We start from the raw sequence: 56,834 nt of genomic DNA, 5'->3' as shown, positions 1-56,834 counted from the left end.
CAGATCGACGACCGCGTCGAACCGGCGGTCCTGGCGGGCCGCCTGCAACGCGGCCGCGCCACCGATCGAATGCCCGGCGGCCGCGACCCTGCCGACGTCGAGCCGCCCGGCCAACCGCCCCTCGGCCTCGCTGCGTTCCAGCCGCTCCAGCCGGGTGAGCACCGCGCGCAGATCCGCCGCCCGCGTCCGGGTCCACTCCTCCGCCAGGGCCCGGTCCTTCGCCCGGTCGCCGGTGGCGGTGACCCGGGTGCGGAGGGTCCGCCCGTCCGAGAGGACCACGGCGGCGGAGTCGTACGGATGGTCGACGGCCGCCACGACATAGCCGCAGGAGGCGAGTTCCTCGGCCCAGGCCGTGTTCTGGGTGCGCACACCGCCCAGCCCGGGCGAGAACACGACGACGGGGAAGCGGCCGCCGCCGTCCGCGACCGGTGCGCCGGGCACCGCGTGGCTCCGGGCGCGCGGCAGGCCGTCGAGCAGGAAGCCGGGGACGCCCGTGTAGTCGGCCAGCGCCGCCGAGACCGTACGGGCCTCCGCCTCCGTACGCCCGAGGTACGGGGCGCGTCGGGCGTCCGGGGCGCTGCGCCCCGCCGGGTACCAGAGCTGCACCACGAGCGGACGCGGCCCGGCCGTACCCGGTTGCTTCTCCCGCTCGGTCCGCGTCGCGGGCACCGACCACTCCACCGTCTCGGTGCCCACCGGGAAGCGTCCCGACGGCGCGGGGAACTCCGGTACCGGAAAAGCCCACGCCGCCACCGGCCCCGTCGCGACGAGCACGGCGCACACCACCGACCCCGGCACCGCCAGCCACCACCGGGCTCGCCATGGTGCGCGGCCGGAGCGCCGGGCGAGCAGCGGGGCGAGGGCGAACCCGCCGACGACCGCCACCACGACGAGCACCGGGACCAGTTGCCAGCGCAGCCCCGTCACGACGAGGACGGTCACCGACCCGGCCAGCAACGCCCCGGCGGCGAGCGCGGCCGGGCCGCGCAGCCGGTCGGGGAGCCAGCGGGCCAGAACGAGGACGAGGGCGCCGAGCACCGTGAGGGCTTCCGGGGCGGACAACGGCAGCCCCGCGGTCGGTTCGGTCATGCTGCCATCGTCGGATCCGGCGGGGGCCCGGCACATCGGGCTCACGTCGCGCCCGTGTGCGACCTGAGACGCACACGGCGGCGGCGCATGTCATCCCGTACGCGTATCCCACCGCACCGACGGGATACGGCCGGGCCCCGCCGCAACGGGTGTTCGGCAGCGCAGAGTGGTCGTTCGGGGGTGTGGGAGAGTACATCCCCGCGGAACCGGGGGGTTCCGCGTACGGGGAGGGGTGGAGCATGGATCTGTTCGACGGGGAGCTGGGCGGACGGGACGACCAGGGGCTGGACACCGGAGGCGGCTGGTCATGGTGCGGCGTCATCACCGTCGGGATCTTCATCCTGCTCGCGGTGCTGATCAGCTGGATCTTCGGCCTCGTGGGCCGGATCTTCTGAGCGCCCGAGCGCCTGCCGGCCCGCCCCGCCATCGCAGCGTGGTGCCGGGGCGCGGGGTACGGTCGCCACCGGGGGCCGGTCGGCGTGCGTCCGGCCAACCGCCAGGTACGGCAAGCGGGCAGAGGAGAGCCATGAGCGTCGACGACGACGAGTTCCGCCGCAGCATCCGGTCCGACGTTCCCCACTCGGCGCGCGTCTGGAACGCGTGGCTGGGCGGCAAGGACCACTACCCGGTGGACCGGGAGCTGGCCGAGGCGGTGAGCGCGGCCTACCCGCAGATGGTCGACATCGCCCGGGCCTCCCGCGCCTTCCAGGTCCGCGCGATCCGCTATCTCGCCTCGGTGGGAGTACGCCAGTTCCTGGACGTCGGGACCGGCCTGCCGGTGGCGAACAGCACCCACGAGGTGGCGCAGAGCATCGCGCCGGAGTCCCGGATCGTCTACGTGGACAACGACCCGATCGTCCTCGCCCACGCGGAGGCGCTCCTGACCAGCGCACCCGAGGGCCGTACGGCCTATGTGGACGCCGATCTCTCCGCGACGGACGCGGTGGTGGACGAGGCGGCGAAGACCCTCGACCTGTCCGAGCCCGTCGCCGTCCTCCTGCTCTCGACCCTCGGGCACCTCGTGCCGGCCGAGGGCATCGAGGTCGTCCAGCGGTATCTGGCCCGGATGCCGTCGGGAAGCCATCTGGTGCTCTGCGACACGGTGAAGACCCCGCAGACGCTGGCGGCGCAGGAGGCGTACGCGTCGGGCGACAACCCGCCCTACCTCGTGCGGGAGCCGGAGGAGATCACCGGCTGCGCCGAGGGGCTGGAGCTGGTCGAGCCGGGCTTCGTCCCGATCGACCGCTGGCGGCCCGAGGAGGAGAACGCGGTGCCGGTCGACCAGCGGGGGCTCGTCGCCCGCAAGCCGTAGCCGACGGCCGTGGTCGGCAGCCGTAGCCGGCAGTCGTCGTACGGTGGGGCCGGGCGGGTGTGCCCGGACCCGTCCTCGTACGGTCAGTCGCCGCGCCGACGGGCGGCCGTGTCCTCGCGCAGTCGGCCGGTGTGCCGGGTCATCGCGACCACGCGGTCCGCCAACTCCCCGTGGCCCACAGTGAGATGGGGATGCAGTGCGGTGAGCGGGGTGACCAGGGCGGCGGCGTCGTCGGCGCCGAGCGCCTGTCGGAGCCGGTCCAGCGAGGCGTCCGCCGCGGCGGGGAGATCGGTCAGCGCCGTGATCCGCCCGGCGAGCGACCGCAGATCCGACGCGTTCTGCCGGGCCCACACGGTGATCGACCGGTCTCCCGCCCGGCGGTCCCGGGTCGCCCGGACCCGCTGCTCCCCGGTGCTGCCCTCGGAGCCGGGACGCAGGCGCAGATAGCGCCGCTCGGCCGCCTGCCGGCTCGCGACGCCCAGCGGGTCGGCCAGGTCGGCCCAGCTCGCTCCCGCAGCGCGGGCCGTCTCGATCAGGCCGGTCTCCCAGCCCGCGAGCTGCTCCCGCACCTCGCGCAACAGCTGGAGCGAGGCCAGGGCCTGGCTCCGCTCCGTGGCCGGTGGCGGGCCGGAGGCGGCGTCCCCGGTGTGGTCACGCGCGTCGCGGACCGCCTCGTCGATGGTCTGGAGGGCCGCCCACGCGGCAAGGAAGGAGACGGTGTCCGGGGCGGGGCGGTGGGGCGGTTCGGGCTGGGCCGGTGTGGACACGGGGGCTCCTCGGTCTGCTCGACGATCAGGTCATCCTTTCGGTGACATGGTCAGTTGTCATCGAATGGATGACATGCTACAACGGTGTCAGGTGAAAAGCGCGGGCTGTCCGCCCGATCGACTGGAGGTGTTTCCGTCATGCTGATGCGTACCGACCCCTTCCGTGAACTCGACCGGATCACCGAGCAACTCCTGCGCCCCGGCACCTGGTCGCGCCCCTCGGCGATGCCGATGGACGCGTATCGGGAGGGCGACGAGTACGTGGTGGCCTTCGATCTTCCCGGCGTCTCGCCGGACGCGATCGACATCGACGTCGAGCGGAACATGCTGACCGTCAAGGCCGAACGACGGCCGGCGGTGAACGCCGACAACGTGCAGATGGAGCTGTCCGAGCGTCCGCTGGGCGTCTTCTCCCGGCAGATCGTCCTCGCGGACACGCTCGACACCGAGCGCATCGACGCCGACTACGACGCGGGTGTGCTGACCCTGCGCATCCCGATCGCCGAGCGCGCCAAGCCCCGCAAGATCGCCATCGGCGGGGAGTCCCGGCGCAAGCAGATCAAGGGCTGACCGGGTCGGCCCGCGACAGCGGCGGGGTCCGGGACGGATCTCCCCTTCTTCCCCCGGTTCCGGCCCCGCCCGCACCACCCTGGGAGGCGGCTGCGGTGACCCTGCGATGGGAAGCGTTCCTGGACCGGGTCCAGGAACGCGGAGAGTACGAGACACACGGGGAGGCCGAACGCGCCGCGCGCGTCGTCCTGGCCCTCCTCGGCGCCCACCTGGTGGGCGGGGACCGGGCCGAACTGGCCGCCCGGCTCCCGGAGACCATGGCCCTGATCCTGCTCAACCCGCTCCAGGCCGTCGAACCGCTCTCCCCGGAACGGTTCGTGCGCGCCACCGCGGCCTGGATCGAGGGAGCCGGCGAACAGACGGCCCGGTGGGACGTCGGAGCCGTTCTCAGCGTCGCCGCCGAGGCGGCGGGCGAGGACCTCACCCGCCGCATCCTGCTTCAGCTGCCGCCCGGGTATGACGTGCTCTTCGGCGGGCATCCGAAGAGCACCTGACCTTGATCCACCGCTGTCCGCCCCCGCGCCGCTCGACGACGAGCCGCGGGGGCGGACAGCGCATCGACATGAGTAGTACGGACGAGAAGGGCTGCTGCCACGATGATCCACGAGCCTCGGAACGCCGGCGCACCGATGGACACGACCTATGGCCTGCTGTTGGAGAAGATCCGGTACGAGGGCGCCTACCCCACACGCGAACGCGCCGAGGAGAGCCTGCGTGCCGTGTTGGGCGCGCTCGGCCGCCAGATCACCGGTGACGAACGCGTCGCACTCGCCGCCGCCCTGCCCGAGGAAGCCGCCCGGGTGTTCACCGCGGAGGTCCCTGCCGTGAAGCAGCTCGCCGGTGCCGCCTTCGTCGCCGAGCTCGCCGAGCGCACCGGGGGCACCCCCGCGACCGCTCGGTGGGACGCGGGTGTGGTCCTCAGCCAGATCGCCGCGCTGGTCGGCGACGACCTCGTCGCCGAGGTCGTCAGCTGCCTGCCGCCCGGTTACGCACTCCTTTTCGGCCGCGCGGAACTCCTCGCCCAGGCGGCCTGATCCGACCGTACGGGCCCGCCCGCTCCTGTTCGGAGCGGGCGGGCCCAAAGACCGTACTGGGGACTACTTGAGGCCGCTGTTGATGGCCGTCACGAGTTCGCCGTTGGCCGTGTCTCCGTTGAACTCCCAGAAGAACGCGCCACCCAGGCCCTGGCTCTTGGCCCACGCCATCTTGGTACCGACGGTCGCCGGGGTGTCGTAGCTCCACCAGTCGTTCCCGCAGTGGGCGTATGCCGTGCCCCCGACCGTGCCCGTGGCCGGGCACGTCGTCTTGAGGACCTTGTAGTACTGGTTGCCGGGCTCGATTCCGGCGGCTGGGCCCGTGGCGGTACCACCCGGAGCCGACTGCGTCACACCGGTCCAGCCACGGCCGTAGAAACCGATGCCGAGGAGCAGCTTGGAAGCCGGGACGCCCTTGGCCTTCAGCTTGGCGATGGCGTCCGCCGAGTTGAAGCCCTGTGTCGGGATGCCGGGGTACGAGGTCAGAGGGGAGTGCGGGGCCGTCGGGCCCTGCGCTGCCCAGGAGCCGAAGTAGTCGTACGTCATCACGTCGTACCAGTTGATGTACTGGGCGGCGCCCCCGTAGTCGGCGGCGTCGAGCTTGCCCCCGTTGGAGCCGTCCGCGGTGATGGCAGCGGTGAGCAGGTTGTTCGGGCCGAACGCGGCCCGCATGGCCTGCATCATGTTCTTGAACGCCGCCGGGCCGCTGGTGTCACAGGTCAGACCGCAGGCGTTGGGGTACTCCCAGTCCAGGTCGATGCCGTCGAAGACATCGGCCCAGCGGGGGTCCTCGACCAGGTCGTAGCAGGACTGGGCGAACGCGGTCGGGTTCTGGACGGCCTGGCCGAAGCCGCCGGACCAGGTCCAGCCGCCGAAGGACCAGAGGATCTTGATGTGCGGGTACTGAGCCTTCAGCTTGCGCAGCTGGTTGAAGTGGCCCCTCAGCGGCTGGTCCCACGCGTCGGCCTTGCCGTCGACCGACTGGGCGGCGGTGTAGGACTTCTCGTAGTCCTCGTACGCGTCGCCGATGGTGCACTTGCCGTTCTGCACGTTGCCGAACGCGTAGTTGATGTGCGTGATCTTGTCGGCGGAGCCTGAGGTGACGAGGTTCTTCGCCGTGTAGGAACCCCAGTTGGTGAAGTAGCCCAGGTTGATCTTCCCGTTGCCACCGGGGTTCTCGCCGCCACCGCCGCCGGTGGTGCGTACGGAGGTGGAGGCGGAGGCCGGGCTGGTCTGGTCGGCGGTGTCGCGAGCCACCACGGCGTAGCTGTAGTCCGTGCCCGCGCTCAGGTCGGTGTCGGTGTACGTGGTACCGGTGACCGTTGCGACCGTGGAACCGTTGCGCTTGACGTCGTAGTTCTTGACGCCCTTGTCGTCCGTCGCGGCCGCCCAGGACAGCTTCACCGAAGAGTTGGTGATGTCGCTCGCGGTGGGCTTGCCCGGAGCGGAGGGAGCGTTGTCACCGGGGTTGGTGGAGCCGCCGTCGCAGGGGTTGCCGTTGAGCTTGCAGCCGGAGGGCGCGCCGGAGCCGGAACCGTTGAAGCCGAAGGAGACGGATGCGCCGGGGGCCAGGGTGCCGTTCCAGCCGAGGTTCTTGGCGGTCCAGTGGTTCGCGGAGTTGGTGACGGTGGCGTCCCAGGCGGAGGTGACCTTGGTGTTCGCCGGGAAGTCCCACTCGACGGTCCAGGTGCTGAGCGTGGTGGTGCCGGTGTTCTTCACCGTCCACTTGCCCTCGAAGCCGCTACCCCAGTCGGAGGCCTTGGTGTATACGGCGGTGGCCGAGGCGGCAGCCTCCGCCGGGGACGCGAGGCCCACCATGGCGGCCAGTGGCACGAGAAGTGCAGTAGCTCCCGCGACGGCCTTGGACCGCTTGCGGGGGGAGGCGCTCTGCGGGGATCTGGTACGGCGCCATCGTATTTCTGTACTCAAGGCTGCTCCATGAGTGGCTCAGAAGGCAGGGGAATCCCTGGCCCGTCAACCCTGCGGGGCCATGAGCACATGGTCCTGTCCGCGGCCGCGCAGTGTTGCCGCGACCCTAGGAAGGCCTAGACCAATCGTCAAGAGGTCTGGACCAAGGAAAGGTGGGCCTTGAGTAGGGGCCGAAGCTCTTCCGGGGCCTTTCGCTCGGACCCGAACGAGAGGCCCCGGAAGGGGAACTACTGGCGGATCGTCACCGGTTCGATCTCCGCGTTGTTGTGCCGGCGCGCCCAGTTCTCCAGGGCGACCCGGCAGGCGTGGTCGAGGTGGCGCAGTCCGGTGAGGTCCAGCTCTATGGGCTGGTCCTGCGGGAGCTTCTCCAACTGCTCCAGGATGCGGGGCAGCCGGAGGAAGGTGGCGTTCCCCGTGAGGGTCACCACGACCCGGCCGCCGGTGAGCTCATGGGTGGTGAGCTGGACGTGCGAGGTCTCCCAGGCCGACTTGACCACCGCCAGCAGCAGACCGAGCACGACCCCCTCGAAGAGGTTGGTCACCACGATGGCGATCGCGGTGATCGCCAGCAGGACGGCCTCCCCGCGGTGTTCGCGCCAGAGCGGGCCGAACTCCTTGGCGGGCACCAGCTTGCACCCGGCGTGCACGAGGACTCCGGCGAGCGCGGCCAGCGGGATGATCCCGACGGCGGCGGGCAGGAGCGCGGCGAAGAGCAGCAGCCACAGACCGTGGGCGACCCGGGAGAGCGCGGTGGTCGCCCCGGCCTGGACGTTGGCGGCGCTGCGGACGATGACCGCGGTCATCGGCAGGGCGCCGAGCGCGCCGCAGATGGTGTTGCCGACGCCCTGGGCCACCAGCTCCTTGTCGTAGTCGGTACGGGGGCCGTCGTGCATCCGGTCGATGGCCGCCGCGCTGAACAGGCTCTCCGCCGAGGCGATGAGGGCGAAGGCCAGGACGGTGCCGATGACCGCCACATCGGCGAGCCGGGAGAACTCCGCGCCGCCGGGCAGATCGATGGCGTTCAGCAGCCCGTTGACATCGGCCACGGCGGGCCGCAGTCCGGCCAGTGAGGCGACGGCGGTGGCCAGGGCGACCGCTGCGAGGGGCGCCGGGACGATCCGGGCCCGGGCCGGGAGCTTCGGCCACAGCAGCAGCACCGCGATGGTTCCCGCGCCGAGGCCGAAGGCGGTCAGGGCCTCCTGGTTCGTGACGATGTCGACGGCGAGACCGGGGAGCCCGGCCAGCTTGGCGAGACCGCTGCCCGGCTGTTCGAGGTCGGCCAGGGCGTACACCTGGCCCAGCACGATGATCAGGCCGATGCCGGCGAGCATGCCCTGCACCACGGAGACGGAGATGGCGCGGAACCAGCGTCCGAAGCGCGCCAGGCCCAGCACGACCTGGAGCAGTCCGGCCGCGAGCACGATCGGGCCGAGCGTGCTCAGACCGAATTCCTTCACGGCTTCGAAGACGAGGACGGTGAGTCCGGCGGCGGGGCCGCTGACCTGGAGTCTGCTCCCGGGCAGGAGGCCGACGACGAGTCCGCCGACGATGCCGGTGACCAGGCCCAGTTCGGCCGGTACCCCGGAGGCGACGGCGACGCCGACGCACAGCGGCAGTGCGACCAGGAAGACGACGAGTGACGCCAGCAGGTCACGTCGTACGACGTGGGGGTTCTTGAGTTCCTTCGCGGAAATCACGATGGCTTCCCTTGTGGGTACGGTCGCGCCCGGCCGGGGCCGAGCGCGGGGACGTGGGGGGAGGGAGAGCCGTCAAAGGCGGGCGAACTCGGTGCCGCGCTCGGGTCGGTGGACGCTGACGGAGCCGGTGTGCACTTCGTAGTACCAGGCGTGCAGGCCGAGGGAGCCCTCGGCGAGCCGCTCGCGCACCGCGGGATAGCCCCGCAGGGTGTCGAGCTGGGTGAGGGCGTGCGCCTGGACGGCACCGGGGAGGTCTCCGGGGTCGTCGGGGGGTGTGCGGCCGTCCGTCGAGCGCTCCAGCCAGTGGCGCACGGCGGGCATGGCGGAGAGGTCGTCGCCGCGGAGGATCGCGCCCACCGCGCCGCAGTGGGAGTGCCCGCAGACGATGATGTCGCGCACCTGGAGCACGCACAGCGCGTACTCGATGGTGGCGGCCTCGCCGGTGGGCCGGTCCTGGCCCGGATAGGGCGGAACGATGTTGCCCGCGGTACGGAGTTCGAAGAGCTGACCCGGGCGGGCGCCGGTGATCAGCGAGGGGACGACACGCGAGTCCGAGCACGTGACGAAGAGTGCTTCGGGGGTCTGGCCGTCCGCGAGACGTTCAAAGTCCTTTGCGTTCGCGGCGACGTGCTCGGTGAATGTCCGGGCGTGTTCTACGAGGGACTGCATGGTGGCCTGCCTCCTGCATCCGGCGGTGCCGGGGAGCGGTGTGGTCGGGTCATATTGACGAATGCGTTAGTTGTGTCCGTATACGTGTTCGGAATAGATGAAGGGATCCTCACCTTGGGGTTTGCCGGACGGTAGCCGTCGTGAGGCCCGCTCCGGCCGCTCCGCACGGATACGACTACAGCTGAGCATATAGAACAGAACTTTGCTATCGCATTACCTTCTCGTGAAGGAACGTAAATGCGCCACTCAAGTCATTCATTCGGCTTGTTCTTTGTGATAGCCAATGGGTGGAGCGTGTGAAGAGTTTCGAGAGGTGGGCCTGCGTCGTCAGATGCGCCGGCCGTGCGCGAAGAAGTGCGGCTCGGGTTCGCCCGCCGGGTGGTCCGGGGTGAACAGCGCGCTGTGCGTCCACTCCACGGCGACCCCCGCCCGTGCTACCAGGGCGGTGAACTCCTCGGCGCCGAAGCTGGAGACCCGGACCGGCTGCCCCATGAACACCGCGTCGACCCCCGCGACGTCCACCGGCACCGTCGCGGCGGCCAGCAGCCCGCCGGCCCGCAGGGACCGCACGAGCCGCTCCAGCAGTTCGGTCTGCTCGCCGCGCTCCAGTTGCAACAGGGAGAAGTACACGCAGACGGCGTCGAACTCGCCCTCCGCCAGAGGGAAATCACGGATGTCCGCGCACCGGAACTCGGCCCCCGGAACCTGCCGGGCCGCCAGTGCGGTCATCACCGGCGACACATCGACGCCCAGCACCCGGTGCCCCGCGTCCGCCAGGGTCTGTGCCGTCGGCCGGCCCGTCCCGCTGCCCACGTCCAGCACCCGGCTGCCCGGGGCGAGGCCGGCCAGCAGCCGCTCCAGCGACTCCCGGTGGGCGGCCGAAGCGGCGAAGGCCTGTTCGTACTCCGCGCCCAGCGCGTCGAACACGGCCGCGGCCGGACTTCCGTGACCCTCGGCAGCACGTCCCTGGCTGTCACCCATCGAGGCGGTCCTTCCGTGGTCCGGCGGCCGGCCGGGAACCATGTGCCCGGCCGCTGTGAGCGTCCCCCGGCGAGCGCCTGAGTATGCCGGTCCCGCACTCCTGAGTACGTTCTCCGATGTTCCGGGCCGCCCGGCCGCTGTTCGATGGCCGTATGACCACCGAAGCGCCGCGCCGCCCCCGTATCGAGCACGTCACCACCGCAGGGTCCGCCCTGGCCGTCACGCTGCTCCCGCTGGTGGTCGGCGTGCTGCTGGCCAAGACCATGGCGGCGGACCCGATGACCTCGGTGAACGCGCTCGTCACCAACGGGCACCGCCCGCGGGTCTCGCCGAAGGAGTGGCGCCGGTGCGGCGGTCACGCCCTGCGTCGGCTGCGGACCGCCGAGCGCCCCTCCTTCGCCCGCATCGGAACGCGCTGACGCCGCCCGGCCGGAGAGGTCCGGCCGGACGGCGTCGGTACGGGTGCTCGCACGTGCGTGCGTACGGGAGCGGGTGCGGGCGTGGATCCGGGCCCGGGGCGCCGGGTCAGCCGACCGGCTGGACCGGCCGTTCCCCGTCCGAGGACGGTCGCTCGAACTGGGTGCGGTACAGCTCCTCGTACCGTCCGCCGGCCGCCAGCAGTTCCGTGTGCGTGCCGCTCTCGACGACCCGGCCCGCCTCCAGCACCAGGATCCGGTCGGCCGCCCGTACGGTCGAGAGGCGGTGGGCGATCACCAGGGCGGTCCGGCCCGACAGCGCCTCGGCCAGCGCCTCCTGCACGGCCGCCTCCGAGGTGGAGTCGAGGTGCGCGGTCGCCTCGTCGAGGATCACGACCCGCTGACGGGCCAGCAGCAGCCGGGCGATGGTGAGCCGCTGGCGCTCCCCGCCGGAGAGCCGGTAGCCGCGCTCGCCGACCACCGTGTCGAGCCCGTCGGGCAGCGAGGCGATCAGGCCGTCGAGCCGGGAGCGGCGCAGCGCGTCCCAGATCTCGTCCTCGGCGGCGTCGGGCCGGGCGATCAGCAGGTTGGCGCGCACCGACTCGTGGAAGAGGTGTCCGTCCTGGGTGACCATGCCGAGGGTGTCCCGGATCGAGTCGGCGCTCAGATCGCGTACGTCGACACCGTTCAGCCGTACGGAACCGGCGTCCGCGTCGTACAGCCGGGGCAGCAACTGCGCGATCGTCGACTTGCCCGCGCCCGAGGAGCCCACCAGGGCGATCGTCTGGCCCGGTTCGGCCCGGAAGGACACCTGGTGCAGGACCGGTTGCCCGCCCCGGTCGTCGAGGGTGGCGACCTCCTCCAGCGAGGCCAGGGAGACCTTCTCGGCGGTGGGGTAGCCGAAGGACACCTCGTCGAACTCCACGGAGACCGGCCCTTCGGGCACCCGGCGGGCGTCCGGCTTCTGCTCGATCAGCGGCTTCAGGTCCAGGATCTCGAAGACCCGCTCGAAGCTGACGAGCGCGCTCATCACCTCGACCCGGGCCCCCGCGAGGGCCGTGAGCGGCGCGTACAGCCGGGTCAGCAGCAGCGCCAGCGCGACCACGGCGCCCGGGTCCAGGCTGCCGCGCAGGGCGTAGAAGCCGCCGAGCCCGTAGACCAGGGCCAGCGCCAGGGCGGAGACCAGGGTGAGGGCGGTGATGAACGCCGACTGGGCCATCGCCGTACGGACACCGATGTCACGCACCCGGTCGGCGCGGGCGGCGAACTCGGCCGACTCGTCCGAGGGCCGGCCGAAGAGCTTGACGAGCGTCGCACCGGGGGCGGAGAACCGCTCGGTCATCTGGGTGCCCATCGCGGCGTTGTGGTCGGCCGCCTCCCGCTGGAGTCCCGCCATCCGGGCCCCCATCCGGCGGGCCGGTACGACGAACACCGGGAGCAGCACCAGTGAGAGCAGGGTGATCTGCCAGGAGATCGTGAGCATCACCGCGAGCGTCAGCAGCAGCGTGACGAGGTTGGAGACGACGCCGGAGAGCGTGTTGCTGAAGGCCCGCTGCGCGCCGATCACGTCGTTGTTGAGCCGGCTGACCAGGGCGCCGGTCCGGGTCCGGGTGAAGAAGGCCACCGGCATCTTCTGCACATGGTCGAAGACGGCGGTGCGCAGGTCCAGGATCAGGCCCTCGCCCAGCGTCGCCGACAGCCAGCGGGTGAGCAGACCGAGACTCGCCTCGACGACGGCGATGAGCGCGATGAGCAGGGCGAGCCGGGTGACCGTGCCGGTGTCCTCACCGTTCACGATCGCGTCGACGACCTTCCCGGCCAGCAGCGGAGTGGCCACCGCGAGCAGCGCGGTCAGGACGCTGAGCAGCAGGAAGCGGTAGATCCGCCGTCGGTGGGGCCGGGCGAAGAGCATGATGCGGCGCAAGGACGCCCGGGAGAAGGGCCGGCGGTCCTCCTGGGCGTTCATCGCGCTGTGCAGCGAATGCCACGCCGTGACTTCCATGTCCATGGGGGCGCTCCGAAATCGATGGCCCCCGGATCGCCCGACGGCCTGCGGACCCCGTCGGCCGTGCGGCCCCGGGTTCACTGAGAACGCTAAAACCTGAAGTTTGCTTGATGTCAAGACCGGTGGGCGTGCCGGGAGCGGGGGTGCGAGCCTGGCGTTGACGGCCTGGACGAGCGGATGAGGGAGAAGCGGCGTGCGTATCGATCTGACGGGCAGGAACGCGGTGGTGACCGGCTCCTCGCAGGGCATCGGCCTCGCCATCGCCACCGGGCTGGCCGGGGCGGGCGCCGGGGTCGTCCTGACCGGGCGGACCCAGGGACGGCTGGACGAGGCGGCGCGGTCGGTGCGTGCCACGGTGCCGGACGCGTCCGTGGCCACCGTGGCCTGCGACCTGACCACCGAGGAGGGCGCCGGGCTGCTGTACGCGGCCGTCCCCGCAGCCGACGTCCTCGTCAACAACCTCGGCATCTTCGGATCCCGGCCGCCGCTGGAGATCACCGACGCGGAGTGGAAGAGCTACTTCGACACGAACGTGCTCAGCGCCGTGCGCCTCGTCCGCCACTACCTTCCCGGGATGACCGGGCAGGGCTGGGGCCGGGTGCTGAACATCGCCAGCGACTCCGCGATCGTGATCCCCGCCGAGATGATCCACTACGGCATGTCGAAGACCGCGCTCCTCGCCGTCTCCCGGGGCTTCGCCAAGGAGGCCGCGGGCACGGGTGTGACGGTGAACTCCGTGATCGCGGGCCCGACGCACACCGGCGGTGTGGAGGACTTCGTGTACGAGCTGGTCGACAAGGAGCTGCCCTGGGACGAGGCGCAGCGGGAGTTCATGCGGCTGCACCGGCCGCAGTCCCTGCTCCAGCGGCTCATCGAGCCGGAGGAGATCGCGAACCTGGTCGTCTACCTCAGCTCCGCGCAGGCCTCGGCGACGACCGGGGCGGCCGTGCGGGTCGACGGCGGCTACGTGGACTCGATCCTGCCCTGACCGGGTGCGGGGGCGCCCCGCTGCCGGTCGGAGCGGTCATGCGGGGCTGGCATGATCGAGGGATGAACGAGAGCATCATCGCCGCGTGTGACGGGGCGTCGAAGGGAAATCCGGGACCGGCCGCCTGGGCGTGGGTCGCGGCCGACGCGCAGGGCAACCCGGTGCGCTGGGAGGCCGGTCCGCTCGGCACCGCGACGAACAACGTCGCCGAGCTCACCGCCCTGGCGGAGCTGCTGGAGTCCACCGACCCGGCGGTGCGCGTCGAGGTGCGGATGGACTCGCAGTACGCCATGAACGCCGTGACCAAGTGGCTGCCGGGCTGGAAGCGGAACGGCTGGAAGACCTCCGGCGGCAAGCCCGTCGCCAACCGCGAGCTGGTCACCCGCATCGACGCCCTGCTCGCCGACCGCTCGGTGACGTTCCGCTACGTTCCGGCCCACCAGGTGGACGGCGACCCGCTCAACGCGATCGCCGACCAGGCGGCCAGCGAGGTGGCGGTCACCCAGCTTCCGGCCGGTACGGCGCACGGCGCGACGGCTCTGCCGGTGCCCGCGCCCGCGCGGTCCACGAAGGGGCGGACGGAGGCGTCCGGGGCGTCGGGCGGCGGCTCGGGCGGTGCGAAGGGGAGGGGCGCCGGGGGCGCGTCCCGGAGCGGGCGGTCCGGCGGCACGATCAAGGCGCGCTTCGCCGGCCGGTGCCACTGCGGCAAGCCGTACGCGGCCCAGGAGCCGATCGCGAAGAACCCGAACGGCTGGGGTCACCCGGAGTGCCGTACGGCCCCCGCCTGACCGGTCGGGGAGATCACGGAGGGAATCTCAGAGGTCGGCCCAGACGAGCCGGCCCGCCAGCGCGGCGCGGGTGCCCCAGCGGGCCGCCAGCGCGTCGACGAGCAGGAGGCCCCTGCCGTCCTCGGAGAGGCGGCCGAGCGCCTCGTCGCCTTCGAGGTCGGCCGCCGCCGGGACCTGGCCGACGGGAAGGCCCGCCGAGTCGGCCGGGGAGGCCGGGGCCGGGATCCGGGCCCGGCCGCGGTTCCACACGCAGATGCGCACGCCCTCCGTGGAGCGCAGGAGCCGACAGCGGATCCGCCGGGTGCTGGTGTGCTGCACCGCGTTGGTGACCAGTTCGGTCACTATCAGAGCCGCCGCCTCGATCCGCTCGGCCGGTTCGCCCCAGGCGTGCATGGCCTCCTGGACCCGGTGCCGGGCCTCCGGCACACCCCCGGGCAATCGGGGAACCCACCAGCTGTGTGCACCTCGGGCACCTCGGACACCTCCGTCATCGGGGGCACGCTCCGCGCAACTGACTATTTCCGACATGTATGCACTCTCGACGCAAAACACATACTTTGCAAGCGACAGAGTGTGTAAAGCTCCGCCTCGGGGCTCGACGGAGAAGGTATGCGCATGCGAGCCCGGTCCGGCCCCACCGTGGAACACCGCGTCCTCGCGGTCCGCCTCCGCATGCTGCGGGAACGCGCGGGCGTCAGCCTGCGGGCCGCCGCCGAGGCGCTGGACGCGCACCCCGCCACCGTGCGGCGCATCGAACGCGCCGAGACCGGACTCGACGCCCGGCAGGTCGGAGAACTGCTGCGCTGCTACGGCGTGCCGCCCGCCGTGGCCGGACCCATCATGGCCGGGCTCGCGGCCGCGAACCTGCCCGGCTGGTGGCACCGCTGGCGGGACACCATGGAGACCTGGCAGCAGGAGGTCATCGGCGTGGAGTCCTCGGCGAGCCTCGTGCGGACCTGGCACCCGGCGCTCGTGCCCGAACTGCTGCGCACCCCCGCGTACGCCGCCGCGCTGTACCGCACGCAGTACCCCGAGGACAGCCCCGCCCGCCGGGAACGCCGGGTCGAGCTGCTGCGCGAGCGCCGCCGCCGGCTGTGCGGGCGCGGGGCCGCCCTCTGGGCCCTGTTCCCGGCGGCGGCCCTCCACACACGGGTCGGCGACCGGGAGACCATGGAGGGGCAGCGGGCCGCGCTGGCCGGGGCGATGAAGGAGCAGCACGTCACCGTCCAGGTGGTGCCCCTCGACCACCCGCCGCACCCCCTGACCGGCGTACCGCCCCTGCACATCCTCCGGGTGCCCGCACCCGAGATCGGGGACCAGGCGGTCCTGGAGACCCCGGGCGTCCGGGTCGACCTCATCGACGACCCCGAGGCCGTCACGGCCCACCGCATCCGGCTCGACGCCGCGTGCGCCGCCGCGCCCCGCCCCGGAACCCCGCTGCCGGAGTGACCGTGTCCGGCCCGCCGCCGGGATGCGGCGGGCCCCGGTCCCGTACAGCGTGGGGGAGTGGTGCGGCAGCGCAGGGCCAGGTGGATCCCGTTGGGGGTCATCGTGCTGGGCGTCGTGCTGGACCTGGTGACCCCGACGGACGTCACCTCGGCGCCCCTGCTGATGGCGGCCCCGGTCGCCGCCGCGCCGCTGCTGAGCCTGCGCGGCATCGTCGCGATCGGGGCGCTCGCCATGGCCGTCCACGCGGTCCTCGCCTGGCACGACGGCTCCTTCGGCTGGCAGCGCGGCGTGGCCAACCAGCTCACCCTTCTGGCCGTAACCGTGCTGGCCGTCCTCATCAACCGTTCCCTGGAGGGCCGGGACGCCCGGACCCGGCGCGCCCGCCACATCGCCGCCGTGGCCCAGAGCGCCGTCCTGCCCCGGCCCCCTTCGCGCCTCGGAGAGCTCCGGATCGCCGCCCGGTACGTGCCGGCCGAGAACGAGGCCATGATCGGCGGCGACCTCTACGTCGTCCAGGACACCCCGCACGGGGTGCGCGTGATGGTCGGGGACGTGCGCGGCAAGGGCCTGGGCGCGGTCAGCGCGGTCTGCGCGGACCTCGGGGCCTTCCGGTACGCGGCGGACGAGGCGGAGGACCTGCCCGGCCTCGTCGCCGCGCTGGAGCGGGCCCTGCTGCGCGAGGGCGGCAGACGCGGCGGCCAGGAGCAGGAAGAGGGGTTCACCACCGCGCTGGTCGCCGAGTTCGCCGATGACCTCAGCGCCGTACGGGTCGTCAACCGGGGCCATCCTCCGCCGGTGCTCCTGGACGCCCAGGGCCGGGCCACCGTCCTCGAACCCTCCGAGGAGGCGCCCCCGCTCGGCATGAGCGGCCTGGGGACCTGGTCGTGCCCGGTCGACACGTTCCCGTTTCCGCCCGGTGCCACCCTCATCTGCTACACGGACGGGGTCACCGAGGCCCGCGACGAGTCCGGGGTGTTCTACGACGCGTCCGTCCGGCTGCCCTTCCTCGTCCACCACCGCGCGCTGGTCGGCTACCCGGCCTCCCCGGCGCAGATCCTCCACCTGCTGATCGAGGACGTCGGGCACCACACCGGGGGCCGGATCCAGGACGACCAGGCCCTCCTCGCCCTCCACCGCCCCCCTGTCCCCCCGTACGCGTAGCCGGCCCTACGTCCTCCGGCGGCCGGTTCTGTCCGCCCGCTACGTGTTTGAGGCGCCGTTCGTCGGTCACCCGCACGGAAGACACGTACGGCAACCGACTGACGACGTCACGACATTCGGGAGTGAGCAGAGTTGAGCAGCACCGAGAACTGGCGCCTGCACGCCGCCTGCCGCGAGGAGGACCCGGACCTGTTCTTCCCCATCGGGAGCACCGGCCCCGCGGTCGTCCAGACCGAGGAGGCCAAGGCCGTCTGCCGGACCTGCCCCGTCCAGACCGCGTGTCTGGAGTGGGCCCTGGAAAACGGCCAGGACTCCGGGATCTGGGGCGGCCTGTCCGAGAACGAGCGCCGCGCCCTGAAGCGCCGCAGTCGCAGGCGGGCGGAGGCCCGGGGGCGCGGCACGGCCTGACCCGTACCCGCCGCGGGGTTCCGCCGCCCGGAGCGGTGTTCGTGATCCGGGAGCGAATGGGTACACGATGAGCCATGGACACCACCGCTTGGCTCGTTCTCGGCGCCGTGGCCGCGCTGATCATGCTGGCCCTGGCCCTCGTGCTGCTGGTCCGCGTTTTCAGGGCCAGGAAACTGCTGGTCGACGCCGGGATCCCGCTGCGCAGCAAGGCGCTCGTGTGGGCGGCCGTCATCTACACCGTGTCACCGGTCGATCTACTGCCCGACCCCGTCTACCTCGACGACATCGGCTTCCTGCTGGTCGCCCTGCGCTCCCTGCACTCGGCCGCGTCGGCGGCCGGCCTGCGTACGGGGGCGGGTGCGAGGGTCAGGACCGGTGACCGGGCCAAGACCCCTGCGGCGCCGGTGGAGCGCCGCCCCGACGCCGTGGGCTAGGGGCGGGACCACCGTTTGCTGCGGGCTCAGCCGAAGGCGGGGGCGCCCGGCTGTCCCGTCCCCGCGCCGGGATCCTGCGGGGCCCCGGTGTCCGGGGCGGGCGGCTGCGGGGCCGACTGCGAGTCGGGCGAGCCCGGCGGGTCCTCCGGCGCGGGCTCGGTCCCCGGGTCGTCGGGCGGCGGCTCCGGGGTCGCCGGGTCGTCCGGCGGGGGTTCGGAGGTCGCCGGGTCCTCACCGGGCCGCGACGTCGGGTCGTCCGGCGCGGGCTCCGACGTGGTGTCCCCGGGCGAGGTGGGGCAGGAGTCCGAACCGGGCGGGCAGGGCGACTCGGAGGCGTCCTTCGGCGGATCCGTCTTCTTGTCACCGTCGCCCGTGTCACCGGCCGGCCGCTTGAACCAGTCGCCGTTCTCCGGATCGACCATCACGAACTCCTTCACCGGCTTCTCCGACGGCTCCACCACGACCACGTCGGAAGCCCGGTAGCCCGGCCACGCCTTGCCCGTCTGCCGCGGGTCCTCCTGGGCGACGGGCGGCAGCAGCGGGTTCCCGCACGCACACCGCACCCTGGGCACACCCCGGTCGTCGACGAGGACCGCCGTACCCGCCTGGAGCACCGCCTGATAGGCGTTGGCCTCGCCGTCCCGGTAGCCGTGGTTGGTGACGCGGGTGTCCATGCGCAGCGTCACGGGGGTGAGCCCGCGCAGATACCCGGGAACGGCGGACGGCTCGATGTCCTGGACCGAGGCGAACGCCCGGTTCTTGTCCGGCGCCGCCTGCAACACCTTGACCTGCTGCTCCACATCGCAGCTCGCGATCTTCTGCGTGCCCCCGTACAGCCCCGGGGCCGCGCCGTCCACGCCCCGCGTCACCTGCGCGCCGGTCTTCGACGGGCTCGGAGCGACGGAGGGGCTGGCGGTCCCGGATTCGGGGGCGTCGTCGTTCGCCGTGGACTCCGTGAACGGATCGGGACCGGACTCGCCCGCCGCCTGGAGGAAGACCTCGCCGCTCTCCTTCGACCCGCCGCCGCCCTCGGGCCGGGTCAGCACGACCACCAGCACCACCGCGGCGACCAGAGCCGTCGCGATCGCCGCGATCCGGGGCACCGAACGCCACCAGGGCCGGTCGGGGCGGGGACCGGGGGCGGCACCCGAACCGCCGCCCCCACCGCCGGGCCCGTCACCGGAAGCACCGGAGCCGCCCCCATCGCCTCCGCCACCCGAGCCGCCCGAGCCGCCGGGGCCGTTCGGCCCACCGTGGTCGCCGCCGCTGGGCGGACCGGGCGGCGGGCCCGAAACGGTCGGAGGGGGCTGGGTGGGGCCGGACTCCGAGGGCCCCGAGAGCGGGCCGGACGGCGGTCCTGTGGGGCGGCCGGATGGCGGTGGCTGGACACTCACGGGCTCTGCTCCCCGTAGTCGGTACCGCCCCGGAGGTCCCTGCCCGACCCCGGTTCCGTACCGGCGCCAGGAAGTGACAATCCAGGGCATTTCGCACCATTGTCTGCTCGGTCCCGGCGGTCCCCGCAAGCGGAGGAGCGAACCGTTTCCTCGGGGAGCGAAGCGTTCGGTCCCTGCTTAGCGTGAGGTCGTGAACGTCCGGGCGAGCAACGACGAGAACAGCGCACGCACTCCGCACGGCTGGCGCGACGCGCTCCTGGCGGTCCTCACCGGTGTGCTGGCCATGGTGGTGACCGCGGCGCTCGGCCTGTGGGCCGCAGGAGCGGCCGGGCTGCCCGGCGGTGCCTTCCCGGCCGTCGTCGCCGCGGTGGTGGTGATGGCGGCGGGCGGCTCGGTCGGGCTGTCCGGAGACGCCGGTTCGCTCGTGGGGACGCAGGCCGACCTCTCGGTCCTGCCGCTCTCGGTCACCCTCGTGGGCGCGCTCCTCGTCGCCCGCGGCTTCCTCCGCCCGCTGCACCACCGGGCCGTCGCCGGGGGCCGAGAACTGGCCGGCTGGGCGGGCCGCGTCGCCGCCCTGTGGATCGTCGCGCTGATCGTCCTCTCGCTGATCGCCCGGCACACCTTCACCCTCTCGGCCGAGGACCTCACCGGCAGCGAAGCCGGGGACCTCCTCGGCAGTGACCCGAAGATCGGATTCCGGGCGGAGATCCCCCTCACCCTGGTCTTCGGGCTGCTCTGGCTGGCCGGAGTCCTCGTGCTGGCCCTCGTCGTCTCGCGCCGCGCCCCGCTCCCCGCCCGGCTGCTGCGTTTCCAGGAAGCGGTGCGCCCGGCGGCGTACGCCATGGTCGTGCTGCTCCTCGCCTGCGTCGCGCTCGGTGTCCTCGCCGGAATCATCGTGATGATCACGCGCGGCCACCCCGCCGAAACCGCCGCGGTGCTCCTCCTCGGCCTGCCCAACCTGGTCTGGCTCGCGCTCACCCTCGGCCTCGGCGCGTCCTGGGAGGGCAAGGTCGAAGGCCCCTTCGGGCTGCCCATGCCCCAGGTGCTCGACACCGTCCTGCGCACCCCCGACCTCTCCACCCTGAACCTGAGCACCCTCGCCGAACAGGACGGGCGCGTCCGCTGGCTCGTGGTCGTCGTCGCCGTCCTGGTGCTGGCCGCCGCGTTCCTCATGGCGGCGAGGTCGCCCGCCCGGACGCGCCTGTGGCAGCACGCGGTCCACATGGCGGTGGCGCTCACCCTGACCGTGCTGTTCATCTGCCTCACCGCCCGGATCTCCGCCCACTACGGGCTCTCCCTCCTGGGCCTCGGGGACCTGGGCGGGGGACTCGGCGGTGAGGTGTCGCTGCGCGCGAAACTGTGGACGGCGCTCGGGTTCGCGGTGCTGTGGGGCCTGGTCACCGGCTTCCTCGGCGGTCTGGCGGCCACCCGGGTGCACCGACGCGGCGAGGTCGTGGACCCGGGGACGGGCTCGGGTTCCGGCCCCGGCTCCGCCTCCGACGCCTGAACGGCCGTCGCTCCCGCGCTCAGCCACTCCCCGGGAACACCGGGGCGGCCCAGCGCGGCGGGGCGGGCGGCGGCTCGGGGCCGGCCGACCAGGAACCGGCCGGTGCGTCCACCCGGGTCGGCGGATGCTCACCGGGACCGATGCCCGCCGCCGCGGCCCGCAGCGCGGCGACGAACCTGAGGCAGGTCTCGTAGCGGTCCTCCGGCGACTTGGCGAGCGCCTTCGCCAGTACGCCGTCGACGGCGGCGGGCAGCGCGGGCCGCAGCCCGCTCGGCGGGGTGGGCGGGTCGTACTGGTGGGCCCACAGCAGCGCCATGTCGTCGTCCCGCTGGAAGGGCGGCGCCCCGGTCAGGGTCTCCTGGACGACGCAGGCGAGGCTGTACACATCGCACCGCCCGTCCACCGGCCGCCCGGAGATCTGCTCCGGCGCCACGTAGTCGAGGGTGCCGACGAACTGGCCGACCGTGGTGAACCCGGTCAGCGAAAGCGACTTCTTCGTCAGCCCGAAGTCCGTCAGGTACACGTGCTCCGGATGGTCGCTGTCGGTGCCCGCCGCGACCAGGATGTTGCCGGGCTTCACGTCCCGATGCACCAGGTCGTGGTCGTGGGCGGCGTCGAGCGCGGACGCGACCTGGGCGGCGATCCGGACGGCGGCCGTCAGATCCAGCGGCCCGCGCCGGTCGATCAGGACGCGCAGATCCGCGCCCGCGACGAACCGCATGGCGATGTAGAGCAGCCCCTCCGTCTCGCCCGCCTCGAACACCGGCACGATATGGGGGTGGTCGATCGCGGCCGCCACCCGTGACTCGTGCGTGAACCGCTGCCGGAAGGTGTCGTTGCGGGCCAGCTCGGGGGCGAGCAGCTTCAGCGCGACGATCCGGTCGAGCCGCAGATCCTTGGCGCGGTAGACGACCGCCATGCCGCCGCGCCCGATCTCGGCTTCCACGAGATAGCTCGCGATCCGCTTGCCGACGAGATCGTCCTCTCGCCCGGTGGGCACCCCGGCGTCGTGCGACGGGGGAGGCGGCGGGGCCATGGCCTGTCACCGCCCGCCCGTCGAACCGTCCGACGCCCCGCCGCCGGACGGTTCATCGGGCCCGGCGACGGTGATCGCCCGGGTGGGCTCGGGGGCGACGAGGCGGGTGGGTTCCTGCGCATCCGGTGGTACGAAGCGGGTGGGCTCGGGCTCGTCGGAGGCGACGAGGCGGGTCGGCTCGGGTCCGTCCTGCGCTGCGACGGGCATACGGTCCGCTTCGGCCGGCGTCACCACGCGGGTCGGCTCCGGCCCTGCGGGCGGTGCGAGGGGGGTGGGTTCCGGTTCGTCGGCGGTGTGGACGCGTGTGGGCTCCGGCCCCTCGGGCGGCGCCACACGAGTGGGTTCCGGGCCCTCGTGCGGAACCACGCGGGTCGGCTCGGGCCCTTCCGGCGGAACAAAGCGGGTCGGTCCGGGTCCGTCGGGAGGGACCACCCGCGTCGGCTCGGGCCCTTCCGGAGGGACCACCCGCGTCGGCTCGGGCCCTTCCGGAGGGACCACCCGCGTCGGTTCCGGCCCTTCCGGAGGGACCACCCGCGTCGGCTCCGGCCCCTCACCGCCCGCTACCCGAAAGGGCTCCGGCGTCTCCGCCTCCCCGGAGGCGGACGCCGGTGCCGCCGCTCCCGGGCCCGCCTCCGCCGCGTACGTGCTCAGCCGGGCCCCGTCGCAGAACACCCACCGCTCGTGCTCGGCGTCGTACAGCCACACCGACTCCCCGTCCACCACCATCCCGACCCGCAGCCCCCGCGTCCGCTGCCGGAAGCCCTCCCCGTCGCTGCGCCCCTCGGCCAGGTCCTGGGCCGCCCGGCGGTACCGGCTCAGCGACTCCTCCGCCCTGGCCAGCAGCGGTCGCGGGTCCGCGGTGCGTGCCATCGGCGCCCCGGGGGCCGGAGGCGTCCGCGGTACGGAGACGAGGAGGCGGCCGTCGACCCAGGCCGACCAGCCGTTGGAGCAGGCGACGTACGCCCAGTCCCCGCGCCGGTCCCGCAGCTCCACCGGCAGCAGCGCGTCCAGCGGATCGGTGGGGCGGGCGACGTCGGGGGACTCCCACGCGGGCAGCCCGTCCGGCGGGACGACGTGCGTGGGGCGGAATTCCGGGGTCGGGGTCGCCATGGAACCAGCTCACTTCCGCATGACCGCGGGCTCGTGCCGCCTCAGCAGTTTCGCGACCACGTATCCGAAGACGAGCGAGAGGACGACCATCATGCCCATGTTGAGCAGCCAGATCCCCGCCGAGTGGTCGAAGAGCGGATCGGAGGTCAGCTCGCCCGGCACGATCCGTGCCAGATCGATCGTCCCGGCCATCGCGCCGAGCGCCCACCGCGACGGCACCAGCCAGGACAGCTGCTCCACACCCGGGACACCGTGCAGCTTGAGCAGCGCGCCGCAGAAGACGACCTGGACGATCGCGAGGAGGACGAGCAACGGCATCGTCACCTCCTCCTTGCGCACCAGCGCGGAGACCAGCAGGCCGAGCATCATCGCGGTGAAGGACAGCAGGGCCACGGCCAGCGTGATCTCCACGAGCGGCGGCAGGAACACCCCTTCGCCGCCCGGTGCGCCGAGATCGACGCCCACCAGACCCACCAGGGTCAGCGCCACGGCCTGGAGGACGGTGATGGTGCCGAGCACCACGATCTTCGACATCAGATACGCGGATCTGGACAGGCCGACGGCTCTCTCGCGCTGGTAGATCACCCGTTCCTTGACCAACTCCCTTACTGCGTTGGCCGCCCCGGTCAGCACTCCGCCCACGCACAGGATCAGCAGGGCGTTCATCGCCGTCTCCTGGGTGAGCCGGCTGCCCGCCAGTGCGCGGGCCATGGCGCCCATGACGAAGGGCAGCGCGATCATGATGATCAGGAATGTCCGGTCCGCGCTCAGCGCCGAGGCGTACCGGCGTACGAGCGTGTTCAGCTGCGCACCCCAGTTACGGGTCCTGGGAGGTGGCGCGACCATCGCTCCGGGCGCGGCGGCCGGCAGTTGCGGCTGGGCCGACGCGTTGTCGATGTACTGCCGGCGGAAGGGCGAGCCGGCGTAGGTGGCCGCCCAGTCGCGGTCGCGGTCGTTCTCGAACGCCTCGAACGCCTCCGGCCACTCCTCGAACCCGAAGAAGGCGAGGGCGTCCTCGGGCGGGCCGTAGTAGGCGATGCGTCCGCCGGGCGCGAGGACGAGCAGCCGGTCGCAGACCTCCAGACTCAGCACGCTGTGCGTCACCACGATGACGGTGCGGCCGTCGTCGGCCAGTCCGCGCAGCATGTGCATGACCGAGCGGTCCATGCCGGGGTCGAGCCCCGAGGTCGGCTCGTCCAGGAAGAGCAGCGAAGGCTTCGTCAGCAGCTCCAGGGCCACGCTCACCCGCTTGCGCTGACCGCCCGAGAGCGAGTGGATCGGCTGGTCGGCGCGCTGTTCGAGGCCGAGCTCCTGGATCACCTCGGTGACCCGCGCCTGCCGCTCGGCCTTCGCGGTGTCCTGCGGGAAGCGGAGCTCGGCGGCGTAACCGAGGGCTTTGCGCACGGTCAGCTGCGCGTGCAGGATGTCGTCCTGCGGTACGAGGCCGATGCGCTGGCGCAGTTCGGCGAAGTCCCGGTAGAGGTCACGGCCGTCGTAGAGCACCGTGCCCCGGTCGGCCGGGCGCAGGCCGGTGAGTGCGTTGAGCAGCGTGGACTTGCCCGCACCGCTGGGCCCCACCACGCCGAGCAGGCACTTCTCGCCGACGGGGAAGGAGACCTTGTCCAGCAGCGTCTTGCCGCCCTTGCCCGCGCGGCCGACCGTCACCTCCAGGTCCTGGACGTCCAGCGACACCTCACCGGTGTCCACGAACTCCTGGAGGGAGTCGCCGACCAGGCAGAACGCCGAGTGGCCGATACCGACGATGTCGCCGGGACCGACAGGGCCGCGGGCGACCGGCTGACCGTTGAGGAAGGTTCCGTTGTGGCTGCCGAGGTCGACGATCTCGTAGGTGCCGTCGGCCAGGGCCCGCAGTTCGGCGTGGTGGCGCGAGACGACCAGATCGTCGATGACGAGGTCGTTCCCGGCGTCGCGGCCGATCCGTACGGTCCTGGCGGGCAGCGGGCGCACCGTCGTCGGCTGCCGGAAGGTGCCGGTCGCCGCGGGCATCGACACGGCCGAGGGGCGGTCGGCGGAGGGCGTGGCGGCGGGCGCGGGAGGCTCCCGGCCCAGCAGGACGGCGCGCGGTCCGTCGCTCGGATTGCCGAAGCGGATCTCGCTGCCCGCGCCGACGTCCGAGGCGTGGATGCGCCGGCCGGCGGTGTACGTGCCGTTGGTGCTGTCCTCGTCCTCGATCGTCCAGTGGCCGTCCTCGGGATGCAGGATCGCGTGGTGCCAGGAGACCCGGTCGTCGTCGATGACGATGTCGCTCTCGGGATCGCGCCCGACATGGTAGTCCCGGCTCGGACTCATCACCGTGGAGCCCAGATCGGTCTCCAGAACGAGTTCGGGCGCAGTCGGCGTCGCGGGCCGCTCTCCCATGCCTGAATTCTAACGATACGTACCGATTCGCGCCCGCCGTCGAGGTTTTCGGCGTCCGCCGTGGGTGGCTTTCGGCGCCCGCCGTGGTGCTTCTCGGGGTCCGTCGTCGCGGGGACGCTGCGGCTTTCCGGGCGTGGTCCTCAGCGCGGCACGGTGGCCAGGATGACCTTCCCGCCGCCCACCGTCTCGCGGACCCGTACCTCCTGGGCCAGTCGCTGGACCATCGGCCAGCCGAACCCACCGGTTCGGCCGGTCAGATCGGGCGTCCGGTCCTGCGGGTGCGCCGGGCTCGGGTCCGTGACCCGGACATGGACGCCCCTGCGGTCCGCGGTCAGCCACAGCGCGGTGACGGCCCCGGCGTGCCGGACGGCATTCGTGACCAGCTCCGACACGAGGAGCAGGAGGTTCTGGACCATGTGCGAGGTCGGCGCGGGATGCAGCCGGGAGACGAATGCGCTGACGGCGTCCCGTGCGTCGGCGGCCTTCTCCGGCCGGCAGACGAAATCGGTCCGGGTCTCGCCGTCCGGTGAAAACGTCATCAGAATGCGGTCGTTCATAGCGTCCACCCCGTCGCGTGAGCTTTCTGGCTGGAGTTCGGGTACCCCCGAATCGGCATGTCATGGAAACCGGCGGCAGAAAGCGGGTGCGGTCCACCGATCGGCTCAGTTCTCGCCGCCGAACCGGTCCCGCTGGATCCGGCGTGCGAGGGCGCGGCGCACCGGGGCGGACCCGGTGCCGGCCGCATCCATGGCGGCCGCCTTCGCGGGGACGTCGAGCCCGCGGCTGATCGCGTCGTACGCGCTCCGGTGGCTGCCGGGCAGTTCCGCCCGACGCTCCATCAGGTCCTTCTCGACGAGGCGTCGCAGCGCGTCGACGTTCTGCGGCGTGAACCGCTTCCGGCCTGGGTCGACGACCCCGGCCGGTTCGTGGCCGCGGTCGCATCGTTCCTGGTGTGAGGCCTGCCCCTGCTGCCGGTGGACGACGTTCTCGGCGTCGGACTCGGAGTTGCCGCAAGAGGCGCCCGTAGCGACCCCGGCGCCAGGGAGCGCCGACCGGCCTCATAGGCTGCTCGCAACAGGGGGAACATGCCGCATCGGGCGCATGTACTGTGCGGGCAAGGTGGGGCGACCACGATGAGATGTCGAGTTCCGATGGTGGCCCTGGTGTGCGCCGCGGCGCTGAGCAGCGGGTGTGCTCAGCAGACTCCGGAGAGCAAGGCACGGCCTGCCTCGAACGGAGGCGAAGCCGCCTCTCCGAGCGCCAACTACACGCAGATGGTTCACGCAGCTGTCCAGGAGACTCTGGGAAGCAGTGCCCGAACGGTGATGAAAACCGAGATGGGGACCAGCCCGGGCGAACCCACGTACACGATCACGGCCAAGGGTGCCCACGACTTCGCGCGCAATTCGGGGAACGTCACCGCGAAAGTGGGAGACGTCGCCGAGTTCGACCAGGTCCTCACCGACGACCGGATCTACGTCCGCGGCGGCACCGGCACGGAGACCATGCCCTGGTCGTACACCGATCGCGCCGATGCCAAGGTTCAGCACATGCTTCGTCCTCCCGGGAACGACGCCGCCCACCTTCTTCAGCAGGCCTCCATGAGCTCCGGGTACGAACGGTTCGGCACGGAGAAGGTGGCGGGCGCCGCGACCACCCGGTACAGCGCTCCCCTCAGTCACAAGGCACTCGCTTTCAACATGACGAAGGAGGCACGGGGGAAGTCGGACCAGCTCCGGGACATGATGGGCGGCGAGATTCCCGTGACCACCGATGTGTGGGTCGATGGGGAAGGGCGGGCCGTGCGGGTACGGCTGTCCCTGGACATCCCGGGGTCCGTGTCCTCGACCACCACTCTGACTCTCAGCGACCTCGGGCTGGCGGTCAAAATCACTGTTCCGACTGCCGAGGGATCCGAGGAGTCGGAACAGTTCTCCGGATGACGTCCCCTTTACGAGTTCGGTCGCGCGAGGCGCAGTTGCCCGGCTCGTCAGAAAGAGAAGGCGGACAGGAGGATCCACGCCAGGCGTGCAGTAGTCCGCTTCTGCTCAACTTCATTTCATCTCGTTTCGCGCTGTTCCGCCCCTCTGTGCGCGTATCGCCGTGCGTACACGCCGCCGTCGCCGCAGACGGCACGAAGAAGACACTTGAGCAGTCGCCGCGCATTCCTCCGCCCACCCCCGCGACAGACTGACGACTGACGTCACAGAGGGCCGCGGAGGCGGGCCGGGGCGTTCAAGAACCCTGGCCCGCCGCCTTCCGGCATTGCCCGTAGTCGTGAGTGACCTTCCGGAGCCGTCCGGCTGTCCCGAACTCCTCTTCGCCGAACCGCTCGTCCCCTCCCTCGACTGCTACGGCCACAGCCCCCAGGACCTCCTCCCCGGCCGGTTCGTGGCCGAGGTCGCATCGTTCCTGGTGTGAGGCCTCTGGTTTCTATCGTTGAAAATTTCGCGTGCACGACCGTTGTGCAGTGTTTGGTGTTGTGGCTCAATGTTCGACTATGTGCAGTGCCTCGCAGGTTGGAGGCACCCCCGGCTCTTCGACGAGGACGACGCCTTGAGACGACAACACCCGCGCCCCCGTGCCCTGTTCAGGGCCCTGACCTGCGCTGCGGCGCTGCTCATACCGGTCGGTGCCACCCTGGTCCCGACGGCGGCCGCCGCACCCGCCGTGCCGGCCGAAGCCAGCGCGAAGGCCTTCACGGCCGAGGATCCGGTCACCGATGTCCACGGGCTGAAGGGCGAGTACTTCAGCATGTCCGCCCCAGGCGCCCGCGACTTCGCCGAACTCGGCGCCACCACCCTTGACCCCGACATCAACTTCCCCGGCCTCACCGGTACGTTCGAGTCGGCGACCGGGAAAACCGAGCACACGACGGCCCGGTGGACCGGGCAGATCGAGGCCCCCGAGGCCGGCGACTACGTCTTCTCCGCCATCGGCGACAACGGATTCCGGCTCTTCCTCGACGGCAACGTTGTCATCGACCACTGGGAGCCGGACTGGGACAAGGAGCAGCGCAGCGAGCCGATCTCCCTGAAGGCAGGGGAGAAGCACGACTTCAAGCTGGAGATGTTCCAGGACACCGGCGGCGCCAGCATGTTCCTGCGCTGGGAGGCCGACGGTCTGAAGAAGCAGATCGTCCCCGAGTCCGCGTTCACCCCGCCCGCCGACTTCGAGGTCTACCCGGTCGCCCTGAGCGTCGCGCGGAACGGCGAGCGCCTCCAGGCCACCTTCCGGGACCGGGTCGCGGACTGGCGGAAGGTGAAGGAACACCTCAAGATCGAGGTCGACACCTCCCCGATGCCGGTGAAGTCGGTGAACCGGGCGTCGGACAACCCCAGGGCGCTGGTCATCGATCTCGCCGCACCTGTTCAGAAGGACCAGCGCGTCAAGGTCGCCTACGACGGCAAGGGCGGTCTGAAGTCCGGGTCGGAGACCGTGCCGGAGATCGGGCGCACCGCGAAGAACCTCTCCACGCACCGCCTCACCACCCCCTGGGGCGACAAGCTCGACAAGAACCACCCGCTGCCCGAGTACCCCCGGCCGCAGCAGGTCCGCGACCAGTGGAAGAACCTCAACGGCCCCTGGGAGTTCGCCGGGGCCACCGAGGGCGAGCGGCCGGTCTTCGGCAAGAAGCTCGACGAGAAGATCATCGTGCCGTTCCCGGTCGAGTCCCAGCTCTCCGGCCTGGAGCGCGACGAGGACCACATGTTCTACCGCAAGCTCGTCACCGTGCCGAAGAACTGGTCGATCGCCAAGGGCGGCAAGGGTACGTCCGGCAAGGGCGCGTCCGCCAAGGGCAAGCGGCTGAAGCTCAACTTCGACGCCGTCGACTACCGGTCCACCGTGTGGGTCAACGGCACCAAGGTCGCCGAACACACAGGCGGCTACACCGGATTCACCGCCGACATCACCGACGCGCTGAAGGGCAACGGCCCCCAGGAGATCGTCGTCGCGGTCACCGACAAGACGGGCCCGAACCAGCCCAAGGGCAAGCAGTCCACCAACCCCGGTGGCATCGTCTACACCCCGACCTCCGGCATCTGGCAGACCGTGTGGATGGAGCCGGTCGCCCCCGCCGCCATCGACTCCCTCACCACGACCCCGGACATCGACACCGGCCGCCTCGCGGTCACCGTCAACTCCGCGAAGGCGTCCGCCGACGCCCGGATCACCGCCGTGGCCCGCGACCGCAAGGGCAAGGTCGTCGGCACGGTCAGCGGCCCCGCCAACCGCAAGCTCAGCCTCCAGCTCAAGAACCAGCACCTCTGGTCGCCCGACGACCCCTACCTGTACGACCTGGACGTCTCCCTCACCGACGGCCGTTCCAAGGACCGCGTCGAAAGCTACTTCGGCATGCGGCAGTTGAAGGTCGACAAGGTCGGCGGCTACCAGAAGCTCGTCCTCAACGGGAAGCCGTTCTTCTCCCTCGCCATGCTCGACCAGGGCTTCTGGCCCGACGGTCTGTACACCCAGCCCAGCGACGCCGCCCTCACCTTCGACCTGAAGGCCCAGAAGGACCTCGGCTTCAACGCCGTACGCAAGCACATCAAGGTCGAGTCGCCGCGCTGGTACTACCACGCCGACCGGCTCGGACTGCTCGTGTGGCAGGACTTCGTCAACGCCGACATCGACAACGACGCCGGCAAGAACGCCTTCCTGACCCAGGGCAAGGAGTTGATGAAGCAGTTCCACAACCACCCCTCGATCAGCGGCTGGATCGTCTTCAACGAGGGCTGGGGCGAGTGGGACCGCACGGAGACCGGCAAGATCGCCGAGGACGTCAAGGCGCTGGACCCGTCCCGCGTGGTCAACGCACACAGCGGCGTCAACTGCTGCGCCTCCAAGGGTGATTCCGGCAAGGGCGAGATCATCGACCACCACGACTACGTGAACAACGACCCGGCCTTCCCGGACGAGCACCGCGCCGCGATGGACGGCGAGCACGGCGGCTTCACGCTGCGGACGCCCGGTCACATGTGGCCCGGCGCCCCGGCCAACATCTACTCCGGCGTGGCGGACAAGGCCGCCCTCACCGCGAAGTACGTCGACAACACCCGTACGTACTACCTCGCGGCCGCCGGGGCCGAACTGTCCGGCTCCGTCTACACCCAGGTCAGCGACCTGGAGAACGAGCTCAACGGCCTCTGGACGTACGACCGCCGCGAGATCAAGGTCGACCCGAAGAAGGTCCGGGAGATCAACCGCCAGGTGATCGCCGCCGGGGCCAACGCCGGTGAGCGCGACGAGCTGAAGGGCGGCGGTTCCTGGTCGCTCGACGAGAACAAGGGCACGACCGCCCGCGACAGCGGTCCCAACAAGGCCCATCTGACCCTGGAGGGCGGCTCGTCCTGGGCCCCGGGCGTCACGGGCTCGGCGCTGAAGTTCGACGGCGAGGGGCAGTACGCGCAGAGCGCCGGTCCGGTCGTGGACACCACCAAGGACTACACCGTCTCCGCGTGGGCCTCGCTCGACGCCGTACCCGGCAACTACGCCACCGTCGTCAGCCAGGACGGCCGGCGCACCGAGAACCCCTTCTACCTCCAGTACGGCCAGGGGGCGTTCGCCTTCTCCACCCCGGGCGGCAAGCGAGCCCGCCTGGAGATCACCCCGGAGACCGGGAAGTGGTACCACCTGGTCGGGGTCCGCAAGGGTGACGAGATCACGCTGTACGTCGACGGGAAGGCCGCCGCCACCACCGAGGCCGGCCCGGCCGACGTGAGCACCGGCCCCCTCTCCGTCGGCCGGGCCCAGTACGACGGCGCCGAGGCCGACTTCTGGAACGGCTCCGTCGATCAGGTCGAGGTGTACGACAAGGCCCTGACCGCCGAGGAGGTGTCCGCGCTGCACGGCCGTCAGAAGCCGTAACCCGCAAGGACCGGGGCCCCCTTCCGGTGCGTCTGGAGCCTCCGGGCGCGCCGGAAGGGGAGCGGACCCCGCAATGGCGTGAATGGTTCTCCAACTCGCGGACCATTCACGTCTTTTGCTGTCATTCCCGAGACGTAGAGGAGTTGGGCCCCCGGGAGGGATACGCAGACATGCGCACGTCCGACAAGATCCTCCTGTCCGAGCATGTGACCGGAAGGATCGATATCGTGCGCAGACGACGTCTCGCGCCCCTGGTGGCCGTGAGCGCCCTGGCGACGCTGGCCCCGGCGCTCGCCGCCTCGACGGCCACCGCGGCCCCGGCTGCCGCCCCCTCGGCCGGGACCGCCTCGGCCGTCTCCTCACCCGCCGCCAAGAGCGCGCTCGACCGGTACGCGAAGCAGAAGCCCACGTGGAAGCGGTGCGACGCCGACACCTCGGCGGCGTACCAGTGCGCCACCGTCAAGGTCCCGCTGGACTACCGGAAGCCCGGCGGCAAACGGATCGACCTGGCGATATCCCGGATCAAGACCGCCGACCCCGGCAAGCGGCGCGGCATCCTGCTCTCCAACCCCGGCGGCCCCGGCGGCGAGGGGCTGTGGATGCCGCTGATGATGAAGGAGGAGCTGCCCAAGTCCGTACTGAAGAGCTACGACCTGGTCGGCTTCGACCCGCGCGGTGTCGGCCGCTCCAGCCCGGTCTCCTGCAACCTGACGCCGAAGCAGGAGAACTGGCTGCGGCCCTACAAGGCCCAGACGTACGCCAAGGACGTCGCCTGGGCGCGCACGGTCGCGGACAAGTGCCGCAAGAAGATGGGGGACCGGCTCCCGCACATCACGACCCGCAACACCGCGCGCGACATGGATCTGGTGCGGGCGATCCTCGGCCAGAAGAAGATCTCCTACGTCGGCTACTCCTACGGCACCTATCTGGGGGCCGTCTACGCCCAGCTCTTCCCGAAGCGCGCCGACCGGTTCGTGCTGGACAGCGCGGTCGACCCGCAGCGCGCCTGGCGCGGGATGATCCAGTGGTGGGCCGAGGGCGCGGAACCCGCGTTCGACCGGTGGACCGAGTGGGCCGCCGCGCGCTCGAAGACGTACGGCCTCGGCAACACCCCGAAGAAGGTCGACCGGACCTTCTGGGATCTCGTCGCGCGGGCCGACAAGGACCCGATCGAGGTGGACGGGCAGCCCACCAACGGCGACGACATCCGCCAGGGGATGCGCGCACTGTCCTTCACCCCGCAGGCCGCCTCCGAGGCGGTCGTGGAGCTGAAGAAGGCCGCGAAGGGCAAGCCCGCCTCCGCGAAGAAGCTCGCCCGGATCACCGAAGCCGATGGCGGCGGGACCCCGGCGCCCGAGTGGGCCGGAAAGGCCGCGCTCGCCGCGGAGACCCCCGCCGACAACATGACGGCCAGCTTCTGGGCCGTGGTGTGCGGCGACAACTCGGCCGTGTGGTCACGGAATCCGGAGACCTACCGGCGGGACGCCATCGAGGACAAGGGCCGCTACCCGCTCTTCGGGGACTTCGCGTCCAGCATCAAGCCCTGTGCCTTCTGGGGGAAGTCCGCCGAGCCGGTGACCGTGGTCAAGAACAAGGTCGGCTCCCTGGTCGTCCAGAACGAGTGGGACTCGCAGACCCCGCTGCCCAGCGGCCGGGCCCTGCACCGGCAGTTGAAGGGGTCGAGGATGGTCACCGTCCTCGGCGGCGAGGGCCACGGTGTCTACCCGAGCGGCAACGCCTGCACGGACGGCGCGGTCAACCGCTACCTGGCCTCCGGCAAGCTGCCCGCGAAGGACGTGACCTGCAAGGCGACCACCGCGTCGAACGCGCAGGCACGACAGAACGAGAAGCCGGACGCGCTCCCCGGGTCCCCGGTCCCGGAACGCGCCCCGAACCGGTTCTGATCCGCTGAGCCCGGCCGTACGGCTCCCGTAAGAGGGGCCCGGCGGCGACGGAGGGAATGTCCTCCGCCGCAGCCGGGCCCCTGCCCGTGCCCCTGGTCAGGTCAGGTCACGGCGCCCACGGCGCGTCAACCGCCCACGTGGTGTCCTCGGTGAACAACGCCGGGCTGTCGAACGGCTGCCCGCCGCCCGGAGTGGCGAGCCACACCTCGGAGTCGATGTGGCGCAGATAGCTGCCGGGCAGATTGGCGCTGGTGAACCGCACTCCACCGTTCCCCGCGACCGCGCACCACGTCGCATCCGCCTTGAACAGCGCGGAGTTGTCGTTGGCGTCGCGGCGCACCCGGAACTCCCGGTGGCGGAGGAACTCGCCGGGGTAGTTCCGGGACTCGAAGGAGTAGCAGTTGCTGTTGGCGAGGCCGGGGACGATCTTCCAGGTGGCGTCCGCCTTCAGCACGGCCGGACTCCCGCTGTTCACCACCTCGGTGAAGGCCAGCCCGTCGGAGTGGCGCAGGTGCTTCGTGGTGTGCCCGGGGGTGGTGACCCGCAGCGACTTGTACTGCCCGGTGGGGAGGTTCACCGGCGGGGCGGGGTTGCGGGAGGCCTGGATGAGAGCCTGGTTGGCGGCCTTCACCCGGGCGGTGTCCACCTTCACGACCTGGCGGTCGTACGTCAGCAGCCCGTTCGCCTCGTTCTCGACGTCCGTGATCTCCGTGTAGACCGACGCGGAGAGCCCGGCGGGCAGTTGGCCGATCCGGATGGCGTCCAGCAGCCCGACGAACCGGTTGTTGAGCGCGGCGATGCTCGGCTGGTCCTCGTAGCTGAAACCGCCGCCCGGATACCACTCGTGGCCCGGCACCTTGTAGCCCAGCCCGCCGAACTCGCCCAGCACGGCCGCCCGGGTGGCGCTCGGCGCGGTGTTCCCGGGGCCGACGTAGATGTGGTTGTCCACCACGTCGCCGTTACCGCCGTCGACCGAGCCGCAGCAGTTGACCCCGCTCATGTTGTTGACCAGACGCGAGGGGTCCTGGGCCTTCACCTCGTCGGCGATCCTCGCCTGGTCGTACTGCCCCCAGCCCTCGTTCTGGTTGACCCACATGACCACCGACGGCGAACTGCGGTGCTGGTCGATGATGTTGCGGTACTCCGCCTCCCACTGGGTGCGGGCCGGCCCGTCCGGCACCTTGCCGGTGTCCATCGACGGCATGTCCTGCCACACCAGCAGACCCAGCTTGTCCGCCCAGTAGAACCACCGCTGCGGCTCCACCTTGATGTGCTTGCGGACCATGTTGAACCCGAGGTCCTTGTGCGCCTGGAGGTCGTACTTCAGCGCCTCGTCGCTCGGCGCGGTGTAGATGCCGTCCGGCCAGTACCCCTGGTCCAGGGTGCCCGTCTGGAACACGAACTTTCCGTTCAGTACCGGCCGCAGGATGTTGTCCACCTTGGCCAGGCCCACCGACCGCATGCCGGTGTAGCTGCCCACGGTGTCGGTGACGGCCGCCCCGTCGAGGAGATCCGCCTTCACGTCGTACAGGAACGGATCCTCGGGCGTCCACAGCCGGGGGTTCGGTACGGGTACGGAGATCTCGCCGCTCACCGCGCCGGTCGCCGTGCCCACGACCGTACCGCCGCTGGAGACGGTGATCCGGGCGCTCCGGCCCGCCGCGCCCGCCGTTTGGACCTTGACCCGCAGGGTGTTGTTCCCCAGGTTCGGCGTCATGTCGAGGCGGGTGACGTGGGCGGAGGCCACCGGTTCCAGCCAGACCGTCTGCCAGATGCCGGAGGCCGCGGTGTAGAAGATCCCGCCGCCCGGGTGCGGCTTCACATCGTTGATGCGCTGCTTGCCGACGGCCTGGCCGCCGGTCTGGCTCGGGTCGTGGACGGAGACCACGACCGTGTTCGTCCCGCCGTTCAGCTGCGGGGTGATGTCGTACGCGAACGAGTCGAACCCGCCCTTGTGCGCGCCCACCTGGGTGCCGTTGACCCAGACCGTGGTCTGCCAGTCGGAGGCCCCGAAGTGCAGCTTGACCCGGCGGCCGTCCCAGTTCGCGGGGACGGTGAACGTCCGCTTGTACCAGAGCTTGTCGTTCTCGGTGATGCGGCGCTGGATGCCGGAGAGCGCGGACTCGGCGACGAACGGGACCCGGATCTGCTCCGGGAACGTGGCCGGCTGCCCGGCGTCACGGCCGGTGACAGCGAAGTCCCAGATGCCGTTGAGATTCGTCCAGTCGGGGCGGGTCAGCTGCGGGCGCGGATACTCCGGCAGCGGCTTGTCGACGGGGACGCTGTTCGTCCACGGTGTCGTCATGGGCGCCGGCTTCGGCTCCCAGGCGGCGGGTGCGGCGGCGGCCGGGGCGGTGCCGGTCCCCACGAGGGCGGTGGCCACCAGGGCGAGGAGGCCGGTGGTGGCCGTTAATCTCCGCCACCAGGTGCGGCGGCGGGGTGCGGGTGCTGGTCGCATGGTTGAACATCCCTTTCTACGGTCGTACGGGGCTGGGAGGGGGTGCGTCGGGGAGGGGAGGGGAGAGGAGCGCTCAGAGCAGCAGCCGCCACAGATGGTCGGCCGTCCCGTTGTCGTCGTACTGCACGACATGCGCGCTGCTCGCCGTGGACATCCCGTCCACGGCGAGCACCTTGTCCGAGTTCCGGTTGCGGATCCGGTACCAGCCGCCTCTTGCCGGAGTGCCGGTTCGCGATCCGGTACCAGCGGTCCGCCGGCCACGACTCGGCGTCCGGTGCGGTCGTCGGGAACGACGTGTTCCGCAGCCTGGCCGCGCCCATCGGGACGAGCGTGACCTCCTCGACCGGCTCCGTCGAGCGCGCCGGGCTCGGCTGGAGGGGCGCGACCACGTGCTCGTCGTCCGCCGTCCACTCGGGGATGCGGAGGGCCCGGGCGGTCATCGTGAGCGGGGTGCCGTCCAGCGTGAACGGGCTGTCGCCCCGGGCCCGGCCCGTGGAGCGGCGGCGCAGGGACGCGGCCGGCCGGGTGGTGGCCAGCGCGGTCGCGTCACCGGTGACGATCGCGAGATCGGCGTAACCACGCAGCCAGTACGGGACTTCCTCCCAGCCGCCCCTCTCCGGGCGGACCCGGCCGGTGGCCGTGAGTCGAGGAAGTGCGAGAACTCCTCGTACCGGCCGCAACGCCCCTTCAGTTGGAGCTTCAGCTGCCCGGCCAGCCAGCCGTGTGCCGTCACCTTGCCCGGAGGGAGCTTCAGGAACGCGGTGGGGTGCAGCGGGGCGGCGTTGGGGGAGTAGTGGCAGCCGCGGGCGGCCGGGACCCGGTGGCGGTCGGGCGTCGCGGCGGTCGCCCACCGGCTGGTCGCGGCGGTGGCCTCCGCGGTGGTGATGAGCTGCCTGCGGTTCAGGGGCATCGGTGCGGCTCCTGCTCTCGGCCGCGGCCGCCTGTGTGGCGGCCGGGCTCGGTGGGGGTGGCTGCAGGGCGCGGTGGCCGTGCAGGGCGAGGCTGCCGGTGGTACGTGAATGACCTGAGGTGCGGGGCTGAGCGGCGGGCCGATCGGCCGAGCGCATGCCGTGGACCGCCGTCGCGTGGCGGGGAGGTCGGACGAGAGCCGGTCTTGCAACGTTAGAAATCAGGCGTCCGGCGGTATGACAGCACGGTGTCGGGTGGGTGTCCAGACCTCGCGCAGAGCCTGTTCCGCACGGTGGGCCCTCGGCCGGGAAACGGTGCGGGCGGCCGGCCGGCACTTTTTGGAAACGCATCGACAACGGTCTTGCCGCCCGTACCGCACCGCCTATATAACGTTGTAAACCGAGCCGCCGACAGGCTGCGCAGGCTCTCACGACCGCTGTTCCCGCAGGACGGAGCAGGGGTGTGAGGAATGCAGTGGCATCAGCTGCCCCACGGCCGATTGCCTCGTCCCGCATGCCCGACCGCACGCCGATCAGCGTGCCGTCAACCCGCCAAGGAGCGTTCCGCGCATGATGATCCAGCGTCGATCCCGTACCCTCGCCGTGGCCTGTGTCCTCGCCGCCACCACGCTGGCCGCCGCCGGCTGCGCCAAGTCGGAGACCTCCAACAACGCGGGCGGCGACAGCAGTCAGGCGGCCCAGGAGGCCAAGACCCCCGAAACCTCGTCCGGTTCGGGATGCACGCTGGAGACCTACGGCGCGCCCAAGCTGGACCTGAAGAACGCCGTGGTCGGCTTCTCCCAGTCGGAGAAGGAGGCCAACCCCTTCCGGATCGCCGAGACCCAGTCCATCAAGGACGAGGCGAAGAAGATCGGCGTCAAGAAGCTCCTCACCACCAACGCCCAGTCCCAGCTGTCCAAGCAGATCAGCGACATCCAGGACATGCTGTCCCAGGGTGCCCAGTTCCTCATCGTCGCCCCGCTCAACTCCGACGGTCTGGAGCCCGCGTTGAAGGCGGCGGCCGCCAAGAAGGTCCCCGTCCTCACCATCGACCGCAAGGTCAACTCCACCGCCTGCAAGGACTACGTGGCCTTCCTCGGCTCCGACTTCGTCGAGCAGGGCAAGCGCGCCGCCGACGCGATGATCAAGGTCACCGGCGGCAAGGGCAAGGTCGCGATCCTCCTCGGCGCCTCCGGCAACAACGTCACCACCGACCGCACCAAGGGCTTCGTCGACCAGGTCAAGGCCGAGGCCCCCGGACTGGAGATCGTCGCCCAGCAGACCGGTGAGTTCGCCCGCGACAAGGGTCAGCAGGTCATGGAGCAGCTCATCCAGTCCAAGCCCGACATCACCGCCGTCTACGCCGAGAACGACGAGATGGGCCTCGGCGCCCTCACCGCGATCAAGGCGGCCGGCAAGAAGCCCGGCAAGGACGTCAAGATCGTCTCGGTGGACGGCACCCGCAACGCGGTCCAGGCCCTGGCCAACGGCGAGTACAACGCCGTCATCGAGTCCAACCCGCGCTTCGGTCCGCTCGCCTTCGCCACCGCGCAGAAGTTCTACGCCGGTGAGGAGATCCCCGAGAACGTGATCATCACCGACCGCGAGTACGACGAGGCCAACGCGAAGGAATCGCTCGGCGGAGCGTACTGACCCGGCCGCCACTCCCACCGGAACCCGTACCGGCGTTCCCACCGGACACCCGCACCGGCACTCCGACCGGCACTCCGGCCGCCGCCTCGACCCCGGGCATCCTCCCGGGCGACGCGGCGGCCCGGGACCGTTCCCGTACCACCGGAAGGCCAGGACTCATGGCACCCACCCACGCGACACCCCCGCACCCGGAGACCGCCGGGGCCGTTGTCGCCGAACCCGCCCCCGTACTCGAAGCCCGCTCCGTGAGCAAGCGGTTCCCGGGCGTCGTCGCCCTGGACGACGTCTCCTTCGCCCTGCGCGCGGGTGAGGTCCACGCGCTCGTCGGCGAGAACGGGGCCGGCAAGTCGACCCTCATCAAGGTGCTCACCGGCGTCTACCGGAGCGACGAGGGCGAGGTGCGCGTCAGCGGCGAACCCGTCCGCTTCGCCCGCCCCTTCGAGGCGCAGCAGGCCGGGATCTCCACCATCTACCAGGAGGTGAACCTGGTCCCGCTGATGAGCGTGGCGCGCAACATCTTCCTGGGCCGGGAGCCGAAGAACCGTTTCGGGCTCATCGACTTCCCCCGGATGAACCGCGAGACCACCGAACTCCTCGACGGCTTCGGCGTCCGCGTCGATCCCAAGCGGCCCCTGCACACCCTCGGCATAGGCACCCAGCAGATGGTCGCCCTCGCCCGGGCCGTCTCCGTACAGGCGCAGGTCGTCATCATGGACGAGCCGACCTCGTCGCTGGAGCCCCGCGAGGTCGAGACGCTGTTCCGGGTCATCGAGAACCTGCGCGGCCAGGGCATCGCCGTCCTCTACGTCAGCCACCGCATGGACGAGCTCTACCGCATCTGCGACCGGGTCACCGTGCTGCGCGACGGCCGCCACATCCACACCGGCGCACTCGCCCCGCTGGAGCCCATGCAGCTGGTGTCGATGATGCTCGGCCGCGACATGGCCGAGGTCCGCCGCGACGGCCTCACCGGCTTCGCAGCCATGGCCCACGACGCCGCCCGCACCCCCGTCCTCACCGCCACCGGCCTCGACCGGCGACATCAACTGCACGACATATCGGTGGAGTTGTACGCCGGTGAGGTGCTGGGACTCGGAGGGTTGCTGGGCTCCGGGCGCAGCGAGACCGCGAAGGCGCTGACCGGCGCGCTGTCCCTGGACGGCGGGGAGATCACCGTCGACGGCAAGCGCATCGGCCGGCCCACCCCGGCCGCCGCCATCCGCGCGGGCATCAGCATGCTCCCCGAGGACCGCAAGGCCGAGGGCATCGTTCCCGGGCTCTCCGTCCGCGAGAACATCGTGCTCGCCGCCATGCCCCGGCTCTCCAGGGCCGGGATCGTCTCCCGCGCCAAGCAGGACCGCATCGTCGACATCTTCATGAAGCGACTGCGGATCAAGGCGTCCAGCCCCGAGCAGAAGGTCGGCGAACTCTCCGGGGGCAACCAGCAGAAGGTGCTGCTCGCCCGCTGGCTCTGCCTGGAGCCCAAGGTCCTGCTGCTCGACGAGCCCACCCGGGGCATCGACGTCGGCGCCAAGGCCGAGGTGCAGTCCCTCATCGACGAACTCGCCCGCGAAGGGCTCGCCGTGCTGCTGATCTCCTCCGACATCGAGGAGCTGATCGAGGGCGCCGACCGCATCGTCGTCCTGCGCGGCGGCGCGGTCGCCGGTGAACTCGCCGGCGACGAGGTGGACGAGAGCCGCCTCCTCGAAGTACTCGCCGACCACACGCCCGACACGGTGCTCAGCGACCGCACGCCCGGCGTCGTGCCCGCCGACCGTACGCCCGACACGGTGCTCAGCGACCGCACGCCCGACGCCGTGCCCGCCGACCGCACGCCCGACACCGGCGGGAAGGTCCCGGCCGGCCAGGAGGACCCCCGATGACCACCCAGGCCACCCTGCCACGCCCCGCGAAGCCGCTGGCCCGGCTCCGCGACCCCGCCTGGTACCAGGAGTACGGGGTGTACGCGGCCGTCGCCGTCGTGCTGCTGTTCAACGCCCTGTTCACCGAACACTTCATGACGGCCGACAACCTGCGCACCCAGCTCGTCCAGGTCGCGCCCATCGTGATCGTCGCGCTCGGCATGGCCCTGGTCATCGGCACCGAGGGCATCGACCTCTCCGTCGGCTCCACCATGGCGCTCGCCGCCGCCCTGCTGCCGCTCTACCTCGGTTACGGACTGGTCCCCGCGCTCCTGATCGCCCTGCTCGCCGGGGCGGTGGTCGGCGCGATCAACGGGACGCTCGTCTCCCTCGTCGGGCTGCAACCCATCGTCGCCACGCTCGCCCTGTTCGTCGGAGGCCGGGGGCTCGCCCTCGTCATGGCGGACGGCCAGCTCAAGCAGATCGTCAACCCGGACATCCTCGCGCTCGGCACCGGCTCCTTCCTCGGCATCCCGACGGTCGTCCTCATCGCGGGCGTCCTCGCGCTCGCCGTCGCGTTCCTGGTGCAGCGCACCACCTTCGGCCGGCAGATCGTCGCCATCGGCGGCAACCGCTCGGCCTCCGCCCTGTCCGGACTGCCCGTCAAGCGCGTCCTGATCGGCGTCTACATCCTCTGCGGGGTGATGGCCGCCCTCGCCGGCATCCTCGCCACCGCACGGCTCACCGCCAGCGACCCGTCATCCCTCGGCACCCTCATGGAGCTGTCCGCCATCACGGCGGTCGTCGTCGGCGGCACCCCGCTGAACGGCGGCTCCATCCGCGTGCTCGGCACCGTCGCCGGAGCCCTGCTGATGCAGCTGCTGCGCGCCACCCTCGTCAAGCACGACCTGCCCGACTCCACCGCACAGATCGCCCAGGCGGCCATCATCATCGCCGCCGTCTACGTCGCCCGGGAGCGTAGGTCCCGATGAACAAGACCACCACACCGGCCACCGTGCCCGCGGCGAAGGCCCCGGCGCCCCTCAAGAGCGCCTCCTCGCGTCCCGAACCCCGCCCCGAACGCTCCACCGGCTCCCGCATCGGCGAACTCGTCCAGCGCCAGGGCGTCCTCGCGGTCCTGCTGACCGTGATCCTCATCGCCTCGTTCGTCTACCCGACGTTCGCCAGCCTCGACAACGCCCGGGGCGTCACCGTCCAGGCGTCGTTCCTCGCGATCGTCGCGCTCGGCATGACCCTCGTCATCATCACCGGCGGCATCGACCTCTCCGTCGGCTCCGTCTTCGCCCTCGGTGGCGTCCTCGCCGCCTGGGCATCGCAATGGGGCTTCTTCGCCGCCCTGCTCGTGCCCCTGGTGGTCTGCGGAACGATCGGCCTGGTCAACGGCTTGCTCATCGCCCGCGCCAACATGGCCCCGTTCATCGTCACGCTCGCCAGCCTCCTCGCGGCGCGCGGCATGCTGCTCGCCTTCACCGACGAGGGCGCCACCACCTACCTGGTGCCGAAGGACTCCGCCTTCGCCGAGCTGGGCCAGGGCAGCGTCTGGGGCTTCGGACACCCGATCCTCATCGCGCTGGCCCTCTTCGGAGCGGGCGGCCTGCTCCTCCAGCGGACCTCGTTCGGGCAGACGCTGTTCGCGGTCGGCGGCAGCAGCGACGCGGCCACCCTGATGGGACTGCCCGTCGCCCGCACGAAGATCCTCGTCTACACCCTCAGCGGGCTGCTCGCCGGACTCGCCGGAGCGCTGAACGCCGCCCGCCTCTCCTCCGGCGTCACCATCGTCGGGGTCGGCATGGAGCTGGACGCGATCTCCGCCGTCGTCATCGGCGGCACGCTCCTCATCGGCGGGGCGGGCTCGATCAGCGGCACCCTCTGGGGCGTCCTGCTGCTCGCCGTGATCCAGAACCTGATCAACCAGATCGGCTCGCTCAACTCCTCGTACCAGTCGGTGGTCAGCGGCGGCTTCCTTATCGTTGTCGTGGTGGCGCAGCGTTACCTCGCACGCAGCCGGAGAACCACCTGAGCCGTACGGGTCGGGCCGTGTCGAACCAAGAAAAACAAGGAGTGCCGTGGGCGTCAGCCTCAAGGACGTAGCTCAACGGGCGGGCGTGTCCATCAAGACCGTGTCGAACGTGGTCAACAACTACCAGCACGTCACCCCGAAGATGCGGGCCAAGGTGCAGCAGGCGATCGACGAGCTCGGCTACCGGCCGAACCTCACCGCCCGCCATCTGCGCAAGGGCCGCACCGGCATCATCGCGCTGGCCGTCCCCGAGTTCGGCAACCCGTACTTCGCGGAGCTGGCCGGCGAGGTCGTCGACGCGGCGGCCCGGCACGACTACACCGTCCTGGTCGACCACACGGCGGGCCAGCGCGAGAAGGAGCTGCTGGTCTGCCAGGGATTCCGCTCCCACGTCATCGACGGGCTCATCCTCAGCCCCATCCACCTGGAGACCGAGGACCTGATGGCCCGCACCGAGACCGCGCCGCTGGTGCTGCTCGGCGAGCGCGAGTACGAGGCCCCGTACGACCACATCGCCATCGACAACGTGGCCGCCGCCCGTGAGGCCGTCGCCCACCTCATCGCGCTGGGCCACCGGCGTATCGCCTTCCTCGGCTCCCGCACCGGGCAGGAACGCCAGCCCGCCCACCTCCGGCTGCGCGGCTGGCGCGAGGAGCTGGCCGCCTCCGGGATCACCCCCGACGAGTCCCTGGTGGTCGTCACCGACGGCTACGGCCGCGAGGACGGGGCCGCCGCGATGGCCTCGCTCCTCGACCGGGGAGAGCGGCCCGACGCCGTGTTCGCGTACAACGACCTGATCGCGATCGGGGCCATGCGCACCATCACCGAACGCGGCCTCACCGTCCCGGGCGACATCGCCGTCGTCGGCTTCGACGACATCGAGGAGAGCCGGTACGGGGCCACCACCCTGACCACCATCGCCCCGGACAAGGCGGCCATCGCGCGGCTCGCCGTCGACAGCCTCGTCGAACGCCTCGCCGGCACCACGGTCGCCGAACCCCGGCGGCCCCGCCCCGGCTACCGCCTCGTCGTCCGCGAATCCACCACGCCCCGCGAGTCCTCCGGGCCGCCGAGCTGACGCACCCCGCCAGTCCCGCCAGACGTCGTCCGCACCCCCAAGGACTCCTCATGCCCACCGTGCACCGCAAACCGTTCGGCCGCGCCCACGGGCAGAGCGAGACCGACCTCTGGACCCTCGACTCCGGCACCGGCGTCCGGGCCGAGATCCTCACCTACGGCGGTGTCCTGCACAGCCTCACCGTGCCGGACACCGCAGGCGAACCCGGCCCGGTCGTCCGCTCGCTGCCCGCGCTCGACGACTACACCGACAAGAACCCGTACTTCGGGGCGATCGTCGGCCGGTACGCCAACCGCATCGCCCACGGCCGCTTCACCCTCGACGGCACCACGCACCACATCCCCGCCAACGACCGAGGCCACGCCCTGCACGGCGGCCCCGACGGCTTCCACACCAAGATCTGGCAGGCCGAGGCGGACCGTACGGACTCCGCCGCCGTCCTCCGGCTCACCCTGCACAGCCCCGACGGCGACATGGGCTTCCCCGGCGCGCTCGACGTCACCGCCACCTACACCCTGGACACCACCGGCACCCTCGCCGTCGACTACACGGCCGCCACCGACCGGCCCACCGTCGTCAACCTCACCAACCACGCCTACCTCAACCTCGGCGACGACGACATCCTCGGCCACACCCTCCAGGTCGACGCCGACGCCTACCTCCCCGTCGACGCCGGCTCCATCCCCGAAGGCCCGCCCGCCCCGGTGACCGGCACCCCCTTCGACCTCACCACCCCCCACCGCATCGGCGAACGCCTCGACCACCCGGACGCCCAACTGGACCGGGCCGGCGGCTACGACCACTGCTGGATCCTGCGCCCCGAAGCCAACCCCGGAACCCTGCGCCGCGCAGCCCGCCTCACCGCGCCCGGCTACCGTCGCACCCTTGAACTGTGGACCACCGAACCGGGCCTCCAGATCTACACCGCCAACCAGCTCGACGGCGCGTTCACCGACGGCACCGGCCGCCGCCACCAGCGCCACGGCTCCCTCTGCCTGGAGACCCAGCACCTCCCGGACTCACCCAACCGCCCCGGCCACCCGAGCACGGTGCTGCGCCCAGGCGAAACCCTGCGCAGCCGCACCGAATGGCGCTTCCCGCACCTGCGGACGCGGTAGCCGCGCATCCGGGCGGCCGGGCCGGCCGGGTCCGCTACTTCAGATACGGCCCCGCCGCACCGATCTTCCCCGGCGCGGCGTTCTTGCCGCCGAGGTCCAGGACGTACACGCGCAGGTTGCCTTTCCCAGGGGCCGGGACCGTGAGCGTGCCGCCGCTCACCACCTTGGTGTCACCGGTGACGGCGTCCTTGTACGTGCCGTTCGGGACGCCGGTGTACGTGGCGCTCCCGGAGACCGTCACCAGGGCGAAGCTGTCCGTGCCGCTCGCCGCGTCGGTGTAGCGGCGCTTGTACGCCATGGAGCCGCTGATGCCCTCCGTGGAGTACTGGCCCATCTGGAGTGCGGGCACGGCCCGCCGGATCTCGTTGAGCCGCTGGAGGTGCTTGGCCAGCGGGGCGGCCAGGGTGTCGGCGACCTTGCCGGTGGCGGAGGAGACCTTGCCGAAGTCCGAGGCCGTCACCTCACCGGCCAGGTGGTCCCCGAAGTAGGCCCGTCCGGTCGTCGCCAGCGGGCAGGTCGGCCCGCAGTCGATCTTCTTCCCCTTCTGGAACTCGATCTCGGAGCCGTAGTAGAGCGTCGGGATGCCTCGGAAGGTCCACATCAGCGACATGTTCTCGGCCCAGGCGTCCGTACCGCCGGTGTAGCGCTCGCTGCTCTTGTTGGGGCCGTAGTCGTGGCTGTCGACATAGACGACGTTGTACGTGGCGTCGTTGACCGCGTCGTCGGAATCCTTGCCGTTGTGGAACGCGTTGTCCGCGTCACCGAAGTTCATGTGCATCCGCATGTCGATGATGTTCATCCCGGAGAACCGGCTGCGGTCGGGCGCGTGGTAGGCGTTGCCCTTGAGGAAGGCGTTGTCCGAGACCGGCTGGGCCGCCGTGCCCTGCTGCTGCTCGTAGTCGTACATCTCCAGGGCGGCCTTCTCGTCGTCCGCGCTGTACTCCTTGCGCTCCTTCCACGTGAAGAACTGCGCCGAGTGGTTGACCGAGCCGCGGTTCCACTTGTCGTTGACGAAGGCCGCGACCTCGCCGAAGACGAAGAAGTTCTGTGCCGCCTCCGCGCCGAACCGCTGCGTGACGCGCTCCTGGATCGCGGGCAGGAAACGGCGGTTCCAGGTGGTGCGGGGGATGTGCACCGCCGTGTCCAGCCGGAAGCCGTCGACGCCCATGTCGATGTACTTGTTGTACGCGCCGATCAGATAGTTCTGGACCTGGGCGTTCTCGGTGTTGAAGTCGGCGAGGTCGTCGTGCAGCCAGCAGGAGCGGGAGTCCTCGCCCTCCCAGTTGCCGATCCAGCAGGTGTGGTAGAGCGCCTTCGGGAACATGCCCGAAGTGGGGCTGGGCCACTGGCAGTTGTAGATGCGATAGCCCTCCGGAGAGGTGTGCCCGGTGGGGGTGCCCCAGCCCACGCAGGTGTTGCCCGTCGGTTCGGCCGTGGACCACAGGTCGCCGTTGTAGTACGACTTCCCGGACTTGGGCTCGACGGTGAGGCCGTCGTACGTGAACCCGTCGTTCTTCTCGTCGTAGTACCAGCTCCACTGCGCGTCGCGCACGCCGTACGCCTTCGGGGTGAACAGGCCCTTGGCGCCCCACCGTGAGGAGTGGTTGTGGACGACGTCCTGGTAGATCTTCATGCCCTTGGCGTGGGCCGCGTCGATGAGGTCCTGGTAGGAGGCTCCGGCCGACTCGAGCCGCGGGTCGACCTTGTAGAAGTCGTAGCCGTGGTAGCCGTGGTAGTCGTAGTCCGAGCGGTTGAGCACGACCGGGGTGATCCAGATCGCGGAGAAGCCGAGCCCCTTGATGTAGTCGAGCTTCTGCACCAGACCCTTGAAGTCCCCCCGGAACATGGGGTCGTCGTTGGCCGCGTTGCCGGACTTCTCGTGCTGGCTGCCGCCCCGGTTGTTCGTGGGGTCGCCGTCGTTGAAGCGGGCGGTGAGCACGAAGTAGATCGGGTCCTTGCGGGGGTCGGTGCCCAGCGGTGTGCCCGTGGCCGGGGCGGTGGGCTTCTCACCGGTGGTGACGGAGGCCGGGGCGGACCCGGCCGAGACGTTCCCGGCGGCGTCGACGGCCCGGACGGTGTAGCGGTAGGCGGTCTTCGCATCGAGTCCCGTGTCGGAGAAGACGGTCGAGGCGGTGTCGGTGACCACCGTGCCCTTCGTCCCGCCGGTCCTGGTGACCTGATACTTCGTCACACCCCGGTCGTCCGTGGCGGGTTCCCACGTGACCACGACCGCCACCCCGTCGGCGGTGGCCTTCACCGCGGTGGGTGCGGACGGCGCCTCGGTGTCCGGTTCCTCGGCGGCGCACGGGTCCTTCGCCGAGGCCGTCACCGTGCGGTCCTTCACCGTGGTGAGCCCGGCCGCCAGGGTGTAGTCGCTGCCGTTGTTGTTGTCCCAGACGCCGTTGCCGTTGTTGAACGCGGCCTGAAGCCCTGTCGCTGACCCGAGGTCGACCGTGCGCTTCACCCAGCCTGTGCAGGCGGCCTCCATGCCGATGCCGGGGACGGCCGTCCAGGCTCCGCCGTGCGGGCGGTAGTGGAGATTGACGGTGGACCAGCCGACGGTGGAGGTCGCGTAGTAGACGGAGGCCGTGTTCGGCCCGTCGGGCTCCTCCGGCTCCCCGGGCCCGGCGTCCGCGCACGGGTCGCTGTGCGCCACGGTCCCGTCCTGGACCGTGATGTTCCCGGTGCCGAGGTCGTAGTTCCTGCCCGCGTTGTTGTCCCAGGTTCCCGATCCGTCGGTGAACGTCGCCTTCAGCCCGCCCGCGTCCCCGAGCGGGACGGTCAGCTTGACCCAGTCGGTGCAGGCGGCCTCCATCCGGGTGCCGGGGACGGCGGTCCAGGAGCCGCCGTCGGGGGAGTAATGCAGGTAGTACGCCGACCAGTTGCGGGTCTTGGTGGAGTAGAAGACGGTCGCCGTGGTCTCGGCGGCGGCCGAGGAGGCGGCGGGTTCGCTCGCCGGGGCGGGAGGCGCCTGCGGTACGGCGGTGAGAAGTCCCAGCAGCCCGGCCGCTGCCACGGCCGCCGCGAGCGGACGGCGCAGCAGTCGGTGAGGAGTGCGTCTCATACGTGTCTCCAGGGGAGGGGAGAACCCTGACGCGCCTCGGGGTTCAGTGAGTGAATACGATCCGGCAGCAAGTTCTGCCGGAATGTTGCTGCAATTCCTTGCGGGATGGAAGTTACCGGTGCATGACAGGTGCGTAAAGGGATCCGGCACCCCCGGTCCACCCGGAATGGGCGGCCCGGCCCGGTTGTTCGCACGGTCATGACCTTCTCCGTTGATGTGACCGTGCGCGGTTACGAGCTCGACACCCAGGGCCACCTGAACCAGGCCGTCTACCTCCAGTACGCGGAGCACGCCCGCTGGGAGCTGCTGCGCGCCGCCGGACTGCCCCAGGAGAAGCTGCTGGCCGACGGAATCGGCCAGGTGCAGCTGGAAGTGACGGTCAAGTACCGCCGCGAGCTGCGCGGCGGCGAGCGCGTGCGGGTCACCTGCCGGTTCGACTACGGCACGGGCAAGACGTTCACCCTGGAGCAGCAGATCATCAAGGAGGACGGCACGGTGGCCGCGGAGATCACCGGAGTCGCCGGCGTCCTCGACCTGACCGCCCGCCGCCTCGTCCCGGACCCGCAGGGCCGCCTGGCAGCGCTCGCGGGCAACCCGGATCTGCTGACGGGATGACGTCCTGCCGGACACCCGGGGAGGGGGATGCGTGACCGGGGGAAGAAGTGAGTACGACGCCGCCCGCGTCACCGAGGTGGAGGGGCGCGAGCTCATGCGGAAGCGGCCCGGCATGTACGTCGGCTCCACCGGCGTATACGGCCTCCATCAGTTGGTGTACGAGGTCGCGAGCCGGTCGGTGAACCAGATCCTGGCGGGTGGTGGCGGGTGCGTCGATGTCACCCTCACCCGGGACGGCGGCATCCGGATCGCCGACGACGGCCCGGGCATTCCGTTCGAGGCGACGGGCGAAGCCCGCGTCGGCGACAGTCTGGAAACCCTGCTGACCAGGCCGGAGACCGAGCTTCGGCCCGGCGGCCGGAACACCGTCCGCTGGAGCGTCTACGGCGTGGGACCCTGTGCGGCCACCGTCATGTCGAGCCGCCTCACGGCCGAGGTGCGGCGCGGGGGTGTGCGCCGGGTCCAGGAGTACGCACGCGGCGTCGCACTCGCCCCGCCCGCCGCCGCGGGACCGGCGACGGACACCGGGACCACGATCGCCTTCTGGCCCGATCCCGACATCTTCGACACCGTGGAGTGTTCGTTCGCGCTGCTGGCCGGACGGGTGCGGGAGGTGGCCCTGCTGAACTGCGGGCTCACCCTCTCGCTGACCGACGAACGCCCCGCGGGCGGAACCCGGTCGGTCAGCTTCCGGTACCCGGACGGAGCCGCGGACTTCGTCGCCCTCCTGGACGCCGAGACCGAACGGGTGCTGCCCGAGGTGATCGCGTTCGAGTGGGAGGACGAACGGATGGCGGGAATCGCGGAAGTGGCGCTGAGCCGGCGAAGCGCTCGTGAGGAGCGAGTCCGCTCCTTCGCCAACAGCGCGCCCACCCCCGAGGGCGGAACCCATGAGGACGGGTTCCGCACCGGAGTGGCGGCCGCGCTCACCGAGCACGCGCTCCGGCGCGGGCTCCTGAAGCCCGACGGTCCCGGGCTCGGCGCCGACCGGGTCGGCGAGGGACTGACAGCGGTCGTCTCGGTGCGACTGGACTGTCCGGAATACGACGGCTCCACCCGCGGCCGGCTGGGCGGAGCCACCGTGCGCGACGGCGTCGAGCAGGGGGTCCGGGAGCACCTCGGCAGCTGGCTGGACCGCCACCCGGAACGGGCGGCGTCCGTCATCGGGCGCATCACGCGGGACACGGACCCGGACGAACGCTGACCGACCGGCGCGCCCCGGCCGCCGATGCCGTACCCCGCGCTCCGGGCACGGCATCAGCGGCCGGGGACGGACGTCTCAGACCGCGGTGCCGACGACCAGGTGGTCCCCGGGGATGCCGGCCTTGCCCGGCGCGTAGTAGTCCTTGATCCCCGCGACCCACGTCTCCACCCGGATCCGGTCCCCGTCGGCCGGCTCGAACGCGTCGAAGAGCGCGTCGATGTTCGCCGCCTCGAACCCGATCGCCCGCATCAGCGCCATGAACAGCGGGCGCTCGATCAGACCGTCGCCGTCCGGGTCGCCGAGCGCGGCGAGCGCCTCGGCGAACACGGCGATGGTCGCGTCGAACCGCTCCGGCGACAGCACGCACGCCTGGAACTCCTCGAAGCTGATCTCGCCGTCCCCGTTGGCGTCGAGCTCGGTGAGCAGGGTCGTCCAGTACCGCCGGAACGCTCCCCGCATCGCGTCCTTCGCCGCCCGGTCCGAGGCGTGCGCCTCGTGGACGACGCGCTCGGCCATGAGATCGAAGTCGTCCTGCTCCAGGACGCCGTTGGCATTGGCGTCGAACAGGGAGAAAACGAGCGCGACCCGCCTGGTGGCCTCAGTGCCCATGAATCCGTCACCCTTCTCCGCACGTCATGTTCCACCGGCCACGGCCCGGTTGCCGGGCCGGCCCACCCACTGTCCGGCCGGGCGAAGGCGTACGCGGCGAAAGCGGTGAGCCCTTCACCTGAAGGACGTACCCGGACCCGCGTAAACGTCGAGTCGAGGCAGACGAAGGGGGCACCGGACCCCGCACGCCCCCCGAGGCACGATGCCAACGGAAAGGCCTACCCTGGGCGGATGCGCCACCCGTCCGCCGCGAGCCGTACCCGTACCGTCCGGGGCCGCCTTCCATGACCAGGGAGACCCGGTCGCTGCCCGCGCACGCGCCCGGCGCGGTCGACACTCCCTTCGTCATCCAGGGCTACGACGAGGTCGTCTCCCACGACACCCTCTGGGACGCGCACTCCCACCCCTTCCACGAACTGCTCTGGAACGAGCGGGGCGCCTCCTCGGCGGTGGTCGGCGAACGCATCTGGACCATCACCCCCTCGCTCGGCCTGTGGATGCCCGCCGGGACCCTGCACTCCGGGTCGGCGACGGCGGGGACCTGGTTCCGGGCGAGCTTCTTCGGCTTCCGTACGACGTCGTCGATCTCCGACACCCCGGTCGCCGTCGAGATCACCCCCTTGCTGCGTCTCCTGCTGGAACGGCTCGGCGAACCCGGCCTCGCTCCCTCCTCCCGGGCCGCGACCGAGGCGCTCGTGCTCGACGTTCTCGCGCCGTCGCCCCGCGAGCTGCTCGTCCAGGTCCCCACCTCCGGCCTCCTGCGCCCCATCGCGAACGCGGTCCGCGAGGATCCGGGCGACCAGCGGACGCTGGCGGACTGGGCCTCCGAGCTGGGGGTGAGCACCCGTACGGTCACGCGCGCTTTCAGCGCCGAGACGGGCACGAGCTTCGTCCGCTGGGTCGCGACGGTCCGCGCGCAGCACGCGATCGGCCTGCTCACCCGGGGCTGGGACGTCGAGTCGGTCGCCGAACAGGTCGGCTACCGCTCCGCGAGCGCCTTCGGCGTGGCCTTCCGGCGGACCACCGGGCTGACCCCGGGGACGTTCCGGCCCGAGTTCACGCCCTGAGCAGGCGGAGGCCCAGATCCGCCGCGTCGAGGTCGACGAGGTCGCCGTTGCGTTCGGCCCACCGGCCGGAGGCGAGATCGTCGCCGAGACCCCGTACCGCACGCTCCTCCGCCTCCGGCCCCACCCTCGTCCACACCGACGTCGCGCGGCGCACACGCTCCTCCAGATACGCCCCCGGCCGGCGCCAGTACGCCTCGAACAGGCCGTCGGTGCAGTCCCACGGGACGGGCACCGGTTCGGTACGGGCACCGATCGCGTCGGCCATCCCGGCGAGCGAGGGGAATTCCGCGAGGACGCCGGTGAACTCGGGCAGATAGTCGCGGGTGAGCCAGAACCGGTCCTGCCACCCCGGCTCGTCGGTGTCAAAGGTGAGCACCACCACGCGGCGTGCCACCCGCCGCATCTCGCGCAGCCCCGCGATCGGGTCCCCCCAGTGGTGAACGGTGGAGACGGCCATCGCGACATCGAAGGAACGGTCCGCGAACGGCAGGCACTCCGCAGCGGCGTCGACGCACGGCGCCGAGCCGGGAGGCCGCTGCCCCCGCATGACCGCCGACGGTTCCACCGCGGTCACCCGGCGGTCGGCAGGCTCGTAGGAGCCGGTGCCGGCCCCGACGTTCAGCACCGTCCGCGCGTCCCCGAGCGCGTCCCAGATCTGCTCGGCGATCCGTGGATCGGTGCGCCTGGTCGCGGTGTAGGCGCCTCCGATCGTGTCGTACAGCCGTGCACCGAGCAGGTTCAGTTGCTCTTCCGGTGTCACCTCAAGTCCCTTCGCCCGTGTCCTGAGTTCCCTGTCGATGGCCGTCACCATCTCGTCGGCGCGATCACGCCGCTCCAGCAGCAGGCCGCGCAACCGGTGCAGGTGCGCGACCGCGTCGGCCGACGGGTCGTCGACCAGTTCCGCGATCTCCCGCAGTCCGAAGCCCAGCCGCCGATAGGCCAGCACCTCACGCAGCCGTTCCATGTCGCCCGCCGCATAGGCCCGGTACCCGGCCGCGGTCCGCGCGGACGGCCGGACCAACCCGATCCCGTCGTAGTGATGCAGCGTGCGGACGCTCACGCCGGCCAGCTCGGCCACACGTCCCACTGTCCAGTGTTCTTCCACGGCACCGACTATGCGGCCTGACGCCACGTGAGGGTCAAGAGCCTCATGTACCGGCCGTCCCGCCCACGACGGATGTCCTTATCGCTACAACACCTGTCTCAAACGGTTGATTGCGACAGCCGGGCCGACTCTCATAAAGTGCGAAGGCAAGCCTTACCTAAGCCGCTCTGCCTCCGCAGTGCACCCCTCCACGACGGCGGCCCCCTGCCCGGATGTGCGGGAAGCGGCACCCCGATCCTCCGGAAAGCCGGGTACACACCCATGTCCTCACACCGCCTCCGCCTGCTCGTCGTGGCGGCCGCCCTCGTGGGCGTCTCCGCCTGCGGCGGGTCGTCCGACACCGGGAACAAGGACGACGAGAGCCGCTCCGGCGGCGCGTTCCCCCTGACCGTCGAGCACGCCCTGGGCAAGACCACCATCCCCGCCAAGCCCGAGCGCGTCGCGACCGTCAACTGGGCCAACCATGAAGTCCCGCTCGCACTCGGCGTCGTGCCGGTCGGCATGGCCGCGGCCAACTTCGGCGACGACAACGACGACGGCGTGCTGCCCTGGGTCGAGGAGAAGCTCGACGAGCTGAAGGCCGAGACGCCGGTGCTGTTCGACGAGACGGACGGCATCGACTTCGAGGCCGTCGCGGACACGAAGCCGGACGTCATCCTCGCCGCCTACTCGGGTCTGACCAAGAAGGACTACGAGACCCTCAGCGAGATCGCCCCCGTCGTCGCCTACCCGGACGCCGCCTGGGCGACGCCGTGGCGCGAGATCATCCGGACGAACAGCAAGGCGATCGGGCTCGCGGACGAGGGCGAGAAGCTGATCAGGGAGCTCGACGGCGACATAGCCAAGACCGCCGCCAAGTACCCGCAGCTCAAGGGCAAGTCGGCGATGTTCATGACGCACGTCGACCCCAACGACGTCAGCGAGGTCGGCTTCTACACCACGCACGACACCCGCACGCAGTTCTTCCAGGACCTCGGGATGAAGATCCCCGGCTCCATCGCGAAGGCGTCCGAAGGCACGGACAAGTTCGCCCTCACCAAGAGCGCCGAGCAGATCGACGCCTTCGACGACGTCGACATCATCACCGGCTACGGCGACGACACCGGCGAGCTGCTGAAGACCATCACCAAGGACCCGCTGCTCTCGAAGATCCCCGCCGTCGAGCGCGGCTCCACCTACCTCCTGCCCGGCAGCAGCCCGCTGGCCACCGCCGCCAACCCGACGCCGCTGTCGATCAACTATGTGCTGGACGACTACGCCGCCGCCCTCGCCAAGGCCGCGGACAAGGTCAAGTGACCACGCTCGACACCCGCACCCCGCCGGACGCCGTCACCACCAGGCGCCCGGCGGGCGTGCGCCTGCTGTGGGTCCTGCTCTCCGTGCTCGCCCTGGCCGCCGTCATGGTCGCCTCCGTCGCCTTCGGCTCCCGCGACGTGCCGTGGTCCGACGTCGTCGCGGCGTTCGGCGGCGCGGACGACACCCTGGGGCGGGCGGCCGCGACCAAGCGCATCCCCCGTACGGTCCTCGCCGTCGTCATCGGTGCCGCCCTGGGCCTCGCCGGCGGCGTCATGCAGGGCGTGACCCGCAACCCGCTCGCCGACCCGGGCATCCTCGGCGTCAACATGGGGGCCTCCCTCGCCGTCGTCACGGCCGTCGCGTTCTTCGGGCTCACCTCGCCGACCGGCTACATCTGGGTCGCCATCGCGGGCGCCGCCCTGTCCGCCCTGTTCGTCTACACCGTCGGCACGCTCGGCAGGGGAGGGGCCACCCCGCTCAAGCTGGCGCTCGCCGGGGCCGCCACATCGGCCGCCTTCGCCTCGCTCGTCAGCGCGATCATCCTGCCGCGCAACGACATCGCCGGAAGCTTCAAGCTCTGGCAGATCGGCGGCGTCGGCGGCGCGTCCTTCGAACGCATCGCCCAGGTCGCACCGTTCCTCGCCGTCGGCTTCGCCGTTTGCCTGCTCTCCGCTCGCGCTCTCAACTCCCTCGCCCTCGGCGACGAGTTGGCGGCAGGTCTCGGTGAACGCGTCGCCGTGGCACGGGCGGTGGCCGCCCTCGGAGCCGTACTCCTCTGCGGAGCGGCCACCGCCGTCGCCGGACCGATCGGCTTCGTCGGCCTCGTCGTCCCGCACACCTGCCGGCTCCTCGTCGGCGTCGACCACCGCTGGCTCCTGCCGCTCTCCACGGTGCTCGGCGGGGTGCTGCTCACCGCCGCCGACGTCGTCGGCCGGATCGTGGCCCGCCCCTCCGAGATCGACGTCGGCATCGTCACGGCCCTGATCGGGGCGCCGTTCTTCATCTACATCGTCCGCCGACAGAAGGTACGTGCCCTGTGAGCGCGCCCGTCCTCACCCGGCCCGCCTCCGTCGAGGCCGCCACCCGCCGCCGCGTCCGGGGCGCCTCGCGCCGCCGCCGGACCGTCCTGGTGCTGGTCCTCCTCGTGGTCGCCGCGTTCGCCGTGACCCTGATGGCGGGCCGCACCTACTACCCGCCCGGCGACGTGCTCCGGGTGATCCTCGGCGAGCAGGTGCCCGGCGCGTCCTTCACCGTGGGCCGGCTGCGGCTGCCGCGCGCGGTCCTCGCCCTCGTCGCCGGATTCAGCTTCGGCCTGGCCGGCGTCACCTTCCAGACGATGCTCCGCAACCCGCTCGCCAGCCCCGACATCATCGGCATCAGCTCGGGGGCGAGCGCCGCCGCGGCCATCGCCATCGTCACCCTGTCCCTCGGCGAGGTGCAGGTCTCCGTCCTCGCCATCGTCGCCGGACTCGGCGTCGCCCTGCTGGTGTACTCGCTGGCGTTCAAGGGCGGTGTCGCCGGAACCCGGCTCATTCTCATCGGCATCGGGATCTCCGCGATGCTCGACAGCATCACCTCCTACGTCCTGTCCCAGGCCGCCGAATGGGACCTCCAGGAGGCGATGCGCTGGTTGACCGGCAGCCTCAACGGAGCCACCTGGGACCAGGCGATCCCCTCCCTCGCCGCGGCCGCCGTCCTCACCCCGCTGCTGCTGGGGCAGGCCCGTAACCTCTCCGCGCTCCAGCTCGGCGACGACACCGCCTCCGCCCTCGGCGTACGCGTCGAACGCACCCGGATCACCGTGATCGTCGCCGCCGTCGGGCTGATCGCCTTCGCCACGGCGGCGGCCGGACCCATCGCGTTCGTGGCGTTCCTCTCCGGGCCCATCGCCGCCCGCATCACCGGAGCGGGCGGCTCGCTCCTCGTGCCCGCCGGACTCGTCGGCTCCCTGCTCGTCCTCGTCGCCGACTTCACCGGCCAGTTCGCCTTCGGCGAGCGCTACCCCGTCGGCGTCGTCACTGGCGTCCTCGGAGCCCCCTACCTCGTCCATCTGATCATCCGCACCAACCGGGCGGGAGGCTCGCTATGACCACGCACCACCGACTGACCGCCGAAGGACTCACCCTCGGCTACGGCGACCGCACCGTCGTCGACTCCCTCGACCTCTCCGTACCGCCCGGGCGGATCACCGTCATCGTCGGCGCCAACGCCTGCGGCAAATCGACCCTCCTGCGCTCCATGTCCCGGCTGCTCGCCCCCAGGGCGGGCCGCGTCGTCCTCGACGGCAAGGAAGTGCACCGGCTGCCCGCCAAGGAACTGGCCCGCACCCTCGGACTGCTGCCGCAGTCGCCCGTCGCCCCCGAGGGCATCACCGTCTCCGACCTCGTCGGCCGCGGCCGCCACCCGCACCAGGGGATCTTCTCCCGCTGGAACGAGAAGGACGACGCCGCCGTGGCCGCCGCCCTGGAGGCCACCCACACCGAACCGCTCGCCGAACGCGCCGTGGACGAACTCTCCGGCGGCCAGCGCCAGCGCGTGTGGATCGCCATGGCGCTCGCCCAGCAGACCGACCTGCTGCTCCTCGACGAGCCGACCACCTTCCTCGACGCCAGCCACCAGATCGAGGTCCTCGACCTCCTCACCGACCTGAACCGCTCGCGCGGCACCACCATCGTGATGGTCCTCCACGACCTCAACCTCGCCGCCCGGTACGCCGACCACCTGATCGCCCTCGCCGACGGCGGCCTCCACGCCTCCGGCACCCCGGCCGAGGTGCTGACCGAGGCGACCGTCCGGGCGGTCTTCGACCTCGACAGCCGCATCATCGAGGACCCCGTCTCGGGGCGCCCCCTGATGCTCCCCATCGGCCGCCACCACGTCCTGGACCGGGCCGAGGCGCTGCCCGCCGGAGAGTCGGCCGGCCGAGCGCCGGGGCGTGCGCCCCTCTGATCGGCTGACTGCGGAGCGTGACTGCATGTTTCGAAGGGTGACGGGGGACAGAGGGGAGGTCTGGTGCCGGGTCCCGCTCCGGCACGCCCCCCTTCCCCGAAGCGGTCATTGGGAGAACCTCGGTGGAGAACACCTCGGTGCAGAACATGGAAACCGTACGGAACTGCCCGTTCGACTACGCGCAGCAGCTGGAGTTCGACCCCCAGCTCAGGCACTTGCTGACCGAGGAGCCGGTCTCCCGCATCCGGATGGCGTACGGCGAGGGCGAAGCCTGGCTCGTCACCCGCTACGAGGACGTCCGCACGGTCACCACCGACCGGCGGTTCAGCCGCAGCGCCGTCCTCGGCCGTGACTTCCCCCGGATGACCCCGGAGCCGATCGTCCAGGCCGGGGCCATCAACCTCATGGACCCGCCCGCCAGCAGCCGGCTCCGCTCCCTGGTCGCCAAGAGCTTCACCCCGCGCCGCGTCGAGCAGATGCGCGGGGGAACCCAGCGCGTCGTCGACCGGCTGCTCGACGAGATGGCCGAGGAGGGCGCACCGGCCGACTTCGTCGCCCGGGTCTCCTCGCCGCTGCCGCTCATCACCATCTGCGAGGCGCTCGACATCCCCGAGGCCGACCGCCCCTGGCTCCGCGCCCACGCCATGACCATGATGAACGTCGGGGCCGCCGGCAAGCAGGACGCCGTACGCGCCAAGGCGGAGCTGCGCGGCTACTTCCAGGAGCTGACCGCCCACCGGCGCCGCTCCCCGGGCGAGGACCTCATCAGCACCCTGGCCACCGCCCGGGACGGCGCCGAACTGCTGGACGACGACGAACTGGCCGTCATGGCGATGGTCCTGCTCATCACCGGCCAGGACACCACCACCTACCAGCTCGGCAACATCGCCTACATACTGCTCACCCGCCCGG

The 56,834-nt window shown here is 71.4% G+C and carries 49 protein-coding genes and 1 pseudogene (2 of these 50 running past the window's edge); 31 read left to right on the top strand and 19 right to left on the bottom strand.

Annotated elements, in window-relative coordinates:
* Window positions 1-1,089 carry the 5' portion of an alpha/beta hydrolase family protein gene (locus IE140_RS29460; protein ID WP_150194162.1) on the bottom strand. It extends 372 nt beyond the left edge of the window, so the window shows 1,089 of its 1,461 coding nt (coding positions 1-1,089); the start codon lies at window positions 1,087-1,089; the stop codon falls past the left edge of the window.
* Window positions 1,090-1,328: 239 nt separating this feature from the next.
* Here IE140_RS29460 and IE140_RS29455 point away from each other — a divergent pair, with 239 nt between their 5' ends.
* A complete protein-coding gene (locus tag IE140_RS29455) occupies window positions 1,329-1,484 on the top strand; it encodes a hypothetical protein (protein ID WP_010069856.1) in 156 nt (51 codons plus the stop codon).
* Between the two features lie 131 nt (window positions 1,485-1,615).
* Complete coding sequence (locus IE140_RS29450) at window positions 1,616-2,401, top strand: SAM-dependent methyltransferase (protein ID WP_150194164.1); 786 nt, start codon at window positions 1,616-1,618, stop codon at window positions 2,399-2,401.
* A gap of 83 nt (window positions 2,402-2,484) precedes the next feature.
* On the opposite strand, the gene IE140_RS29445 is transcribed toward IE140_RS29450, so the two are convergent.
* Window positions 2,485-3,168, bottom strand: a complete 684-nt coding sequence (locus tag IE140_RS29445) for an HSP18 transcriptional regulator (protein WP_150194166.1) — start codon at window positions 3,166-3,168, stop codon at window positions 2,485-2,487.
* Between the two features lie 138 nt (window positions 3,169-3,306).
* Between IE140_RS29445 and IE140_RS29440 the strand changes: the two genes are divergently transcribed.
* The 3 genes from IE140_RS29440 (at window position 3,307) to IE140_RS29430 (ending at window position 4,772) form a co-directional block, all read left to right on the top strand.
* A complete protein-coding gene (locus IE140_RS29440) occupies window positions 3,307-3,738 on the top strand; it encodes an Hsp20/alpha crystallin family protein (protein ID WP_010069853.1) in 432 nt (143 codons plus the stop codon).
* Window positions 3,739-3,833: 95 nt separating this feature from the next.
* Window positions 3,834-4,232, top strand: a complete 399-nt coding sequence (locus IE140_RS29435) for a DUF2267 domain-containing protein (protein WP_150194168.1) — start codon at window positions 3,834-3,836, stop codon at window positions 4,230-4,232.
* 102 nt (window positions 4,233-4,334) lie between these two features.
* Window positions 4,335-4,772 carry a DUF2267 domain-containing protein gene (locus tag IE140_RS29430; protein ID WP_010069851.1) on the top strand — a complete coding sequence of 146 codons (438 nt, stop codon included), beginning with the start codon at window positions 4,335-4,337 and terminating at the stop codon, window positions 4,770-4,772.
* Window positions 4,773-4,835: 63 nt separating this feature from the next.
* Here the strand turns inward: IE140_RS29430 and IE140_RS29425 are convergent, their stop codons facing one another.
* From IE140_RS29425 to IE140_RS29410, 4 genes are all read right to left on the bottom strand, one after another.
* Window positions 4,836-6,701 (bottom strand): glycoside hydrolase family 18 chitinase, encoded by a 1,866-nt coding sequence (locus IE140_RS29425; RefSeq protein ID WP_150194170.1) that lies wholly within the window; start codon window positions 6,699-6,701, stop codon window positions 4,836-4,838.
* Between the two features lie 227 nt (window positions 6,702-6,928).
* The gene (locus tag IE140_RS29420) at window positions 6,929-8,398 is read right to left on the bottom strand and encodes a SulP family inorganic anion transporter (protein WP_100560877.1); all 1,470 of its coding nucleotides are present in this window, start codon (window positions 8,396-8,398) and stop codon (window positions 6,929-6,931) included.
* Between the two features lie 72 nt (window positions 8,399-8,470).
* Complete coding sequence (locus IE140_RS29415; RefSeq protein ID WP_150194172.1) at window positions 8,471-9,067, bottom strand: carbonic anhydrase; 597 nt, start codon at window positions 9,065-9,067, stop codon at window positions 8,471-8,473.
* Between the two features lie 327 nt (window positions 9,068-9,394).
* A complete protein-coding gene (locus tag IE140_RS29410; RefSeq protein WP_150194174.1) occupies window positions 9,395-10,048 on the bottom strand; it encodes a class I SAM-dependent methyltransferase in 654 nt (217 codons plus the stop codon).
* 152 nt (window positions 10,049-10,200) lie between these two features.
* Between IE140_RS29410 and IE140_RS29405 the strand changes: the two genes are divergently transcribed.
* Window positions 10,201-10,467 carry a hypothetical protein gene (locus tag IE140_RS29405; RefSeq protein ID WP_010069846.1) on the top strand — a complete coding sequence of 89 codons (267 nt, stop codon included), beginning with the start codon at window positions 10,201-10,203 and terminating at the stop codon, window positions 10,465-10,467.
* A 106-nt stretch (window positions 10,468-10,573) separates the two neighbouring features.
* On the opposite strand, the gene IE140_RS29400 is transcribed toward IE140_RS29405, so the two are convergent.
* On the bottom strand, window positions 10,574-12,472 hold the full coding sequence (locus IE140_RS29400; protein WP_150194177.1) for an ABC transporter ATP-binding protein: 1,899 nt from the start codon (window positions 12,470-12,472) through the stop codon (window positions 10,574-10,576).
* A 190-nt stretch (window positions 12,473-12,662) separates the two neighbouring features.
* On the opposite strand from IE140_RS29400, the gene IE140_RS29395 reads away from it, so the two are divergent.
* Window positions 12,663-13,457, top strand: coding sequence for an SDR family NAD(P)-dependent oxidoreductase (locus IE140_RS29395; protein WP_150194179.1), 795 nt, complete (start codon window positions 12,663-12,665; stop codon window positions 13,455-13,457).
* A gap of 62 nt (window positions 13,458-13,519) precedes the next feature.
* Window positions 13,520-14,245: a ribonuclease H family protein gene (locus IE140_RS29390; protein WP_150194181.1), complete on the top strand. Its 726-nt coding sequence runs from the start codon at window positions 13,520-13,522 to the stop codon at window positions 14,243-14,245.
* Between the two features lie 27 nt (window positions 14,246-14,272).
* On the opposite strand, the gene IE140_RS29385 is transcribed toward IE140_RS29390, so the two are convergent.
* Complete coding sequence (locus IE140_RS29385) at window positions 14,273-14,638, bottom strand: ATP-binding protein (RefSeq protein WP_229826942.1); 366 nt, start codon at window positions 14,636-14,638, stop codon at window positions 14,273-14,275.
* A gap of 222 nt (window positions 14,639-14,860) precedes the next feature.
* On the opposite strand from IE140_RS29385, the gene IE140_RS29380 reads away from it, so the two are divergent.
* From IE140_RS29380 to IE140_RS29365, 4 genes are all read left to right on the top strand, one after another.
* Window positions 14,861-15,694, top strand: coding sequence for a helix-turn-helix domain-containing protein (locus tag IE140_RS29380; RefSeq protein ID WP_150194203.1), 834 nt, complete (start codon window positions 14,861-14,863; stop codon window positions 15,692-15,694).
* Between the two features lie 57 nt (window positions 15,695-15,751).
* Window positions 15,752-16,855: a PP2C family protein-serine/threonine phosphatase gene (locus tag IE140_RS29375; RefSeq protein ID WP_150194185.1), complete on the top strand. Its 1,104-nt coding sequence runs from the start codon at window positions 15,752-15,754 to the stop codon at window positions 16,853-16,855.
* Window positions 16,856-16,987: 132 nt separating this feature from the next.
* Window positions 16,988-17,263: a WhiB family transcriptional regulator gene (locus IE140_RS29370; protein WP_032766096.1), complete on the top strand. Its 276-nt coding sequence runs from the start codon at window positions 16,988-16,990 to the stop codon at window positions 17,261-17,263.
* Between the two features lie 74 nt (window positions 17,264-17,337).
* Complete coding sequence (locus IE140_RS29365) at window positions 17,338-17,697, top strand: YkvA family protein (protein WP_150194188.1); 360 nt, start codon at window positions 17,338-17,340, stop codon at window positions 17,695-17,697.
* A gap of 26 nt (window positions 17,698-17,723) precedes the next feature.
* Here the strand turns inward: IE140_RS29365 and IE140_RS29360 are convergent, their stop codons facing one another.
* Window positions 17,724-19,091, bottom strand: a complete 1,368-nt coding sequence (locus IE140_RS29360) for a DUF6777 domain-containing protein (RefSeq protein WP_229826941.1) — start codon at window positions 19,089-19,091, stop codon at window positions 17,724-17,726.
* Between the two features lie 190 nt (window positions 19,092-19,281).
* Here IE140_RS29360 and IE140_RS29355 point away from each other — a divergent pair, with 190 nt between their 5' ends.
* Window positions 19,282-20,598: a streptophobe family protein gene (locus IE140_RS29355; RefSeq protein ID WP_150194191.1), complete on the top strand. Its 1,317-nt coding sequence runs from the start codon at window positions 19,282-19,284 to the stop codon at window positions 20,596-20,598.
* Between the two features lie 19 nt (window positions 20,599-20,617).
* On the opposite strand, the gene IE140_RS29350 is transcribed toward IE140_RS29355, so the two are convergent.
* From IE140_RS29350 to IE140_RS29330, 5 genes are all read right to left on the bottom strand, one after another.
* Window positions 20,618-21,634, bottom strand: coding sequence for a serine/threonine-protein kinase (locus IE140_RS29350; RefSeq protein WP_050486906.1), 1,017 nt, complete (start codon window positions 21,632-21,634; stop codon window positions 20,618-20,620).
* Window positions 21,635-21,640: 6 nt separating this feature from the next.
* The gene (locus tag IE140_RS29345) at window positions 21,641-22,744 is read right to left on the bottom strand and encodes a hypothetical protein (RefSeq protein ID WP_229826940.1); all 1,104 of its coding nucleotides are present in this window, start codon (window positions 22,742-22,744) and stop codon (window positions 21,641-21,643) included.
* Window positions 22,745-22,753: 9 nt separating this feature from the next.
* Entirely contained in the window at window positions 22,754-25,123 is a 2,370-nt protein-coding gene (locus IE140_RS29340; RefSeq protein ID WP_150194193.1) for an FHA domain-containing protein, read from the bottom strand.
* 140 nt (window positions 25,124-25,263) lie between these two features.
* Window positions 25,264-25,680: an ATP-binding protein gene (locus IE140_RS29335; RefSeq protein WP_093445541.1), complete on the bottom strand. Its 417-nt coding sequence runs from the start codon at window positions 25,678-25,680 to the stop codon at window positions 25,264-25,266.
* A gap of 105 nt (window positions 25,681-25,785) precedes the next feature.
* Window positions 25,786-25,962, bottom strand: a complete 177-nt coding sequence (locus IE140_RS29330) for a hypothetical protein (protein ID WP_176741918.1) — start codon at window positions 25,960-25,962, stop codon at window positions 25,786-25,788.
* A gap of 246 nt (window positions 25,963-26,208) precedes the next feature.
* Here IE140_RS29330 and IE140_RS29325 point away from each other — a divergent pair, with 246 nt between their 5' ends.
* The 4 genes from IE140_RS29325 (at window position 26,209) to IE140_RS29310 (ending at window position 32,895) form a co-directional block, all read left to right on the top strand.
* Window positions 26,209-27,066: an SCO4651 family lipoprotein gene (locus IE140_RS29325; protein ID WP_491590470.1), complete on the top strand. Its 858-nt coding sequence runs from the start codon at window positions 26,209-26,211 to the stop codon at window positions 27,064-27,066.
* Between the two features lie 334 nt (window positions 27,067-27,400).
* Window positions 27,401-27,544: a hypothetical protein gene (locus IE140_RS29320; RefSeq protein WP_167533468.1), complete on the top strand. Its 144-nt coding sequence runs from the start codon at window positions 27,401-27,403 to the stop codon at window positions 27,542-27,544.
* Between the two features lie 69 nt (window positions 27,545-27,613).
* Window positions 27,614-30,991 carry a LamG-like jellyroll fold domain-containing protein gene (locus tag IE140_RS29315; protein WP_167533469.1) on the top strand — a complete coding sequence of 1,126 codons (3,378 nt, stop codon included), beginning with the start codon at window positions 27,614-27,616 and terminating at the stop codon, window positions 30,989-30,991.
* A 170-nt stretch (window positions 30,992-31,161) separates the two neighbouring features.
* Window positions 31,162-32,895 (top strand): alpha/beta hydrolase, encoded by a 1,734-nt coding sequence (locus IE140_RS29310; protein ID WP_229826939.1) that lies wholly within the window; start codon window positions 31,162-31,164, stop codon window positions 32,893-32,895.
* 106 nt (window positions 32,896-33,001) lie between these two features.
* Here the strand turns inward: IE140_RS29310 and IE140_RS29305 are convergent, their stop codons facing one another.
* Both IE140_RS29305 and IE140_RS36695 read right to left on the bottom strand, forming a co-directional pair.
* On the bottom strand, window positions 33,002-35,353 hold the full coding sequence (locus tag IE140_RS29305; RefSeq protein WP_150194199.1) for an AbfB domain-containing protein: 2,352 nt from the start codon (window positions 35,351-35,353) through the stop codon (window positions 33,002-33,004).
* 73 nt (window positions 35,354-35,426) lie between these two features.
* Window positions 35,427-35,889 (bottom strand): annotated as a pseudogene (locus IE140_RS36695) (RICIN domain-containing protein); the annotation flags it as partial.
* Between the two features lie 942 nt (window positions 35,890-36,831).
* Between IE140_RS36695 and IE140_RS29295 the strand changes: the two are divergent.
* The 6 genes from IE140_RS29295 (at window position 36,832) to IE140_RS29270 (ending at window position 44,013) form a co-directional block, all read left to right on the top strand.
* Window positions 36,832-37,914, top strand: a complete 1,083-nt coding sequence (locus IE140_RS29295) for an ABC transporter substrate-binding protein (RefSeq protein WP_150197993.1) — start codon at window positions 36,832-36,834, stop codon at window positions 37,912-37,914.
* 158 nt (window positions 37,915-38,072) lie between these two features.
* Window positions 38,073-39,797 carry a sugar ABC transporter ATP-binding protein gene (locus IE140_RS29290; protein WP_150197990.1) on the top strand — a complete coding sequence of 575 codons (1,725 nt, stop codon included), beginning with the start codon at window positions 38,073-38,075 and terminating at the stop codon, window positions 39,795-39,797.
* The gene (locus tag IE140_RS29285; protein ID WP_030712918.1) at window positions 39,794-40,768 is read left to right on the top strand and encodes an ABC transporter permease; all 975 of its coding nucleotides are present in this window, start codon (window positions 39,794-39,796) and stop codon (window positions 40,766-40,768) included. Before IE140_RS29290 ends, IE140_RS29285 begins: the two co-directional genes overlap by 4 nt.
* A complete protein-coding gene (locus IE140_RS29280) occupies window positions 40,765-41,817 on the top strand; it encodes an ABC transporter permease (protein WP_150197988.1) in 1,053 nt (350 codons plus the stop codon). The genes IE140_RS29285 and IE140_RS29280 overlap by 4 nt, the downstream gene beginning before the upstream one ends.
* 46 nt (window positions 41,818-41,863) lie before the next feature.
* Entirely contained in the window at window positions 41,864-42,895 is a 1,032-nt protein-coding gene (locus tag IE140_RS29275; RefSeq protein WP_093445534.1) for a LacI family DNA-binding transcriptional regulator, read from the top strand.
* A gap of 50 nt (window positions 42,896-42,945) precedes the next feature.
* Complete coding sequence (locus IE140_RS29270; protein ID WP_189460840.1) at window positions 42,946-44,013, top strand: aldose epimerase family protein; 1,068 nt, start codon at window positions 42,946-42,948, stop codon at window positions 44,011-44,013.
* Between the two features lie 34 nt (window positions 44,014-44,047).
* On the opposite strand, the gene IE140_RS29265 is transcribed toward IE140_RS29270, so the two are convergent.
* A complete protein-coding gene (locus IE140_RS29265) occupies window positions 44,048-47,077 on the bottom strand; it encodes a carbohydrate binding domain-containing protein (RefSeq protein ID WP_150197025.1) in 3,030 nt (1,009 codons plus the stop codon).
* Between the two features lie 198 nt (window positions 47,078-47,275).
* Here IE140_RS29265 and IE140_RS29260 point away from each other — a divergent pair, with 198 nt between their 5' ends.
* Both IE140_RS29260 and IE140_RS29255 read left to right on the top strand, forming a co-directional pair.
* Complete coding sequence (locus IE140_RS29260; protein ID WP_150197024.1) at window positions 47,276-47,692, top strand: acyl-CoA thioesterase; 417 nt, start codon at window positions 47,276-47,278, stop codon at window positions 47,690-47,692.
* A 31-nt stretch (window positions 47,693-47,723) separates the two neighbouring features.
* Window positions 47,724-48,896, top strand: a complete 1,173-nt coding sequence (locus tag IE140_RS29255) for a DNA topoisomerase subunit B (RefSeq protein WP_229826938.1) — start codon at window positions 47,724-47,726, stop codon at window positions 48,894-48,896.
* Between the two features lie 75 nt (window positions 48,897-48,971).
* Here the strand turns inward: IE140_RS29255 and IE140_RS29250 are convergent, their stop codons facing one another.
* On the bottom strand, window positions 48,972-49,505 hold the full coding sequence (locus tag IE140_RS29250) for an EF-hand domain-containing protein (RefSeq protein WP_109177479.1): 534 nt from the start codon (window positions 49,503-49,505) through the stop codon (window positions 48,972-48,974).
* A gap of 284 nt (window positions 49,506-49,789) precedes the next feature.
* Here IE140_RS29250 and IE140_RS29245 point away from each other — a divergent pair, with 284 nt between their 5' ends.
* Window positions 49,790-50,572, top strand: coding sequence for a helix-turn-helix domain-containing protein (locus IE140_RS29245; RefSeq protein ID WP_150197023.1), 783 nt, complete (start codon window positions 49,790-49,792; stop codon window positions 50,570-50,572).
* Here IE140_RS29245 and IE140_RS29240 read toward each other — a convergent pair.
* Window positions 50,562-51,659: a MerR family transcriptional regulator gene (locus IE140_RS29240; protein ID WP_167533556.1), complete on the bottom strand. Its 1,098-nt coding sequence runs from the start codon at window positions 51,657-51,659 to the stop codon at window positions 50,562-50,564. The two genes, IE140_RS29245 and IE140_RS29240, sit on opposite strands and share 11 nt — an antisense overlap.
* A gap of 279 nt (window positions 51,660-51,938) precedes the next feature.
* Here IE140_RS29240 and IE140_RS29235 point away from each other — a divergent pair, with 279 nt between their 5' ends.
* The 5 genes from IE140_RS29235 to IE140_RS29215 all read left to right on the top strand — a co-directional run.
* Window positions 51,939-52,973, top strand: coding sequence for an iron-siderophore ABC transporter substrate-binding protein (locus IE140_RS29235; protein ID WP_150197021.1), 1,035 nt, complete (start codon window positions 51,939-51,941; stop codon window positions 52,971-52,973).
* Window positions 52,970-54,013 carry a FecCD family ABC transporter permease gene (locus IE140_RS29230; protein ID WP_093445527.1) on the top strand — a complete coding sequence of 348 codons (1,044 nt, stop codon included), beginning with the start codon at window positions 52,970-52,972 and terminating at the stop codon, window positions 54,011-54,013. The genes IE140_RS29235 and IE140_RS29230 overlap by 4 nt, the downstream gene beginning before the upstream one ends.
* On the top strand, window positions 54,010-55,062 hold the full coding sequence (locus IE140_RS29225; RefSeq protein ID WP_150197020.1) for a FecCD family ABC transporter permease: 1,053 nt from the start codon (window positions 54,010-54,012) through the stop codon (window positions 55,060-55,062). Before IE140_RS29230 ends, IE140_RS29225 begins: the two co-directional genes overlap by 4 nt.
* The gene (locus IE140_RS29220) at window positions 55,059-55,922 is read left to right on the top strand and encodes an ABC transporter ATP-binding protein (RefSeq protein ID WP_109177474.1); all 864 of its coding nucleotides are present in this window, start codon (window positions 55,059-55,061) and stop codon (window positions 55,920-55,922) included. Before IE140_RS29225 ends, IE140_RS29220 begins: the two co-directional genes overlap by 4 nt.
* A 146-nt stretch (window positions 55,923-56,068) precedes the next feature.
* Window positions 56,069-56,834: the 5' portion of a cytochrome P450 gene (locus IE140_RS29215; RefSeq protein ID WP_150197026.1), read on the top strand. Its footprint extends 431 nt past the window's final position; 766 of the gene's 1,197 nt are visible here — the first part of the coding sequence; it begins with the start codon at window positions 56,069-56,071; its stop codon lies off the right edge, out of view.

The organism is Streptomyces parvus (assembly GCF_014648875.1).
In the GTDB taxonomy this organism is placed as follows: domain Bacteria; phylum Actinomycetota; class Actinomycetes; order Streptomycetales; family Streptomycetaceae; genus Streptomyces; species Streptomyces parvus.
This window is presented reverse-complemented; position numbering and strand designations above follow the sequence as displayed.

Excerpts from the sequence above, each read along its gene's own strand:
- IE140_RS29455 (WP_010069856.1), top strand. The coding sequence starts at position 1,329 with ATGGATCTGTTCGACGGGGAGCTGGGCGGACGGGACGACCAGGGGCTG.
- IE140_RS29450 (WP_150194164.1), top strand. The coding sequence starts at position 1,616 with ATGAGCGTCGACGACGACGAGTTCCGCCGCAGCATCCGGTCCGACGTT.
- IE140_RS29440 (WP_010069853.1), top strand. The coding sequence starts at position 3,307 with ATGCTGATGCGTACCGACCCCTTCCGTGAACTCGACCGGATCACCGAG.
- IE140_RS29430 (WP_010069851.1), top strand. The coding sequence starts at position 4,335 with ATGATCCACGAGCCTCGGAACGCCGGCGCACCGATGGACACGACCTAT.
- IE140_RS29415 (WP_150194172.1), bottom strand. The coding sequence starts at position 9,067 with ATGCAGTCCCTCGTAGAACACGCCCGGACATTCACCGAGCACGTCGCC.
- IE140_RS29410 (WP_150194174.1), bottom strand. The coding sequence starts at position 10,048 with ATGGGTGACAGCCAGGGACGTGCTGCCGAGGGTCACGGAAGTCCGGCC.
- IE140_RS29405 (WP_010069846.1), top strand. The coding sequence starts at position 10,201 with ATGACCACCGAAGCGCCGCGCCGCCCCCGTATCGAGCACGTCACCACC.
- IE140_RS29400 (WP_150194177.1), bottom strand. The coding sequence starts at position 12,472 with ATGGACATGGAAGTCACGGCGTGGCATTCGCTGCACAGCGCGATGAAC.
- IE140_RS29390 (WP_150194181.1), top strand. The coding sequence starts at position 13,520 with ATGAACGAGAGCATCATCGCCGCGTGTGACGGGGCGTCGAAGGGAAAT.
- IE140_RS29385 (WP_229826942.1), bottom strand. The coding sequence starts at position 14,638 with ATGCACGCCTGGGGCGAACCGGCCGAGCGGATCGAGGCGGCGGCTCTG.
- IE140_RS29380 (WP_150194203.1), top strand. The coding sequence starts at position 14,861 with ATGCGAGCCCGGTCCGGCCCCACCGTGGAACACCGCGTCCTCGCGGTC.
- IE140_RS29365 (WP_150194188.1), top strand. The coding sequence starts at position 17,338 with ATGGACACCACCGCTTGGCTCGTTCTCGGCGCCGTGGCCGCGCTGATC.
- IE140_RS29350 (WP_050486906.1), bottom strand. The coding sequence starts at position 21,634 with ATGGCCCCGCCGCCTCCCCCGTCGCACGACGCCGGGGTGCCCACCGGG.
- IE140_RS29345 (WP_229826940.1), bottom strand. The coding sequence starts at position 22,744 with ATGGCGACCCCGACCCCGGAATTCCGCCCCACGCACGTCGTCCCGCCG.
- IE140_RS29340 (WP_150194193.1), bottom strand. The coding sequence starts at position 25,123 with ATGGGAGAGCGGCCCGCGACGCCGACTGCGCCCGAACTCGTTCTGGAG.
- IE140_RS29335 (WP_093445541.1), bottom strand. The coding sequence starts at position 25,680 with ATGAACGACCGCATTCTGATGACGTTTTCACCGGACGGCGAGACCCGG.
- IE140_RS29330 (WP_176741918.1), bottom strand. The coding sequence starts at position 25,962 with ATGGAGCGTCGGGCGGAACTGCCCGGCAGCCACCGGAGCGCGTACGAC.
- IE140_RS29325 (WP_491590470.1), top strand. The coding sequence starts at position 26,209 with ATGCCGCATCGGGCGCATGTACTGTGCGGGCAAGGTGGGGCGACCACG.
- IE140_RS29315 (WP_167533469.1), top strand. The coding sequence starts at position 27,614 with ATGTTCGACTATGTGCAGTGCCTCGCAGGTTGGAGGCACCCCCGGCTC.
- IE140_RS29310 (WP_229826939.1), top strand. The coding sequence starts at position 31,162 with ATGCGCACGTCCGACAAGATCCTCCTGTCCGAGCATGTGACCGGAAGG.
- IE140_RS29305 (WP_150194199.1), bottom strand. The coding sequence starts at position 35,353 with ATGCGACCAGCACCCGCACCCCGCCGCCGCACCTGGTGGCGGAGATTA.
- IE140_RS29295 (WP_150197993.1), top strand. The coding sequence starts at position 36,832 with ATGATGATCCAGCGTCGATCCCGTACCCTCGCCGTGGCCTGTGTCCTC.
- IE140_RS29290 (WP_150197990.1), top strand. The coding sequence starts at position 38,073 with ATGGCACCCACCCACGCGACACCCCCGCACCCGGAGACCGCCGGGGCC.
- IE140_RS29285 (WP_030712918.1), top strand. The coding sequence starts at position 39,794 with ATGACCACCCAGGCCACCCTGCCACGCCCCGCGAAGCCGCTGGCCCGG.
- IE140_RS29280 (WP_150197988.1), top strand. The coding sequence starts at position 40,765 with ATGAACAAGACCACCACACCGGCCACCGTGCCCGCGGCGAAGGCCCCG.
- IE140_RS29270 (WP_189460840.1), top strand. The coding sequence starts at position 42,946 with ATGCCCACCGTGCACCGCAAACCGTTCGGCCGCGCCCACGGGCAGAGC.
- IE140_RS29265 (WP_150197025.1), bottom strand. The coding sequence starts at position 47,077 with ATGAGACGCACTCCTCACCGACTGCTGCGCCGTCCGCTCGCGGCGGCC.
- IE140_RS29260 (WP_150197024.1), top strand. The coding sequence starts at position 47,276 with ATGACCTTCTCCGTTGATGTGACCGTGCGCGGTTACGAGCTCGACACC.
- IE140_RS29250 (WP_109177479.1), bottom strand. The coding sequence starts at position 49,505 with ATGGGCACTGAGGCCACCAGGCGGGTCGCGCTCGTTTTCTCCCTGTTC.
- IE140_RS29245 (WP_150197023.1), top strand. The coding sequence starts at position 49,790 with ATGACCAGGGAGACCCGGTCGCTGCCCGCGCACGCGCCCGGCGCGGTC.
- IE140_RS29235 (WP_150197021.1), top strand. The coding sequence starts at position 51,939 with ATGTCCTCACACCGCCTCCGCCTGCTCGTCGTGGCGGCCGCCCTCGTG.
- IE140_RS29220 (WP_109177474.1), top strand. The coding sequence starts at position 55,059 with ATGACCACGCACCACCGACTGACCGCCGAAGGACTCACCCTCGGCTAC.